The sequence below is a fragment of the Solibacillus isronensis genome, from assembly GCF_023715405.1.
In the GTDB taxonomy this organism is placed as follows: Bacteria; Bacillota; Bacilli; order Bacillales_A; family Planococcaceae; genus Solibacillus; species Solibacillus isronensis_B.
In genome coordinates this window covers 1,555,909-1,612,689 of the sequence record NZ_JAMBOC010000001.1, presented here as the reverse complement: position 1 = coordinate 1,612,689, position 56,781 = coordinate 1,555,909, and the positions used below count along the sequence as shown (strand labels likewise).

66 protein-coding genes and 1 riboswitch (2 of these 67 cut by a window edge) are annotated in these 56,781 nt (G+C 39.7%); of the genes, 46 read left to right on the top strand and 20 right to left on the bottom strand.

Annotation, left to right across the window (positions count from 1 at the left end):
* The 9 genes from M3166_RS08295 to M3166_RS08255 form a co-directional block, all read left to right on the top strand.
* A protein-coding gene (locus M3166_RS08295) for a helix-turn-helix transcriptional regulator (protein WP_008403112.1) crosses the window boundary here: on the top strand, positions 1-600 show its 3' portion. 39 nt of this gene lie to the left of the window's left edge; 600 of the gene's 639 nt are visible here — the last part of the coding sequence; the start codon falls outside the window, past its left edge; the stop codon is at positions 598-600.
* An 8-nt stretch (positions 601-608) separates the two neighbouring features.
* On the top strand, positions 609-1,424 hold the full coding sequence (locus tag M3166_RS08290; protein ID WP_251689088.1) for a pyruvate, water dikinase regulatory protein: 816 nt from the start codon (positions 609-611) through the stop codon (positions 1,422-1,424).
* A gap of 311 nt (positions 1,425-1,735) precedes the next feature.
* Positions 1,736-3,565: a DNA primase gene (gene dnaG, locus M3166_RS08285; protein ID WP_251689086.1), complete on the top strand. Its 1,830-nt coding sequence runs from the start codon at positions 1,736-1,738 to the stop codon at positions 3,563-3,565.
* Positions 3,566-3,595: 30 nt separating this feature from the next.
* Complete coding sequence (gene rpoD / locus M3166_RS08280) at positions 3,596-4,723, top strand: RNA polymerase sigma factor RpoD (protein WP_079525625.1); 1,128 nt, start codon at positions 3,596-3,598, stop codon at positions 4,721-4,723.
* A gap of 171 nt (positions 4,724-4,894) precedes the next feature.
* The gene (locus M3166_RS08275) at positions 4,895-5,449 is read left to right on the top strand and encodes a hypothetical protein (RefSeq protein ID WP_251689084.1); all 555 of its coding nucleotides are present in this window, start codon (positions 4,895-4,897) and stop codon (positions 5,447-5,449) included.
* Positions 5,450-5,637: 188 nt separating this feature from the next.
* A complete protein-coding gene (locus tag M3166_RS08270) occupies positions 5,638-6,774 on the top strand; it encodes an acyl-CoA dehydrogenase family protein (RefSeq protein ID WP_251689082.1) in 1,137 nt (378 codons plus the stop codon).
* 150 nt (positions 6,775-6,924) lie between these two features.
* Positions 6,925-7,263 (top strand): c-type cytochrome, encoded by a 339-nt coding sequence (locus tag M3166_RS08265; RefSeq protein ID WP_251689080.1) that lies wholly within the window; start codon positions 6,925-6,927, stop codon positions 7,261-7,263.
* Between the two features lie 126 nt (positions 7,264-7,389).
* The gene (locus M3166_RS08260) at positions 7,390-8,085 is read left to right on the top strand and encodes a tRNA (adenine(22)-N(1))-methyltransferase (protein ID WP_079525636.1); all 696 of its coding nucleotides are present in this window, start codon (positions 7,390-7,392) and stop codon (positions 8,083-8,085) included.
* A complete protein-coding gene (locus M3166_RS08255; RefSeq protein WP_251689078.1) occupies positions 8,082-9,203 on the top strand; it encodes a Nif3-like dinuclear metal center hexameric protein in 1,122 nt (373 codons plus the stop codon). The genes M3166_RS08260 and M3166_RS08255 overlap by 4 nt, the downstream gene beginning before the upstream one ends.
* 83 nt (positions 9,204-9,286) lie before the next feature.
* Here M3166_RS08255 and dctA read toward each other — a convergent pair whose 3' ends face one another.
* Entirely contained in the window at positions 9,287-10,540 is a 1,254-nt protein-coding gene (dctA, locus tag M3166_RS08250) for a C4-dicarboxylate transporter DctA (protein WP_251689076.1), read from the bottom strand.
* A gap of 253 nt (positions 10,541-10,793) precedes the next feature.
* Positions 10,794-11,849: a DctP family TRAP transporter solute-binding subunit gene (locus tag M3166_RS08245; RefSeq protein WP_251689074.1), complete on the bottom strand. Its 1,056-nt coding sequence runs from the start codon at positions 11,847-11,849 to the stop codon at positions 10,794-10,796.
* A gap of 105 nt (positions 11,850-11,954) precedes the next feature.
* Here M3166_RS08245 and M3166_RS08240 point away from each other — a divergent pair, with 105 nt between their 5' ends.
* Positions 11,955-13,547 carry an ATP-binding protein gene (locus M3166_RS08240; RefSeq protein ID WP_251690036.1) on the top strand — a complete coding sequence of 531 codons (1,593 nt, stop codon included), beginning with the start codon at positions 11,955-11,957 and terminating at the stop codon, positions 13,545-13,547.
* A gap of 15 nt (positions 13,548-13,562) precedes the next feature.
* Positions 13,563-14,267, top strand: a complete 705-nt coding sequence (locus M3166_RS08235) for a response regulator (RefSeq protein WP_353056558.1) — start codon at positions 13,563-13,565, stop codon at positions 14,265-14,267.
* A 62-nt stretch (positions 14,268-14,329) separates the two neighbouring features.
* On the opposite strand, the gene M3166_RS08230 is transcribed toward M3166_RS08235, so the two are convergent.
* Entirely contained in the window at positions 14,330-15,298 is a 969-nt protein-coding gene (locus tag M3166_RS08230) for a 4-hydroxy-3-methylbut-2-enyl diphosphate reductase (RefSeq protein WP_251689072.1), read from the bottom strand.
* A 196-nt stretch (positions 15,299-15,494) separates the two neighbouring features.
* Here M3166_RS08230 and M3166_RS08225 point away from each other — a divergent pair, with 196 nt between their 5' ends.
* Complete coding sequence (locus tag M3166_RS08225) at positions 15,495-15,773, top strand: DUF1450 domain-containing protein (protein ID WP_285848805.1); 279 nt, start codon at positions 15,495-15,497, stop codon at positions 15,771-15,773.
* 118 nt (positions 15,774-15,891) lie between these two features.
* Positions 15,892-16,764 carry an SDR family oxidoreductase gene (locus tag M3166_RS08220; protein ID WP_251689068.1) on the top strand — a complete coding sequence of 291 codons (873 nt, stop codon included), beginning with the start codon at positions 15,892-15,894 and terminating at the stop codon, positions 16,762-16,764.
* Positions 16,765-16,901: 137 nt separating this feature from the next.
* On the opposite strand, the gene M3166_RS08215 is transcribed toward M3166_RS08220, so the two are convergent.
* Positions 16,902-17,426 (bottom strand): YqfQ family protein, encoded by a 525-nt coding sequence (locus tag M3166_RS08215; protein WP_251689066.1) that lies wholly within the window; start codon positions 17,424-17,426, stop codon positions 16,902-16,904.
* Positions 17,427-17,584: 158 nt separating this feature from the next.
* Between M3166_RS08215 and M3166_RS08210 the strand changes: the two genes are divergently transcribed.
* From M3166_RS08210 to M3166_RS08195, 4 genes are all read left to right on the top strand, one after another.
* Entirely contained in the window at positions 17,585-18,895 is a 1,311-nt protein-coding gene (locus tag M3166_RS08210; protein WP_251689064.1) for a DEAD/DEAH box helicase, read from the top strand.
* 69 nt (positions 18,896-18,964) lie between these two features.
* Entirely contained in the window at positions 18,965-19,852 is an 888-nt protein-coding gene (locus tag M3166_RS08205; RefSeq protein WP_251689062.1) for a deoxyribonuclease IV, read from the top strand.
* A 126-nt stretch (positions 19,853-19,978) separates the two neighbouring features.
* Positions 19,979-21,397 carry a D-alanyl-D-alanine carboxypeptidase/D-alanyl-D-alanine endopeptidase gene (gene dacB / locus M3166_RS08200; RefSeq protein ID WP_251689060.1) on the top strand — a complete coding sequence of 473 codons (1,419 nt, stop codon included), beginning with the start codon at positions 19,979-19,981 and terminating at the stop codon, positions 21,395-21,397.
* 13 nt (positions 21,398-21,410) lie between these two features.
* Complete coding sequence (locus tag M3166_RS08195) at positions 21,411-22,043, top strand: pyroglutamyl-peptidase I (protein ID WP_251689058.1); 633 nt, start codon at positions 21,411-21,413, stop codon at positions 22,041-22,043.
* 74 nt (positions 22,044-22,117) lie between these two features.
* Here M3166_RS08195 and M3166_RS08190 read toward each other — a convergent pair whose 3' ends face one another.
* Positions 22,118-22,351 carry an isopropylmalate synthase gene (locus tag M3166_RS08190; protein ID WP_251689056.1) on the bottom strand — a complete coding sequence of 78 codons (234 nt, stop codon included), beginning with the start codon at positions 22,349-22,351 and terminating at the stop codon, positions 22,118-22,120.
* Positions 22,352-22,461: 110 nt separating this feature from the next.
* On the opposite strand from M3166_RS08190, the gene M3166_RS08185 reads away from it, so the two are divergent.
* The 12 genes from M3166_RS08185 to M3166_RS08130 all read left to right on the top strand — a co-directional run bounded on the left by M3166_RS08185 (position 22,462) and on the right by M3166_RS08130 (position 31,115).
* Positions 22,462-23,208: a metal ABC transporter ATP-binding protein gene (locus tag M3166_RS08185; RefSeq protein WP_251689055.1), complete on the top strand. Its 747-nt coding sequence runs from the start codon at positions 22,462-22,464 to the stop codon at positions 23,206-23,208.
* Between the two features lie 15 nt (positions 23,209-23,223).
* Positions 23,224-24,090 carry a metal ABC transporter permease gene (locus M3166_RS08180; RefSeq protein ID WP_251689052.1) on the top strand — a complete coding sequence of 289 codons (867 nt, stop codon included), beginning with the start codon at positions 23,224-23,226 and terminating at the stop codon, positions 24,088-24,090.
* Positions 24,087-24,497 carry a Fur family transcriptional regulator gene (locus tag M3166_RS08175; protein WP_251689050.1) on the top strand — a complete coding sequence of 137 codons (411 nt, stop codon included), beginning with the start codon at positions 24,087-24,089 and terminating at the stop codon, positions 24,495-24,497. Before M3166_RS08180 ends, M3166_RS08175 begins: the two co-directional genes overlap by 4 nt.
* 65 nt (positions 24,498-24,562) lie before the next feature.
* Positions 24,563-24,744: riboswitch (cobalamin riboswitch) on the top strand.
* A 162-nt stretch (positions 24,745-24,906) separates the two neighbouring features.
* Positions 24,907-25,464, top strand: a complete 558-nt coding sequence (locus tag M3166_RS08170; RefSeq protein ID WP_251689048.1) for a hypothetical protein — start codon at positions 24,907-24,909, stop codon at positions 25,462-25,464.
* Positions 25,454-26,407 (top strand): ABC transporter substrate-binding protein, encoded by a 954-nt coding sequence (locus tag M3166_RS08165; protein ID WP_251689046.1) that lies wholly within the window; start codon positions 25,454-25,456, stop codon positions 26,405-26,407. Before M3166_RS08170 ends, M3166_RS08165 begins: the two co-directional genes overlap by 11 nt.
* A gap of 67 nt (positions 26,408-26,474) precedes the next feature.
* Positions 26,475-27,017, top strand: a complete 543-nt coding sequence (locus M3166_RS08160; protein ID WP_251689044.1) for a bifunctional adenosylcobinamide kinase/adenosylcobinamide-phosphate guanylyltransferase — start codon at positions 26,475-26,477, stop codon at positions 27,015-27,017.
* 12 nt (positions 27,018-27,029) lie between these two features.
* On the top strand, positions 27,030-27,803 hold the full coding sequence (gene cobS / locus M3166_RS08155) for an adenosylcobinamide-GDP ribazoletransferase (protein ID WP_251689043.1): 774 nt from the start codon (positions 27,030-27,032) through the stop codon (positions 27,801-27,803).
* Positions 27,776-28,381, top strand: coding sequence for a histidine phosphatase family protein (locus tag M3166_RS08150; protein WP_251689041.1), 606 nt, complete (start codon positions 27,776-27,778; stop codon positions 28,379-28,381). Before cobS ends, M3166_RS08150 begins: the two co-directional genes overlap by 28 nt.
* The gene (locus M3166_RS08145) at positions 28,324-28,752 is read left to right on the top strand and encodes a bifunctional adenosylcobinamide kinase/adenosylcobinamide-phosphate guanylyltransferase (RefSeq protein WP_251689039.1); all 429 of its coding nucleotides are present in this window, start codon (positions 28,324-28,326) and stop codon (positions 28,750-28,752) included. The genes M3166_RS08150 and M3166_RS08145 overlap by 58 nt, the downstream gene beginning before the upstream one ends.
* A complete protein-coding gene (locus tag M3166_RS08140) occupies positions 28,739-29,233 on the top strand; it encodes an ECF transporter S component (protein ID WP_251689037.1) in 495 nt (164 codons plus the stop codon). Before M3166_RS08145 ends, M3166_RS08140 begins: the two co-directional genes overlap by 14 nt.
* Positions 29,230-29,904, top strand: coding sequence for a hypothetical protein (locus M3166_RS08135; protein WP_251689035.1), 675 nt, complete (start codon positions 29,230-29,232; stop codon positions 29,902-29,904). The genes M3166_RS08140 and M3166_RS08135 overlap by 4 nt, the downstream gene beginning before the upstream one ends.
* 140 nt (positions 29,905-30,044) lie before the next feature.
* The gene (locus M3166_RS08130; protein WP_251689033.1) at positions 30,045-31,115 is read left to right on the top strand and encodes a branched-chain amino acid aminotransferase; all 1,071 of its coding nucleotides are present in this window, start codon (positions 30,045-30,047) and stop codon (positions 31,113-31,115) included.
* 59 nt (positions 31,116-31,174) lie between these two features.
* Here the strand turns inward: M3166_RS08130 and M3166_RS08125 are convergent, their stop codons facing one another.
* The 3 genes from M3166_RS08125 to M3166_RS08115 form a co-directional block, all read right to left on the bottom strand.
* The gene (locus M3166_RS08125; protein ID WP_251689031.1) at positions 31,175-32,713 is read right to left on the bottom strand and encodes a flotillin family protein; all 1,539 of its coding nucleotides are present in this window, start codon (positions 32,711-32,713) and stop codon (positions 31,175-31,177) included.
* 18 nt (positions 32,714-32,731) lie between these two features.
* Positions 32,732-33,262: a hypothetical protein gene (locus M3166_RS08120; protein WP_251689029.1), complete on the bottom strand. Its 531-nt coding sequence runs from the start codon at positions 33,260-33,262 to the stop codon at positions 32,732-32,734.
* A gap of 129 nt (positions 33,263-33,391) precedes the next feature.
* The gene (locus tag M3166_RS08115; RefSeq protein ID WP_251689027.1) at positions 33,392-34,834 is read right to left on the bottom strand and encodes a bifunctional metallophosphatase/5'-nucleotidase; all 1,443 of its coding nucleotides are present in this window, start codon (positions 34,832-34,834) and stop codon (positions 33,392-33,394) included.
* Positions 34,835-34,955: 121 nt separating this feature from the next.
* On the opposite strand from M3166_RS08115, the gene M3166_RS08110 reads away from it, so the two are divergent.
* From M3166_RS08110 to M3166_RS08100, 3 genes are all read left to right on the top strand, one after another.
* Positions 34,956-35,285, top strand: a complete 330-nt coding sequence (locus tag M3166_RS08110; RefSeq protein ID WP_251689025.1) for a heme oxygenase — start codon at positions 34,956-34,958, stop codon at positions 35,283-35,285.
* 119 nt (positions 35,286-35,404) lie between these two features.
* Entirely contained in the window at positions 35,405-36,109 is a 705-nt protein-coding gene (locus tag M3166_RS08105) for an O-linked GlcNAc transferase (protein ID WP_251689024.1), read from the top strand.
* A 28-nt stretch (positions 36,110-36,137) separates the two neighbouring features.
* Positions 36,138-36,569: an iron ABC transporter substrate-binding protein gene (locus tag M3166_RS08100; RefSeq protein WP_251689022.1), complete on the top strand. Its 432-nt coding sequence runs from the start codon at positions 36,138-36,140 to the stop codon at positions 36,567-36,569.
* Between the two features lie 247 nt (positions 36,570-36,816).
* On the opposite strand, the gene M3166_RS08095 is transcribed toward M3166_RS08100, so the two are convergent.
* The 6 genes from M3166_RS08095 to M3166_RS08070 form a co-directional block, all read right to left on the bottom strand.
* A complete protein-coding gene (locus M3166_RS08095) occupies positions 36,817-37,134 on the bottom strand; it encodes an acyl-CoA dehydrogenase (protein ID WP_251689020.1) in 318 nt (105 codons plus the stop codon).
* Between the two features lie 12 nt (positions 37,135-37,146).
* Positions 37,147-37,776 (bottom strand): response regulator transcription factor, encoded by a 630-nt coding sequence (locus M3166_RS08090; protein ID WP_251689019.1) that lies wholly within the window; start codon positions 37,774-37,776, stop codon positions 37,147-37,149.
* The gene (locus M3166_RS08085; RefSeq protein WP_251689018.1) at positions 37,769-38,794 is read right to left on the bottom strand and encodes a sensor histidine kinase; all 1,026 of its coding nucleotides are present in this window, start codon (positions 38,792-38,794) and stop codon (positions 37,769-37,771) included. The genes M3166_RS08090 and M3166_RS08085 overlap by 8 nt, the downstream gene beginning before the upstream one ends.
* Positions 38,791-39,465 (bottom strand): cell wall-active antibiotics response protein LiaF, encoded by a 675-nt coding sequence (gene liaF, locus M3166_RS08080; RefSeq protein ID WP_251689016.1) that lies wholly within the window; start codon positions 39,463-39,465, stop codon positions 38,791-38,793. The genes M3166_RS08085 and liaF overlap by 4 nt, the downstream gene beginning before the upstream one ends.
* A 66-nt stretch (positions 39,466-39,531) precedes the next feature.
* Entirely contained in the window at positions 39,532-40,158 is a 627-nt protein-coding gene (locus M3166_RS08075; RefSeq protein ID WP_251689014.1) for a PspA/IM30 family protein, read from the bottom strand.
* A 12-nt stretch (positions 40,159-40,170) separates the two neighbouring features.
* Positions 40,171-40,524: an ABC transporter permease gene (locus tag M3166_RS08070; RefSeq protein WP_251689012.1), complete on the bottom strand. Its 354-nt coding sequence runs from the start codon at positions 40,522-40,524 to the stop codon at positions 40,171-40,173.
* 237 nt (positions 40,525-40,761) lie between these two features.
* Here M3166_RS08070 and M3166_RS08065 point away from each other — a divergent pair, with 237 nt between their 5' ends.
* Complete coding sequence (locus tag M3166_RS08065; RefSeq protein WP_008408061.1) at positions 40,762-40,983, top strand: YneF family protein; 222 nt, start codon at positions 40,762-40,764, stop codon at positions 40,981-40,983.
* Positions 40,984-41,128: 145 nt separating this feature from the next.
* Complete coding sequence (locus M3166_RS08060) at positions 41,129-41,599, top strand: S-ribosylhomocysteine lyase (RefSeq protein WP_251689010.1); 471 nt, start codon at positions 41,129-41,131, stop codon at positions 41,597-41,599.
* Between the two features lie 105 nt (positions 41,600-41,704).
* Here M3166_RS08060 and M3166_RS08055 read toward each other — a convergent pair whose 3' ends face one another.
* Positions 41,705-42,658, bottom strand: a complete 954-nt coding sequence (locus M3166_RS08055; RefSeq protein ID WP_251689008.1) for an alpha/beta hydrolase — start codon at positions 42,656-42,658, stop codon at positions 41,705-41,707.
* A 324-nt stretch (positions 42,659-42,982) separates the two neighbouring features.
* Here M3166_RS08055 and M3166_RS08050 point away from each other — a divergent pair, with 324 nt between their 5' ends.
* Together M3166_RS08050 and M3166_RS08045 are read left to right on the top strand one after the other, a co-directional pair.
* On the top strand, positions 42,983-44,161 hold the full coding sequence (locus M3166_RS08050; protein ID WP_251689006.1) for an acetyl-CoA C-acetyltransferase: 1,179 nt from the start codon (positions 42,983-42,985) through the stop codon (positions 44,159-44,161).
* Between the two features lie 21 nt (positions 44,162-44,182).
* Positions 44,183-44,437, top strand: coding sequence for a YqkE family protein (locus tag M3166_RS08045; protein ID WP_008408065.1), 255 nt, complete (start codon positions 44,183-44,185; stop codon positions 44,435-44,437).
* A 54-nt stretch (positions 44,438-44,491) separates the two neighbouring features.
* Here the strand turns inward: M3166_RS08045 and M3166_RS08040 are convergent, their stop codons facing one another.
* Positions 44,492-44,974 (bottom strand): VanZ family protein, encoded by a 483-nt coding sequence (locus tag M3166_RS08040; RefSeq protein ID WP_251689004.1) that lies wholly within the window; start codon positions 44,972-44,974, stop codon positions 44,492-44,494.
* A complete protein-coding gene (locus M3166_RS08035) occupies positions 44,971-45,861 on the bottom strand; it encodes an aldo/keto reductase (protein ID WP_251689002.1) in 891 nt (296 codons plus the stop codon). Before M3166_RS08035 ends, M3166_RS08040 begins: the two co-directional genes overlap by 4 nt.
* A gap of 87 nt (positions 45,862-45,948) precedes the next feature.
* On the opposite strand from M3166_RS08035, the gene M3166_RS08030 reads away from it, so the two are divergent.
* From M3166_RS08030 to M3166_RS08020, 3 genes are all read left to right on the top strand, one after another.
* Positions 45,949-46,500, top strand: coding sequence for an NUDIX domain-containing protein (locus M3166_RS08030; RefSeq protein WP_251689001.1), 552 nt, complete (start codon positions 45,949-45,951; stop codon positions 46,498-46,500).
* Between the two features lie 58 nt (positions 46,501-46,558).
* The gene (locus M3166_RS08025) at positions 46,559-47,068 is read left to right on the top strand and encodes a hypothetical protein (protein WP_251688999.1); all 510 of its coding nucleotides are present in this window, start codon (positions 46,559-46,561) and stop codon (positions 47,066-47,068) included.
* Positions 47,069-47,132: 64 nt separating this feature from the next.
* A complete protein-coding gene (locus M3166_RS08020) occupies positions 47,133-47,600 on the top strand; it encodes a Fur family transcriptional regulator (protein WP_079525722.1) in 468 nt (155 codons plus the stop codon).
* A gap of 143 nt (positions 47,601-47,743) precedes the next feature.
* Here M3166_RS08020 and M3166_RS08015 read toward each other — a convergent pair whose 3' ends face one another.
* From M3166_RS08015 to M3166_RS08005, 3 genes are all read right to left on the bottom strand, one after another.
* Positions 47,744-48,088, bottom strand: coding sequence for a general stress protein (locus M3166_RS08015; protein WP_251688997.1), 345 nt, complete (start codon positions 48,086-48,088; stop codon positions 47,744-47,746).
* Positions 48,089-48,224: 136 nt separating this feature from the next.
* The gene (locus M3166_RS08010; RefSeq protein ID WP_251688995.1) at positions 48,225-49,541 is read right to left on the bottom strand and encodes a hemolysin family protein; all 1,317 of its coding nucleotides are present in this window, start codon (positions 49,539-49,541) and stop codon (positions 48,225-48,227) included.
* 36 nt (positions 49,542-49,577) lie between these two features.
* On the bottom strand, positions 49,578-49,931 hold the full coding sequence (locus tag M3166_RS08005; RefSeq protein WP_251688993.1) for a MerR family transcriptional regulator: 354 nt from the start codon (positions 49,929-49,931) through the stop codon (positions 49,578-49,580).
* A 233-nt stretch (positions 49,932-50,164) separates the two neighbouring features.
* Between M3166_RS08005 and xerD the strand changes: the two genes are divergently transcribed.
* The 7 genes from xerD to M3166_RS07970 all read left to right on the top strand — a co-directional run.
* Positions 50,165-51,067: a site-specific tyrosine recombinase XerD gene (gene xerD, locus M3166_RS08000; RefSeq protein ID WP_251688991.1), complete on the top strand. Its 903-nt coding sequence runs from the start codon at positions 50,165-50,167 to the stop codon at positions 51,065-51,067.
* 141 nt (positions 51,068-51,208) lie between these two features.
* Positions 51,209-52,387: a phosphopentomutase gene (deoB, locus tag M3166_RS07995; RefSeq protein ID WP_251688989.1), complete on the top strand. Its 1,179-nt coding sequence runs from the start codon at positions 51,209-51,211 to the stop codon at positions 52,385-52,387.
* Between the two features lie 14 nt (positions 52,388-52,401).
* Positions 52,402-53,706 (top strand): pyrimidine-nucleoside phosphorylase, encoded by a 1,305-nt coding sequence (locus M3166_RS07990; protein WP_251688987.1) that lies wholly within the window; start codon positions 52,402-52,404, stop codon positions 53,704-53,706.
* 153 nt (positions 53,707-53,859) lie between these two features.
* Complete coding sequence (locus M3166_RS07985) at positions 53,860-55,632, top strand: SulP family inorganic anion transporter (protein WP_251688985.1); 1,773 nt, start codon at positions 53,860-53,862, stop codon at positions 55,630-55,632.
* Positions 55,633-55,863: 231 nt separating this feature from the next.
* Positions 55,864-56,226, top strand: a complete 363-nt coding sequence (gene spoIIAA / locus M3166_RS07980; RefSeq protein ID WP_008408083.1) for an anti-sigma F factor antagonist — start codon at positions 55,864-55,866, stop codon at positions 56,224-56,226.
* Positions 56,211-56,651, top strand: coding sequence for an anti-sigma F factor (gene spoIIAB, locus M3166_RS07975; RefSeq protein ID WP_079525739.1), 441 nt, complete (start codon positions 56,211-56,213; stop codon positions 56,649-56,651). The genes spoIIAA and spoIIAB overlap by 16 nt, the downstream gene beginning before the upstream one ends.
* 12 nt (positions 56,652-56,663) lie before the next feature.
* On the top strand, positions 56,664-56,781 hold the 5' end (the start) of the coding sequence (locus M3166_RS07970; RefSeq protein ID WP_079525741.1) for a SigF/SigG family RNA polymerase sporulation sigma factor. It continues 650 nt past the right edge of the window; only the first 118 of its 768 coding nucleotides appear in the window; it begins with the start codon at positions 56,664-56,666; its stop codon lies off the right edge, out of view.

The window sequence follows — 56,781 nt, the reverse complement described above, 5'->3', positions numbered from 1 at the left end:
TTGCAAATTGTAAAAGAAAATGGCCCTATTACGGGCGAACATATCGCTGAGCGCCTTGGATTAACGCGCGCTACATTGAGACCTGATCTAGCTATACTAACGATGGCTGGATTTTTAGATGCGCGCCCACGTGTCGGCTACTTCTATGCAGGTAAAAAAACAACGGCTGCCTTTACGGAATCAATGCTGAATTTAAAAGTAAAGGATTTTCAGTCGATTCCGGTAGTCGTTCCGGATGATATGACAGTCTATGATGCGATTATCCATATGTTTTCCGAGGATGTCGGAACACTTTTCGTTATTGATAAAGATGAAATATTACAAGGTGTGCTGTCTCGAAAAGATTTACTGCGTTCGAGTATAGGAACACAGGATTTAAATAAAATGCCTGTGCATATAATTATGACGAGAATGCCGAATATTGCCTATTGTGTTAATTCGGATTCATTAATCGTGGCGGCCAAAAAGTTAATAGAACGAGAAATTGATTCCATGCCGGTAGTTGAAGAAACTGAGCGGGGATTGGTCATTACCGGACGGTTAACGAAGACGAATATTACACGTGCGTTTATTTCGTTAGCTGAAACGCATGATTTATAGGTGATCTTATGAAAAAATTGACTATATTTGTAGTATCAGATTCGGTCGGTGAAACTGGAGAAGCGGCTGTGAAAGCGGTAGTCAGCCAGTTTCGGCCAAATTTCGAAAAAGTAAGGATTCGAAAGTTTCCTCATATTGCCAATGTGGATGTGTTGGAGAAAATTGTCCAAATTGCTATCGCAAATGAGGCAACGATTGTCTTTACACTTGTTGAAAAGCAGATGAGACAAGCACTTCAAAAAATCGCAAGTGAATATAAGGTTCATGCAATCGACTTATTGGGATCGATGCTTGACTTGATCGAAACTTCATTTGATGAAATGCCGTTGCAAAAGCCGGGGCTTGTCCATCAATTGGATGATGATTATTTCAAAAAAATTGAAGCGATCGAGTTTGCTGTTAAATATGATGACGGGCAGGATCCGCGCGGTATTTTGCTGGCGGACATTGTTTTAGTCGGTGTATCAAGAACATCTAAAACCCCATTATCGCAATATTTAGCTCATAAACGGTATAAAGTGGCGAATGTGCCGCTCGTTCCGGAAGTGGAACCCCCAGCGGAATTAATGCAAATCGATCCGAAAAAATGTTTTGGATTGGTCATTACACCGGAAAAGCTCAACAATATTCGAAAAGAGCGTTTAATAACATTGGGTTTAACGGAAAATGCATTTTATGCACAACATACTAGAATTGAGCAGGAAATTAGCTATTTTTATAGTATTGTTGATAAAATAGGTTGTCGAACGATAGATGTTACAAATCGTGCTGTCGAAGAAACAGCGCATAAAATTATTGATATGCTAGAGCTTGATTGTAGATAGCAACTATAGCCGCCTCTTCAAAAAGGAAGAGGAGGTTTTTTTGGTGGAATAATATTTAAGATTTTTAAGAAACTAAGTGAACAATACTTTTGTTACAGAATAAGCTTGCATATATCGCTGAATTTCGACATTTTTAGTTATATTCTGATTATTTTTTTGAAATTATATAGCAACAATAGTCTTTTTGTTTTATAATAATAAAATTGTGGTAAAAATAATTATTATAGGGTAATTACAAATTTGTATAAGAAATTTTGTCGTATTTTAGAGGATATTTGTAATTTATCTCGAATACTGTAGATGGTGATAATGTGGCTGGAAAAATACCCGAACATGTGATTGAACAAATTCGCTCGCAGTCCGATATAGTCGATGTCATTAGCGATTATATGCAGTTAACGAAAAGAGGGCGCAACTATTTTGGATTATGTCCATTCCATGGTGAGCAAACACCCTCTTTTTCAGTATCCAGCGATAAACAGATATTTCACTGTTTTGGCTGTGGGGCAGGAGGAAACGCCATTACTTTTGTAATGGATATGGAACATCTGTCGTTTCCGGATGCACTCATTAAACTAAGTCAACGTGCGGGAATCCCGCTTGAAATGGAATTGTCGACTGAGCAATCGATGTCGAATTCGCCCATTTCAAAAAAAGAGCAGCAAATGCGAGAGGCTCATACGTTTGCAGTGGAGTTTTATCATCATATTTTAATGAATACAGAAGATGGCGAACCTGCATTAAATTATTTGCTTGAAAGAGGATTTACACGTGAGCAAATCGAAACACATCAGATAGGATGGGCGTTGCCGAATTGGGACACGCTGTCAATCCTACTGGAGCGCAAAGGATATGATCTTGAAGAAATGGCCGAAAGCGGTCTGATCATTCGTAAAGAAAGTGAAGACAGCTACTTTGACCGTTTCCGAGGACGGATTATGTTTCCGATCCGAGATGAAAATGGAAAAACGATTGCATTTTCAGGCAGGATTTTAAATTCCGATGGCGAAGATGCTAAGTACTTAAATAGTCCTGAAACGCCGATCTTCCATAAAAGTCAAGTACTTTATAATTTGGATAAGGCGCGGGCATCTATCCGTAAATCAAGACAAGTAATTTTAATGGAAGGCTTTATTGATGTTTTAGCAGCAAACCAAGCAGGTATATACAATGCTGTAGCAACGATGGGTACGTCTCTTACGCCCCAGCATATTACAAAGCTCAAACGCTTAGTTCAGCAAATTACGATTTGCTATGATGGTGATAATGCTGGTTTTGAGGCCGCCAAGCGTGCTGCACAAATGCTTCATCAAGAACAGATTAAAGTTGAGGTCGCTGTTTTACCAGATAAACTTGATCCGGACGAATACATTCGTACACACGGACAAGAGGCATTTAAAAATCAAATAATAGAAAAGCCGCACGCTTATATTGCATTTATGATGATGCATGCGAAACGCGGCAAAAATTTTCAATTTGAAAATGACACACTTCAATACATTCAAGAAGTTCTGGAAACATTAAAAAATAATACTTCTCCAACTGAACGTGATTTATACATTCGTCAATTGGCAAATGAAACAAATATTTCCCAAGAGGCGATCAGTACCCAATTAAGAAAAATGGTCGCGGATAATGTAAAAGAGCAGAAACGCGATCAAAAAATGGTGGAAGAACCAACGCCTCTTCTCCAAAGGGAGCGTAAAAAAGATGCAACAGACCGTGCGGAAAGTATACTTTTAGCACATATGTTGCATGATGTAAATATTGTGAATAAAGTTCTCAGAGAGGGAAATAACGAACCTTTCATTCATGAGGAATATTTATCCGTATTTGTTCGTTTAATTGGTTTTTATGAAGAATATGAAATGGCTGATTTCCATCGATTCGTCGAAGTGTTGGATGATCATGATTTAAGAAAAATTGTGATGGATGCTGCGTTACTTGAACGTGACCCTGATAATGGTGAAGCGGAAATAATAGATTGTTTAAAGCAAATCGAAAAACGCCGATTAGAACTAAAGATTGAACAATTAAAGCACGATCAAAAAGAAGCAGAAAAAATGCATGAGCATAGACGAGCACTTGAGATTGCCCAACAAATAATTAACTTAAATAGAAAGATAAAAATGGGCGTTTAACGCGATTTGTTTTTAGAAGGAGGAAGGTTTATGGCGGACAAGTCAAAACATTCAAAAGATACGGTAGTAAACGGGGTTTCATTAGAGCAGGTAAAAAAGCAACTTTTAGCTAAAGCAAAACAGGTTGGCGAAATGTCAATGAAGGAAATCTCTGAAACATTAGCATTTTTTGAACTGGAGAATGAAGAGATTTTCAACTTTGCCGATGAAATCGAAAAAAATGATATAACAGTTGAAGGAAAAGAAGAATTTGAAGAAGAAGCGCTATCTAAGCAAGAATCAAGCGAAGAAGCTTTCGACTTAAATGATTTAAGTGTTCCTCCTGGCGTTAAAATTAATGACCCGGTACGTATGTATTTAAAAGAAATCGGACGTGTGGATTTACTTTCTGCAGACCAGGAAATCCGTTTAGCGGAACGTATCGAACAAGGTGACGAAGAAGCACGTAAACGTCTGGCCGAAGCTAACTTACGTCTTGTAGTTTCGATTGCAAAACGCTATGTAGGCCGTGGAATGCTGTTCCTGGATCTTATTCAGGAAGGAAACATGGGTCTGATCAAAGCGGTTGAAAAATTCGACCACCGTAAAGGGTTCAAGTTCTCGACTTATGCAACTTGGTGGATTCGTCAAGCAATTACACGTGCGATTGCCGACCAGGCACGTACTATCCGTATTCCGGTACACATGGTTGAAACAATCAACAAATTAATCCGTGTACAACGTCAGCTTCTTCAGGATTTAGGTCGTGAACCTTCTCCGGAGGAAATTGGGGAGGAAATGGATTTAACACCTGAAAAAGTTCGTGAAATTCTAAAGATTGCCCAAGAGCCTGTATCATTGGAAACACCAATTGGGGAAGAAGATGATTCGCATTTAGGTGATTTCATTGAAGACTCGGAAGCACAATCTCCTTCTGATCACGCAGCATATGAGTTATTGAAGGAGCAGTTGGAAGACGTGCTGGATACATTAACAGACCGTGAAGAAAACGTATTGCGTTTACGTTTCGGTTTAGATGATGGCCGTACGCGCACTTTGGAAGAAGTAGGTAAAGTGTTTGGCGTTACACGTGAACGTATTCGTCAAATCGAGGCGAAAGCATTACGTAAACTGCGTCATCCATCTCGCTCAAAACGCTTAAAAGATTTCTTAGAATAAGCTAAACAGGGAAAAGATGAAGGAGTATATTACTCTTCATCTTTTTTTGTGTAACTATTGCAGGTAATTACTATTTTCCGAGAATAAGGGTATTGCTTTTTACCGATGTTGTTCATGCAGGAATTATTTACAATATGATAGAGCATATAAAAACAGATTTGGAGCGAAATGATGTCAAATCCTAAAAAACAAATTATTATGAATGAAATTACGTTCTGGAAACAAAATAAAATGTTACCGGAACATTATTGCGACTTTTTGATGACCCTTTATTCGGAAGGAAACCATCAAGAAGAGATTGCAGGGAAATCCAAAAATGCCGTCATAAATGTCGAAAAACGCAGAAACCGCAATGTATCGATGTTTTTCCCGATCATTGCAATGGTTATTTTATTGCTGCTGTTTACGATGCAGTTCGAATGGGTTGTCATTGCAGTTGCCGCGGTATTTGCCGCAGGCTCTCTGATCGGGGCTATCTATTTTGCAAAAAGAAATCATCTAATGGCAGTGATGTTGCAGCTGGCGACCGCTTTATCCATTTTAGGTGTGACATTGAAAGTGAGTACAACGTATTTCGCCGGCAACAATGAAATGCTTTATATCATCCTTATTGTAAACTGTGTCTTTTGGCTGTTAAGCGGCATCATGCTGAAGATCATTTATTTTACGATTTCAGGCATTCTTGGTTTGATTGCCATCATTAGTGCATGGATTTATTTTCTATAGGAAGTTCAAAATCATACATATACCTTATACTATTCTTTGAAGCTATGCGGAAGTTTTGGAACTTCTATGCATAGCTTTTTTGTGTCTGTTTTACAAAATACTCTGCAAAATACATATATTTTCTGTAAAAATACATATTTTTAGATTACAATAGAGTTGAAGTGAAATAGGCTGAGAGGATGAATGGTATGCATTTTGATTTAACAACAGAGCAAGCGATGTTACAAAAGATGATACGTGAGTTTTCGGATGAAGTAGTGGCACCAGGAGCGGTCGAGCGTGATAAAACGAAAGCCTTCCCAGTAGAAATTTTTAAAGAACTTTCCAATATGGGAATTATGGGTCTGCCGTTTCCTGAACAATATGGCGGGGCGGGTGCAGATACAATCAGCTTTGCAATTGTTACAGAAGAGTTGAGCCGTACATGTGCTTCGACAGGAATTACATATTCGGCTCATATTTCATTAGGCGGTGCGCCATTGCATTTATTCGGTTCGGAGGCGCAGAAGGAAAAATACTTAACGCCGATCTGTACGGGTGAATCATTCGGTGCATTCGGTTTAACAGAGCCTAATGCCGGTTCTGATGCAGGTGGTACAGAAACGACCGCTGTGTTGGATAATGGAGAATTTGTCATTAACGGGTCGAAAGTTTTTATTACAAATGCAAGTTATGCCAAACATTTAGCGTTAACAGCAATCACAAATCGGGATGGAAACAAAAAAGAAATTAGCGCGATTATTGTCCCAACTGATGCAAAAGGATTTACGATCAAGTCGGAATACGAAAAGATGGGCTTAAATGCTTCGAATACAACAGAATTGATTTTAGAAAATGTCCAGGTGCCGGAAGAAAACTTGCTTGGGGTCCGGGGAAATGGCTTTAAACAGTTTTTAACGACGCTGGATGGCGGCCGGATCGGTATTGCGGCAATGGCTGTCGGAATCGCACAGGGCGCATTAAATAAAGCGGTTCAATATGCAAAAGAACGCAAGCAATTCGGAAAGGCACTGGCGGAGTTTCAGGCAACACAGTTTAAATTGGCTGATATGGAGGTAAAAATACAATTAGCGCGGACATTTGTATATAAAGCGGCATGGCTGAAAGATCAGGGGCGTCCTTTCGGAAAAGAAGCTGCTATCGCAAAATACTATGCTTCCGAGATGGCGATGGAAGTTTGCGATGAAGCAATTCAAATTCATGGCGGCTACGGTTATATGAAAGAATATGAAGTAGAGCGCTTTTTACGTGATGCGAAATTGTTGGAAATCGGTGAAGGAACGTCTGAAGTACAGAAAATGGTAATTGCAAGACATATATTATGATAGAAATTGTAAATTGGTAAAATTGTTACAAAGCTAGTAAAACTTGTTCATTAAGTCTTTCAGTTTTCAATAGAATCAAGTACAATTAATATTGTTTACTAGGCAAAAGTCTAGCATGAAATAGAATATTTAATGAGGGAGGGGAACGCAATGAGAAACAATCCACTTATTCCTTACGTACTTATCATGGCATTCGGTATCGGACTAATTTTCTTCATGTCATTTGAGGGTGCAGCTGATAAAAACAGTGCGGACGGCGAACATTCAGGGGAAACTGCTGAATTAAATGGTGAAGATATTGCTCAAAAGAACTGTATTTCGTGCCACGGTGGTGATTTAACTGGTGGTGGAGGTCCTTCAATCGTTGGATTAGATGCTGAGCATATTAAAGATTACGCATTAAATGGTTCGGAAAACGGCAATATGCCTCCAATTCTTAAAAATGAAGCGGAAGCAGATGCTGTAGCTGAATATATTTCAGGTTTATAATGAATAGCCAAGTGCAGAAATGGAGTGATCCGGTTCTGCACTTTTTTATATTCTGGAAAGAGACGTTTATGTAAAAGTTCTATATAATAGGGGTAGTTTGTGATATAGAAAAGAGGATATATAAATATGAACGCACAAAAACTTTCAAAACGACTTGAAACGGTCGCTTCATTTGTTCCGACAGGAGCCATTGTAGCGGATATCGGAAGTGACCATGCCTATTTACCATGTTATTTAGTGCATAAAGGAATTGCTGCGCGTGCAGTAGCAGGAGAGGTTGTAAAAGGACCTTATGAATCAGCCGTAAAACAAGTTCGCACTGAAGGCTTAACAGATAAAATTACAGTACGCATGGCAGATGGGCTGGCTGCTGTTGAAGAAGCGGATGAAATTACAGCTGTTACAATTGCAGGGATGGGCGGACCACTAATTGTGTCCATATTAGAAAAACATCCACAAGCTTTAAAAACGGTAACACGTTTAATTTTACAGCCGAATATTCATGCAAAAGCGATCCGTGAATGGGCAATGGCAAATGGCTGGGCAATCCAGGATGAGGTCATTTTAGAAGAGGACGGAAAAATTTACGAAGTCCTTGTATTACAGCGCGGGGAAATGAAATTAAACGAAGCGCAAACATTGCTTGGGCCAAAGCTCATGGAAACGAAAGTACCTGTTTTCATTGAAAAATGGTCACGTGAAATCGCAAATTGGCAGCGTGTTCAACAAGCGATTTCAGAAGCGGAAAAAACACCTGAAAATCAGGAAAAGTATGAACAACTTACACATTACATTAAAATGGTACAGGAGGCGATTGCGTGAAATCCGTAAATGGCAACGAGATTATCCAACTATTTGAATCATGGTCACCTAAAAAATATGCCTGCATGCCGAATGACCCGATCGGATTGGCCATTGGTACATTAAATAAACCGATTTCAAAAGTACTTGTAACACTGGACGTGACAAATGAAGTCGTTGATGAGGCGATCGACAACGGCTGTGAGCTTATTATTGCACATCATCCGCCGATTTTCATGAAGCTCTCGAACTTGCGTACAGATAATCCGAAAGGGGCACTGTATGAAAAGTGCCTGAAAAATGATATTGCAGTCTATGCAGCGCATACGAATCTTGACGTAGCACCGGGCGGAGTCAATGATTTACTGGCAGATGCACTAAAACTGGAAGATCGTAAAATTCTGGAGGTTACCTTCGAAGAAAAAATGATGAAGCTAGCCGTATTCGTTCCTGTCGATGATGCAGATGCTTTGCGTGAAGTACTGGCTAAAGCCGGAGCAGGTCGTTTAGGCCACTATGAGGCGTGCAGCTATACATTGCAAGGTAAAGGCCGTTTCCGTGCTACAGAAGGAGCAGACCCGGCTGTAGGGGAAATCGGTGAGCTTCACATCGAGGAAGAGGAAAAGGTGGAAGTCGTGTTCCCGAGATCGATGAAAAATAAAATATTAAAAGCTATGCTAAACAACCACCCGTACGAAGAGCCTGCATATGATCTGTTTACGATGGATGTTGACACGAATGAACAAGGACTTGGCCGAATCGGTAAGTTAAAACAACCGATGACATTACGGGAATTTGCTGAATTTGTGAAAGTGCAGCTGGACGTGCCTTGTCTGCGCGCAGTTGGACCTTTGGATCGTATTGTCCAGAAGGTTGCAGTTGTCGGAGGAGACGGCAATAAATATATTCGCACTGCAAAATATGCAGGGGCGGATGTATTTGTAACAGGAGATATCGGCTTCCATATGGCACAGGATGCAGAAGTGGATGGATTGAGCATTATTGATCCGGGTCACCATGTCGAAAAGGTCATGATTAAAGGTGTGGCAGAAAAAATGGCTTCTTTATGTGAGGATCAAAAATTACCTGTTGAATTTATTCAGTCAAAAATCAATACAGAGCCGTTCCAGTTTATTTAATGTGAAAATCAAAAAGCCCATTTTTCTCGAGTGTTAGAAAAATGGGCTTTTACTTAAGAGTTTTCGCCTTATTATTGAAATTTCTAGTTACGTACAGGAATCGCCTTTGCAGCCATTTCCTCGTCAAAGTCATTTTCGGATTTTGCCACTACGACACATGCTACACCATTACCAATAATGTTTGTTACTGCACGAGCTTCAGACATGAAGCGGTCAACGCCGATTAATAATGCAATTCCTTCAAGTGGTACCATCGGGAATGCAGCTAATGTTGCAGCTAATGTAATGAATCCCGAACCCGTTACACCGGCAGCCCCTTTTGAAGTAATCATTAATACCCCAAGAAGTGTGATAATTTCTAACCAAGATAAATCAACACCATATGCTTGTGCGATGAATAATGCTGCCATCGATAAGTAAATAGATGTTCCGTCCAAGTTAAAGGAATACCCGGTAGGTACTACTAAACCTACTACTTGCTTCCCGCAACCGTAGTTTTCTAACTTTCGCATCATAGCTGGTAAAGCCGATTCAGAAGAAGATGTACCGATTACGATAAAAATTTCTTCTTTAATATAGGCAATGAAGCGGAAAATGTTGAAGTTAAAGTATTTCGCAATTAAGCCTAGCACGACTATAACAAACAGGAACATTGTAATATATACTGCGGCCATTAAAAGACCAAGGGATTTTAAAGAACCTAAACCGAAATTACCAATTGTGTAAGCCATTGCACCGAACGCACCGATAGGAGAGAATTTCATTACAATCCCAACGATTTTGAAGAAAATTTCAGATACTTGTTCAAAAAATGTTATTACAGGACGTGTTTTTTCGCCTAAAGATGCTACAGCAATACCGAATAGTACAGCAGCAAATAAAGTTGGAAGTAAAGCACCCTCAGCTAATGCACCGACAAAATTTTCAGGAATAATATCGTAAATGAATCCGCTCAAACCAGCTTCACTATTTTCTTCAGCAGCAGTTGTATATTTCGAAATATCCGTTTCGCCCGCTTTAGATGTATCGATTCCAGCCCCTGCATTTATGACAACAGCTACCATAATACCAAGTGCAAGAGCGATTGTTGATACAATTTCGAAGTAAAGTAATGCTTTACCACCGATTTTACCAACCTTTTTCATATCACCCATGCCACCAATACCAATAACAACCGTTAAGAAGATAATTGGAGCGATTAACATTTTAATTAATTTAATAAATAAGTCAGCTAAAATTTTAAGGCTTGCGCCGAATTCTGGCCAAAATGCACCGACGATAACGCCAAGAATGATGGCGATAATTACTTGGACTGTTAGATTTTTTAGTAATTTCAATTTCGCTTCCCCCTCTGATTTATCTATGATAACGTTTACATTTGCAATAATAACGTAGGATTATTCGGAATATTTATTTTGTTGATAAAAAACATATCGTTCATTTTGGTCAATTTTTACTGCAATGATCTGAAATATTGATATAGCAAGGGTTTGCTTTGTTATAATACTGTTATAAGACTTGAAGTTTTTGTACTATAACAAAAAGAAAAACTACTTATTTTCATAAGTAGTCGAATATTGTTTATTTTGTTCAATTGTTTATATCCTGAATTTCTTCACGAAGCTGTGTCAGGAAATCTTTATTACTTATTTTTTCATAGGAGCTATAAATAGGCTGTAATGCTTCCATCCATTGTTTACGTTGCTGTTCTGAAATAGTATAAAACTGAATATTCTCGTCTGCTTTTAGCTGCTGGTAGTTTTCTGCATTTAATGCGACTGCCTGATCATGTTGCCAGCGCTGCATTTCATCAAGTGAATCTTGAATTATTTTTTGCTGGTCGTCAGTAAGCAATTTCCAAAAATCGGCGTTCATCATTACACTGTAAGCAAGTATGCCGTGATTCGATAAGGTAATATTCGGTTGCATTGAATAATAGCCCTTTGAATATAAATTTGAAAGTGTATTTTCTTGGGCAATGATTTCGTTATTTTGAATCGCGATGTATAAATCATTGAAAGTTTTTAAAATCGGCTTTGCTTTTAATAATAAAAACTGTTCTTTTAGTATATCACTTGGCATGATACGGATTTTGAGATCTTTAAACTGATCAACCTCAAGGAGTGGTTTTGTATTGGAAGCCATCTGTTTAAAGCCGTTATGCCAGAATGTCAAACCATGTACATTAATGCTGTCTAGCTCTTGCAGTAAGGAATCACTAAGATCGCCATGCAGTATTTCATATACTTGTTCGTCATTTTCAAAAATAAATGGCAGGTCAAGAACTTGCCATGTTGGAAGTGCTTCCGTGATTTTTGAAATCGTAGGTGCAATCATTTGAATATCACCTTTTTGTAAGGCGGCTAATTCGTTTTCATCATTGTATAAAATACCGTTAGGATAAGTTTGCACAATGATTTCGCCATCCGATTTTTCTTTAACTAGTTCAGCAAACTTATTAACCGCAAGCCCTTTTGGTGTATTTTCAGCTACAACGTGACTAAAGTTAATTACAATTTGGTCATTAAGCCCAACTTGCTCATCGTCGTAAGGTAAATCGTTTGAATTCCACACGTCGAAACGGTAGGAGATCGTAATGATTAACAATAAAGCTGCAACGATAGCGGTTATGATATAAAGGCGCAATAGGATTCCCTCATTTACATTGGAATTTTTTGAATGTTGTAGAAAATCTCCACATACTTCGAAGTTTGTTATATTATATAGCAAAAAAGGAGGCACAAAATGAAAATGAAACAATTATCAATGAACGGAAAAATTGTGCTGCTTACCTTTTTCATTATTGCATTCTCCTTTTTCGTAGCAGGAATATTATTGTTAAGCAATCTAACACGGGAACATGAAGAAACGGTAGGTAGCCGTGCTATGCTGATTGCCCGGACCATTTCCGATTTGCCGGAAATTCAAAAGCAGCTTGAAGAGCAGGATTTACAATTGGCACAAACGATGATTACCCAAATTGTTCACGATATCAAAATTATTAATAAAGCGGAATATATTGTTGTCATGAATATGGATCGTATTAAATTATCGCATCCATCTCCGAACCAACTAGGTAAAAAAAGTAACTCATCGGATATGCATGCTGCATTTAATGAAAATTATTATATTTCAAAAGCAATTGGAGAACAAGGCAAGACAATTCGGGCATTTGTACCAATTTTAAACGAGCAAAAAAAACAAGTAGGGGTTGTCGTTGTAGGATTTGCATTGCCAACATTTTGGAATATTCTTGCTGAAAATACAAATGAAATTATTTTGGCAGTTCTATTGTCTTTCCTTTTTAGTATTTGGGGTGCACATTTATTAGGGCGGCATATAAAACGTCAAATGTTCGGGCTGGAACCAATTGAAATTGCAAAAGTGTATGTCGAGCGGACTGAAACGTTTAATGCAATGCATGAAGGAATTATTGCAGTAGATAACAATATGGTGATTACGATTTTCAATCAAAAGGCAGGCCGTATTTTAGGTGTGGGTGGTAATCCTGAAAAATATATTGGAAAAAATATTTTTGATGTACTGCCTGACACAAGGTTACCTGAAATTGTCGAGAGTGGGCTTGCTGTATATAACCAAGAAATTTACGTAAACAATCATAGTATTTTAAGTAATCGTATCCCGATTTTTGTAAAAGGGAAAACAGTCGGGGCGGTAGCAGTTTTTAAGGATTTAACAGAATTTAAACAACTTGCCGAAGAATTAACAGGCGTCAAAGCATTTGTACAAGCTTTACGTATTCAAACGCATGAGTATAAAAATAAGCTACATACAATCGCAGGACTTTTGCAGCTTGGTCATAATAAGCAGGCGCTTGATTACTTATCTCAAGTGAAAATGCAACATGATCAAGTGACGAAGTTTCTGAATGAGCGTATTTATAATGAAAATATTTCAGGTCTATTGCTTAGTAAAATAAGTCGAGGAAATGAACTAGGAATTGAAGTGACGATTGATGAGGAGAGCCAGCTGACAAGGTTTCCGGAATTATTGGACCATCATGATTTTGTATTGTTATTCGGTAATTTAATCGAGAATGCTTTTGATGCGCTTACGGTGGTAGAACGAAATCATAAAGAAGTAGTAATTTCCATTGATGATAACGATGGTATACTGGCAATTATGGTTACAGATAATGGTATCGGAATTTCAGAAGAAAATTTAGAACAGATTTTCGAAAGTGGATTTTCAACAAAGAATAATGAAAACAGGGGCATTGGTTTATATTTGGTTAATGAAATTGTGAAAAAAGGGAATGGCGCAATTGAAATATCGAGTGAAGTAAATACAGGCACTACATTCATCCTGACATTCGAGTATTAAGAAAGGGGCTTACTAGTGAAGACCATTCAAGTATTATTAGTAGAAGATGATCCAATGGTGCGTGAAGTAAATCGGCAATTTATCGAACGGGTGGAAGGATTTAAAGTCATCGATATGGCATCAAACGGTATTAAAGGAATCGAAAAAATATTAGAGCTATTGCCGGATTTAGTTGTAATGGATATATTTATGCCGGAGCAAGATGGAATTGAAACATTGCGCCAAATTCGTCAGAAAAATATAAATGTGGATTGTATTTCGGTAACAGCGGCAAATGATGTTCAAACAATTCAGCAAATATTGCACTTAGGTGTTTTTGATTACATTATGAAGCCATTTACATTTGAAAGGATCGAGCAAACGTTAATTCATTATCGTCAATTTAAAGAGAAAATGCATGCAGCAGGCGATGTGACTCAAGCAGAGTTAGATGAAATAATCGGTCAAATGAAGGTCCAAAAGGAAGGGCAAAATCCACCCCACATGATAGCTCAAGAGCTTCCTAAAGGCTTTAACCGTGCCACAATGGATAAAGTATTGGTTTTTCTAAAACAGTCTTCAGGTGGTGCCTCAGCAGATGATGTTGCAACAGGCATCGGTGTAGCTCGTGTAACTGCGCGGCGCTATTTAGATTTTATGGAGAAAAATCATCTAATTCAGGTAGATATCCAATATGGCAGTGTTGGGAGACCGATCAATCAATATTTTATTAAGGAATAGGTAAGCCCGGAATTTATTAAAAAATCATCATTCCCCTAGTGGAAATGATGATTTTTTTACGATTAGTAAGGCATAATTTTTTCAACAGGTTTTGGTGCTTTAATTTTCGGTAAAATTTTATCCAATGTTACGGAACGTACGATTTCATGTGTTGCTGGATCGTTTTTATCAAACTTTTCTAGGAATGCAATGACTTCCTTAACGATAGGTGTCGGTGTTGAAGCACCTGCAGTTACTGCTACAGTTTCAACGTTTTCAAGCCATTCAATTTGCAGCTCTGAAATATCCGAGATGCGGTAAGATGGTGTTCCGGCAATTTCTACCGATACTTGTGTTAAACGGTTCGAGTTGTTCGATTTTGGATCGCCAACAACGATTAATAAGTCGGAAGCACCGGCCTGTTCAGCAACTGCTTCTTGACGAACCTGTGTCGCAAGGCAAATTTCTTTATGCACTTCGACATGCGGGAATTTTTCTTTTAAACTATCCATCAGGAAGGCAACATCCCATTGGCTCATCGTCGTTTGGTTTGTTACGAGAATTTTTTCGTTTTCAAAAGACAGATTATCAATATCTTTCATCGATTGAACTAAGTGAACGTGATCTGGTGCAACACCGATAGCGCCTTCTGGTTCAGGATGTCCCTTTTTGCCGATATAAATAATATCGTAGCCTTCTGCTGTTTTTTCGCGGATTAAGTCATGTGTCACCGTAACGTCCGGGCATGTCGCGTCAATTGATACGAGTCCTTTACGTTTTGCGATTTCACGAATTTCAGGTGATACACCGTGTGCTGTGAAAATCACTGTGCCTTGCTCTACCTGTTCGATTATTTCTTTGCGGTTTTCGCCATCAAGCGTAATGATGCCATCTTGTTCAAAAGCATCTGTAACATGTTTATTGTGTACAATCATACCTAAAATGTAGATTGGTCTTGGTAATGTCGGATCAAGTGCGGCATTGCGTGCAATGACCATAGCGTCTACTACCCCATAGCAGTATCCACGCGGATTAATTTTTACAACTTTCATTTATACGTAACTCCTTTCAAAGCCCTGTAATTTCATTATATAGGACGTGTATGCTTTATTCAAAGTTCGCTTACTGAAATCTCTAGTAAATTCGACGGAAATGGCGCAATATATCGAAATGATAGCCCAAGTACAGAATTTTGCGAACGTTTGCTATAATAGCAGAAATAAATAAAACGTAAAGTGGGGAAATGGGATGGCGTTTTCTTTTTTTAAGAGGAATAAAACGGTAGCGTTAAAAAATCAGGTGGAGTTTTGCATGACAAATTTATCGCTCGGTGCAGCGGATGTGTATGATGTGCTGTTAGAGCGCGAAGATATAGAAATAACGGAATCCGGCTGTACTTCAAACTGTGAAATTTGCGAATGTCATTTGTTTGCGATTGTAAATGGTGAACTTATTAAAGCGGAAAATACCGATAAACTATTAAAATATGTTGAAAATGAACTTGAAGAAAATTCTGTCTTGTTTTAAAAAGTCTTTCCGGGGAAAAACATTACATGTGTTGAAAAATAGTTTTACGTGAACGGGATAATTGAAAACTTTTCACTTAAACTTTATAACAAAATTTCAATAGAGGAGTGTTTTTTCCATGACAAACGTTGAAAATAAACAAGTTGGTGGTACACCCGCACAAACTCAGCCATCACAACCGGGAATCGAAAGTAAGATGAATCCATTACCAACACAGCCTTATGAATATACGGGAAGCGATAAGTTAAAAGGAAAAGTAGCAATTATTACAGGCGGTGATTCAGGAATTGGCCGAGCCGTTGCCATTGCCTACGCAAAAGAAGGGGCAAATCTTGTCATAAACTATTTGGAAAAAGAGCAATCCGATGCAGAAGAAACGAAACAATTGGTTGAAAAAGAGGGCGTTCAGGCAGTTCTAGTTGAAGGAGATATCGGTGACTATGAAACAAGTAAAAAACTTGTAAAGACAGCACTTGACCATTTCCAGCAAATTAATATTGTCGTTAATAATGCTGCGGTACAATATCCTGTCGATTCATTTTTAGATATTACGGTCGAACAATGGGACAAAACATTCCGTACAAATATGGATGGTATTTTTTATTTATGTAAGGAAGCCGTTCCGCATTTGGGACAAGGAGATTCCATTATATGTACAACATCTGTCAATGCCTACCGCGGCCATTCGATTTTAATTGATTATACATCAACGAAAGGTGCGATTGTAGGCTTTGTCAGAAGTTTAGCGCAAAACATAGCCGATCAAGGGATTCGCGTAAATATGGTCGCACCAGGACCGATTTGGACACCGTTGATTCCTTCTACATTTGATGCAGAGCAAGTAGCAGAATTCGGTACAGAAACGCCATTAAAACGCCCAGGTCAGCCAAGTGAGCTTGCTGGGGCATATGTGCTGTTGGCATCCCAAGACGGAACATATATTACCGGCCAATGCATCCATGTGAATGGCGGCAGCATTATGTCTTCATAAAAGAGAGTTAAAGATTGGATTGATCGGTAAAGCATACATGGTCAACAAATAGAAAGCTACTCCATTATGCATAAGAGAGGACTCGTATTAGAAATGACGAATCTGCACTCATTTGCTTGGGGTAGCTTTTTCTGGTGTTATTCAAAAGGAGGCTGAAATATTTTTGGTAATGAAGGTTTTGTTGTAATTTTCTCCTGAACTGGCTCTTCTTCTCGACGATTGCCTCGCGGATTTCCTCTTTCTCTCATTCTATCTCTCTCTCTTGGTCGTTCCTGCGGCATTGAAACAGTAGAAGACTCCAGTGGGTCCGATGTATCCTTAAATCCTTTATATAAACGCCATAAAGCGGGCAGATTTTTAAACATTGGAGCTGCCTGCTGAAAATAAGGTGTGAACTTTTGGGCATTATTAAATAAAGAGTTTGCTCCTGATAAAAATCCCTCGAGCTTCGGTACACCTGCTGCACCTTGCACGGGTGCTTGAGGCGGAATCGGCATTTGGTCCATAAACTGACCAGCTCCAGGAATAGAACCTATTCCGGGAATCGGACCTCCCCCTGGACTTGGGCCTCGCATCATGTATGGTGCATACATTGGAAAACGTGGTGCAACCGGCATTTGATTCATCATTCCTTGAGGTGGAAAGTAATAAGGTGGGCGCATATTAAACTCCTTTCTAAAAATCGACATGATATTTCAATTTTCTTTCATAAATTCGTCCCAACTGTTTGACGTTGAAACTATTTACCGTTATGATATGCAGATGGTCACTTAAATGTACGAATTATGGTACAATAGGAAAGATGTAAGGAGGTACGTGAATGTCAAAATATACTGATTATCAATTCAAGCCATTTTTGCAGGACGCCATTGCAAAGCTTGGATTTACAGAGCCGACACCCATTCAAAAAGAAATGATTCCACTCGTATTAAAAGGTAAGAGTGCAATCGGACAAGCTCATACAGGTACAGGAAAAACACATAGTTTTTTATTGCCAATCGTAGAGCGTATCGTAGAAGAAAAACAAGAAGTACAGGCGGTTATTACATCGCCGACACGTGAACTGGCACAACAAATTTTTGATGCGTTAAACCAGCTTGTTGAAGGAACGGAAATTTCAACAAAATTATTTATCGGTGGTACGGACAAACAACGTACAATCGACCGTTTAAAAACACAGCCGCAAATCGTTGTAGGTACACCTGGTCGTATTAAAGATTTGGTTAAAGAAAATGCATTGCTCGTTCACACTGCGCCGATTTTAGTTGTCGATGAAGCAGATCTGGCATTTGACATGGGCTTCATTGAGGATATTGACGGCTTTGCGTCGCATATGCCTGAAAAGCTTGAAATGTTCGTTTTCTCAGCGACAATTCCGGAAAAATTAAAACCATTCTTAAAGAAATACATGGATTCACCAGTCCATATTCATATGAATGACAAACGCCCGGTAGCGGAAGGTATTGATTTTGTATTAGTACCTGTTCGTTCGAAAGCACGCAATACGCGTTTACTTGAAGTGATTAAGGGAATCAATCCATTCCTTGCTGTTATTTTCTGTAACACACGTAAAAATGCAGAAGCTGTAGCAGGATTTTTAGCAGAACAAGGTATCCGTGCAGGACAAATCCACGGTGATTTAAGTCCTCGTGACCGTAAAAAAATGATGAAGCAAGTACGTGATCTTGAGTTCCAATATATCGTAGCAACAGATTTAGCTGCGCGTGGTATTGATATTCAAGGAATTTCGCATGTCATCAACTACGAAATCCCGGAAGATCTTGAGTTCTTCATTCACCGTGTTGGACGTACAGCACGTGCCGGCTCAAAAGGAACAGCGATTACGTTATACCAGCCGGAAGATGAGGATGCAGTTGTACGCATCGAAAAAATGGGAATCCCATTTGTACAAAAAGATATTAAAAATGGCGAATGGTCTGAGTTAAAAGACCGTCACCAACGTGCAAACCGTAAAGGTGAGCGTAAAGAAGATGAGATCGATGCTAAAGCCAAAGCCCTAGTACGTAAGCCGAAGAAAGTTAAACCAGGCTATAAACGTAATATGAAGTGGGAAATGGAAAAAGTGAAAAAACGCGAACGCCGTATTAAAGCGCGCCGCAACAATAGATAATTTTGCAAGGGGCTGCTTAGAAAGATATTTCTACGCAGCCTGTTTGTTTGTTAAATGGAGGAAAGTAGAATGTTATTAGGTTCACATGTTTCAATGAGCGGAAAAAAAATGCTGCTAGGTGCCAGTGAAGAAGCTTTAAGCTATGGTGCCAATACTTTTATGATCTATACAGGCGCACCTCAAAATACGCGCAGAAAGCCGATTGAAGAGCTGAATATTATGAAGGGCCTGCTCCATATGAAAGAAAACGGCCTGTCGAACATTGTTGTTCATGCACCTTATATTATTAATTTAGGGAATACGACAAAGCCGGAAACCTTTGAGCTTGGCGTAAACTTTTTGCAGGAAGAAATTAAACGTACCGCTGCATTGGAAGCAACTCAAATCGTGCTGCATCCGGGTGCCCATGTCGGTGCAGGCGTTGATGCGGGTATTGAACGTATTGTAGAAGGTTTAAATGAAGTGCTGACACAGGACTACCCTGTACAGATTGCACTCGAAACAATGGCAGGCAAAGGCACTGAAATCGGTCGTACATTTGAAGAGTTGGCACGTATTATCGATGGTGTAACAAACAATGAGCGCCTGTCGATTTGTATGGACACTTGTCATATCCATGATGCCGGCTACGATATTGTCAATGACTTTGACGGTGTGTTAAATGATTTCGACAAAATTATCGGGTTGGACCGTTTAAAAGTACTGCACGTCAATGATTCGAAAAATGTGTGCGGCGCTGCGAAAGACCGTCATGAAAATATCGGTTTTGGTGAAATCGGTTTTGATGCGATGCACTATATTGTCCATCATCCACAGTTAATGCATTTACCGAAAATATTGGAAACACCATTTGTCGGTCCGGATGCTAAAAACAAAAAAGCGCCATATTCACACGAAATTGCGATGCTTCGTAATAGTGAATTCCAACCAGCATTAATTGATGCAATGCGCGAATAATAAGAATAAGAAAAACATACTTGGCACAAATTTGATGCAAAGTATGTTTTTTTGCGTTTTTTATGACATAATTTGTTATAATGAGTTAACTGTAAATTAGCAATATTCAAAAGGAGGAACCAGTTAATGAAAAAAATATTTCAGCTCGTCATTTTATTAGCATTATTCTTTTCATTGCCTATCCAAAGTTTCGCATCGGTCAATGGTGCGGTTACAACGCATTTAGGGAAAAGTAATGCAGCGGTGACGATACGTGACGCGGAGAGCGGGAAAATCGTTTACTCGCAAAACGGGGACAAGCTGATGCGACCAGCTTCGAATATGAAGTTAGTGTCAGGTGCTGCCGCATTGTCGATTTTAGGAGAGGACTATCGTTTTAAAACGAATTTTTATATCGACGGCATTATTGTCAACGATACGTTAAATGGAAATGTATACATAAAGGGCAGTGGCGATCCGACATTGAAAAAAGATGATTTTTTGGAGTTTGCCAAAGTATTGAAGCGCAATGGTATACGTACAATCAATGGTCACTTAATCGGTGATGATACCGCATTTTCCGGAAGTACATTACCACCGGGTGTTCTAAAGTCGGATGAGACGTATTACTTCGGTGCACGTACTTCTGCAATCACAATGTCACAAAACAATGACTTTGATGCGAGTACAGTTATCATTACTGCAAATCCTGGTAAAGTTGGGGCTAAACCGAGCTATTCGATTGAACCGAATTTAAGCGGTATGGTCATTTCCAATCAAGCAAAAACAGTAAGTAAAGGAAATCGCAATACGATATCAATCAAACGTGCCTACAACACGAACCGCATTATTATTTCCGGAAACCTTCCACAAGGGAGCAGCAAAAAGGAATGGGTAACATTGCAGGACCCGTCGAAAAATACAATGCAGGCAATTAAACAGACGCTGCAAGGAACAGGTTTAAAGTTTGTGAAGAGTTCGAAAGTAGAATTAGGGAAAGTTCCCCAAAAGGCAACATTGCTCCATACAAATGAATCACGTACGTTAGCAGCCATTTTCCCGGCATTTATGAAGCTGAGCAATAACAGTATTGCCGATATTCTTGTAAAAACAATGGGCAAGCAGCAACTAGGGGAAGGCAGTACAAATAAAGGTGTCACTTTACTGAAGAAATACAGTGCATCAATGAATATTCCAGTGAATAACTGGCGTTTTGCAGATGGTTCGGGACTATCCAATTCTAACCGTGTAACATCAAACGGTCTTTCACAGCTTCTTTACAAAGTTCAAAAAGAACCGTATTTCGGTACATTTTTTGATTCGTTGCCAGTCGCCGGCAATAAAGATCGCATGATTGGCGGAACACTAAAAAGCCGTTTAACAAGCAGTGCGTTGCAAAATAGAATTTATGCGAAAACGGGCTATATCCCGAATGTATATACTTTATCGGGATATATGAAAGGCCAAAGCGGAAAACAATATATTTTCTCGATTTTACTGGAAAACAAATCGAATGGCACAGTATATATTGACCGTACTATGGCAGCGCTTGTAAAGAACTTATAGAGGGGCAAAACAGATGGAGAAATTACTATTAACAGGATTTGAACCGTTTTTATCAAATCCGATTAACCCTACAATGGAAGTCGTGCAGGCACTGAACGGAAAATCTATCGGCCAGTTTGAAATTGTTGGCCATGTATTATCTGTGGACTTTGCAAAAGCACCGGAACAGTTTATGGCACTGGTCGAAGAAGTAAAACCGACGATAATCGTTTCATTAGGATTAGCTGCAGGCATTACGAAAATTTCTCCGGAACGGGTTGCATTGAATGTAAAAGACGGGGAAAAAGACAATGCGGGAAATAGATTTGAAGATGCACCGATTAAAGAAGATGGGGACGTTGCGTATTTGTCGACATTGCCGATTCGCAAAATTGTCAACCGCTTAAATTCTGCAGGTTATCCGACAGCCATATCGAATTCAGCCGGAACGTATTTATGCAATAATATTATGTATGAAGGCTTGTACTATGCTGCTAAGAATGAAGCGATACGAGCAACAGGATTTATCCACATCCCTGCATCGTTTGAGCTGGCGATTAAGCATGGCCGAATTCCAGGCTGGTCAATGCGTGATTTGACGGCTGCCATTGAACTGGCACTCGAAGTATGTGTTGAAAACGTGGAGCTGGCAGATAAAGTGCTTTAAGTTAAATTCATTATCAAATAGTAAGAAAAGCAACAGTACAACTGTTGCTTTTCTTTTTCATATTATATAAATTTTTACAATCCGACTAGCTTCATCAATTTTTTATAGCGTTTATCCCCAAGCAGCTTATGAATTTTTTGTAAAACCTCTTTTGGAACGCCGGTAAGAGCCCAGCTTATATTGGCATGCTTCAAAATTTTTTGCAGCTTCTGAACTTCTTCAATGCTCAATTCAAGCCCCTGTTGTTTTGCAAAATCCTGCAGCTGGCTGTCATTCATTCCTTTTAAGTTATCAAACCATTGTAGCATTTGAATTGTCTTCATCCTTTCAAGTTTATTCCCTTTACATGAACAAAAATCTGCATTATACTAACATGATGTAAATCGTAATGATTTTGAATTAGAAAGAAGCGAACGAAATGAAAAAACCATTGATTGAATTGAAGGATGTTTCCTTTCAATATGAATACACACAAGCATTGAAAAATATTTCGCTACGTGTCAATGAAGGCGACTTTTTGGCGTTAATCGGTCAAAACGGTTCCGGAAAATCGACACTATTGAAATTAATTTTAGGACTGTTAAAGCCCATGTCAGGGGAAATTAAATTATTTGGCGAACAAGCAAACCATTTTAAACACCGCGAATGGATTGGCTATGTTTCGCAGAAATCCAATGCCTTTAACTCGGGGTTTCCTGCAACCGTCGAAGAAGTCGTGAAAAGCGGTTTATCGCAAAAGGTCGGGCTCTTTAAACGCTATCCAAAAGATGCGGACTTTCTAGTGAAAGGTGCTCTAAAAGATGTCGGCATGGAGAAATTTCTAAAACGGAATATTGGTCAGCTTTCCGGAGGGCAGCAGCAGCGTGTGTTCATCGCACGTGCATTAGTGTCCGATCCGAAGCTCCTTATTTTGGATGAACCGACAGTCGGAATTGACCGCGAAAATGTGCAGGCATTCTATGATATGCTCGCACATTTAAATAAGCATCACAATATGACAATGATTTTAGTTACACACGATGTGGACACGGTTTCGGATCGTGTCAGTCATGTCGCATGCTTAAATCAGTCGATCCATTTTCACGGATACAAAAATGATTTTGATACGATTTCGGAAGAACAGATTGCTAGCTGGAACGGCCACTCTGTTCGAAAGATTCATTAAGAGGAGCAGGCCGTTATGATTGAAGCTATATTAAACTATGAATTTTTACAAAACGCCTTTTTCTCAGGGCTAGTTATTGGAGTAATCGCACCACTATTAGGTGTATTTATCGTAGTAAGACGTTTATCGCTTATTGCAGATGCACTGTCGCATGTCACTTTGGCGGGGCTTGCAGGGAGCCTGTATTTGAGCCAATCGTTTGCAGCGCTGGCATTACTGAACCCGATTTATCTAGGGATTGTCGCATCTGTAAGTGGTTCGATTTTAATTGAACGATTACGTAGACTATATAAACATTATGAAGAACTTGCGATTCCGATTATTATGTCGGGTGGAATCGGTGTGAGTGCCATTTTTATTTCACTTGCAAGCGGATTTAATGCGGATTTAATGAGTTATTTATTCGGCTCTGTATCTGCTGTATCACGCCAGGATTTATATGTTGTACTGGCAATTGCAGTCGTAGTTGTATTATTTTTAATACTATTTTTTAAAGAACTTTTCGTATTGTCGTTTGATGAAGAATATGCGAAAGCGAGCGGTTTACCCGCGAAATGGATTCATCTAATCTTTATGGTTGTTGTCGCACTCGTAATCGCAGCAAGTATGCGTATTGTCGGAATTTTGCTTGTTTCAAGCTTAATGACATTACCGGTAGCAGCAGCGATGCGATTAGCTCGCGGCTTTAAAGAAGCAATCATTTTAGCGATTGTATTTGGAGAGCTGGCCGTAGTAATTGGACTCGTTTCTGCCTTTTACTTAAACTTGGCACCAGGTGGAACAATTGTTGTCACATCCATTTTAATCTTGCTGTCAGTAATTTTAATAAAAAAACTTGTGTTGAAATTAACTATTAAATCGGAAGGGGAAAAAGTACTGTGAATGCAGCGCGCGCGTGGGAAATATTAAAGGAAAATGGCTATAAAAAGACGGATAAACGAGAGTTGATTTTGGGTATGTTTGCAGCTACAGAAAAATATTTGACTGCCCGTGATTTGTTATCGGTATTGAAAAAAGATTTCCCTGGGATGAGTTTCGATACAATTTACCGTAACTTGGCTACTTTTGTGGAGCTTGATATTTTAGAAGAAACAGAATTAAACGGTGAGCGTAATTTCCGTATGCATTGTGAGTCGGATCACCATCACCACCATTTTATTTGCCGTGATTGCGGGAAAGTAAAAGAACTGTCTGTTTGCCCGATGGAAATGCTCGGTGAAAAACTGCCGGGTTATGCTGTGGAGGCCCATAAATTTGAGATTTACGGGAAATGTCCGGAATGTTTGTAGGTAGCTGTAGTAAATATTTATTTGCATAATTTTTTTTATATGCTAAAGTGATTAAGACAAATTGAATAAATTTGCAGGAAAAAGATGCATTATGCATAAATGGGAATTCGGTGCAAATCCGAAGCTATATCCGTAACTGTAAGCGTTGATGAAAATAAGTGTGAGACCACTGCTAATATAGCGGGAAGGTACTTATGAGTAAAGTGAAACGCAGAGCCAGGAGACCAATCTTTTTCTTATCGTAACATCCCTCTTCGGAATTAAAGAGAATGTACGGCAGTCACTGATTGAATAAGCAACATTTTGCATTCTTGTTTGATTTTTGAAGCCATCCATTTTCTCATGGGTGGCTTTTTTTTCGTACACTCAATATTTTCGGTGAGGCATTACATGAAGTGAGGAGAATTTTATGAAAAAGGATATCCGTTTTTCCTGCTATCCGTTTATGCGGGAAAAATCAAGCTGTGTCGATTATGAAATTCGCACCGATTCTTTAACAACGCGCATCGGTACAGTTTTTCCAACGTTAGTCGATGATGCATCCGGTCAAGTCGTTTTGGAGGACTTGAGGGTGATTCAACCGTTAGCCTATCATGCCAATGGTTCGGTACGTGGTAAATTAGCCATTACACCTGAGGATTTGCAATGGTTAAGCGACCGCTACGATTTTTATGTAAGTGAAGTCGGGGAAACGATTCAGCAGTTTGTACTTCCACAAGGTATTGAAAGTGCAGCGAGATTGCATATTTGCCGGAGTGAGGCGAAAAAGTCTTACAGAGCATTACATAAAGTGAGTGAAGAAAGAGAAGTGGATGAAATTCTGTTTGATTTTCTAGGGCTGCTTGCCAATGTATTTTTTGTAATGGCGGTCTATATCAATCAGCAGCATCAACAAGTGGAAATTCCATTTATCTCAAAATCCTATCCAACGAAAAAGAAAAAAGGAGTTACAACAAATGAAAATTAATAACAAATGGGTCGTTGCTTTAGCAGCAACATTATTACTGGCAGCATGTGGATCAGATGAGGAAAAAACAGCTGGCAAAGCGGAAAAAGAAGAGCAGACTGCATCGGAAAATGATGGAGCACCGTATACAGTTGTAGATGACCGTGGTGTTGAAGTGACATTCGATGAAGTACCGGAAAAGATTATTTCTCTACAGCCAAGCAATACAGAAATTTTGTTTGAACTGGGCGTTGGAGAACAAATTATCGGTGCAACAGAATTTGATACATATCCGGAAGCCGCACAAGAAATTGAACGTGTGTCGACTTCTACTGTCATTAATGCAGAACGAATCGTTGAATTAGATCCGGATGTCGTTATAGCTTACACAATCGGTGAGGAAACACAAATTACCCAATTGGAAGATGCAGGTTTAAAAGTGTTTGTAATTGCTTCGGCGGCGACATTTGATGATGTTTATTCGGATATTATCCAACTGTCTGAAGTAATGGGTGTCGAACATAAAGGAGAAGAAGTTGTAGCCGACATTAAGGCACAAATCGATACAGTACAGGAAAAAACAGCGACACTTGATACGAAGAAAAAAGCATATTATGAAGTGTCACCAGCTCCGGATCTTTGGACTACCGGCAGCAGTACGTTCCAGCAGGAAATAATGGACCACGCAAATGTTGAGAATATTTTTGCTGATCAGACGAGCTGGATTAGTGTAACGGAAGAAGATGTCATTACTCGTAATCCTGAAATTATTATTACGCCAGCAACTTATTTGGAAAATGCAGTTGATGAGATTCTTGGACGTACAGGCTGGGATAAAATACAGGCAGTCACAGATCAGGCGGTTTATTTAGTCGATGGAGATATTATGTCGCGTCCTGGACCGCGTATTGGTGAAGCAGTTGAAATTATGGCACAATCAGTATATCCGGAACTGTTTAAATAAGTATAGAATAGAAGGGCATGCCTTAGTTTAGGCATGTTCTTTTTACAATGTTTAAGGAGGGATACCATTGATTTTTATAACCGGTGGTGTACGCAGCGGTAAAAGTGCTTTTGCAGAGAAATATGCAAGGCAATTAGGTGATAAAAAGACGCTCTACTATGTCGCGACAGGCGTATCCTTTGATGATGAAATGAAAAAACGGATAATCCGCCATCAGCAGGACCGTGAAACTCAGAACATCAACTGGAACACAGTGGAAATGCAAGTCGAAGTTCCTTTAGCGATCGGGCAGCTATCTAATGATGCAGTTGTGCTTTTTGAATGTGTGACAACATGGCTTTCGAATGTACTTTATACATATGAAAAAGAAAATGAAAATAGCGAATATATCGATAAATGTATCGAATCGCTGCAAAAGCAATTGCTAACTTGGCGGAAGCAAGGTGCTACAATAATAGTTGTATCAAATGAAGTGCTGGATGAATTGCCTTCACAATATGATGAGGTAAATTTATATCGTAAATTGTTGGGTGAGTTACATCAATGGATTGTCCAAAATAGTGATGAAGCATATGAAGTACAATTTCAGCTTGTACAGCGGTGGAAGTAAGGAGGAAACAAGTTGAAAAATAGTTGGAGCGGTTTTTTATTAGCGTGGCAGTTTTTTTCGGCAGTGCCGATTAAGAAACAGCTGGATATGAATTCGAAATCTGTTACATGGATGTATGGATTTTTGCCGATTGTCGGATTGCTGATTGGAGCCATAATTAGTAGTGGTGTATTGATACTATCTCGCTATAGTGAAATTTCGGAGCTGCTGTTGGCGATTTTGATTGTTATCGGGTTGATCGTCCTGACCGGGGGGCTGCATTTAGACGGGTGGATCGATATGAGCGATGCGTTCTTTTCCTATGGAGAAAAAGAGAAACGGCTGGAAATATTAGATGATCCACGTACAGGCGCTTTTGGGGTTATTAGTGTTTTTTGCTTACTCGTATTAAAAATCGGCGTTATTTATGAAATGCTGTTGCATGGTCAATTGGCGATTGTGCCGTTTTTAATCTTCATTCCCTTTATAGCGAGAATGGGGATGCTGCTATATTTTGTGACGATGCAGCCAGCAAAGGAAAAGGGACTCGCTGCTTATTTTAAAGGGATCGTCATTCAAAATAAGCTTGCTGTTTTAATCGGCGTTCAAAGTATCCTTGCATTTGTGTGCTGGTTTTACATTGGCGTTTTCAGCTTGTTTATTTTAGTGGTCGTGATGCTGTTCGCCGTATTTATTTATCGCAATTGGTCAAAGAAACATTTTGGCGGTGTAACAGGTGATTTACTCGGTGCACTCGGTGAAGGGTTGGAGGTTGTACTATGGCTAACGATATTACTGTGCATTTAATCAGGCACGAAAAAACGAAAGCAAATGTGGAGCGCAAATATATTGGCTGGACAGATGAGCCGATACTGAAAAAAGTGGAAGCCGAAATCGATCTACAGCCTGCTATTGTATATGGGAGCGATTTACAGAGATGTCATGAGACTGCACAATGTTATTTTCCGAATGCTGAATTTATCGCATCTCAATATTTGCGTGAGCTGCATTTTGGGGACTTTGAAATGTGTACATATGAACAATTACAGCATAATGAAACATACCGGGCTTGGATTGATGATCCGCTTGAAAACCCGATCCCGAACGGAGAAACATTTTTCCAATTCAAGCAGCGAGTATTGGATGGCTTTCATAAGATTGTAAATGAAAAGAAGGAATATACGTTCATCGTACACGGAGGAGTAATTCGATTATTACTTGCCATATACGGAATGAAGGAGCAAACTTTTCAGCAAACAGTGGCCAATCATCGTACGATTTTTACACTTGGCTGGGATTCGGTAGATGAACTCATAGGAGGTGCGAGATGTACGTTATACTCGGAGGCGCACATAACGGTAAACGAAAATATGCAGAAAAATTGATTGAACAGTTACCTGCAAAAGAACTGATTGTTTGTGAAGGCCACTTGGCAAAACTTGAAAATATAAATGAAAACGAGCGCTACATAATAAGTAATTTTGAACAAATGATTTTACCACTTCTTCATGAACCGGAAGAAAAGGCTGCCCAGCAAATTTTCGAACAGATTATACAAATTGCAGAGCGGGCAGAACTGTTCTGTATTTGTACAGATACGAGCCGCGGCGTTGTACCGCTTGAAAAAGACACACGGCAATTAAGAGATACATGCGGCCGGCTTTATCAGAAGCTTTGTAATGAAGCACATACAGTTATTCGTGTATGGTACGGCATACCACAAATTTTAAAAGGAGATTCTCATGGACAAAACTAAATTACGTTTAATTATTTTAACAGCATTGATTGCGGCAATTTGTGTGATTGGGAGTTTTATTAAAGTGCCGGTAGGGATAGTCGGAACAGCTGCACTCGATTCTGCCCCCGCTCTTATTAGCGCAATCTTTCTACCGCCAGTTTTTGCCGGCGCGGCAGGAGCACTCGGACATATCGCGACAGGTCTCACATCCGGCTTTCCGCTAGGCGTTTTACATCTTTTAATTGCAGCGGAAATGTTTATTATCGTTGCGATTTTTGCGATTATGCATCAAAAAGGCCAACATATTTTAAAATGGATCTTTGTAATAATCGCAAATGGGGTCATTGCACCAATTCCGTTTTATTTTATTATTTCTCCGGCATTTTACATCGGCTCGATTGCCTCATTAACAATTGCTACAGCTGTGAACTGTCTTATCGCGATACTTGTCATGCCTGTATTGAAAACGGTGGTGCAGCGGGTAGGGGTTAATGTATGAGAAATGCGATTGAAGTTAACGGGTTAGTCGTATCGATTGATAATTCGGGTTGTATCGGCACAAAAGAGCACGATATTGTAAATGTCCCAAATGAAATTACCGCTTATTTTACCGCTCGTACGGCTATTTTAGAGCAACTTTGCGCGGGTGCAATACCGGTACAGTTATTAATGGCCAACTTTTCAGGCGATGATATCTGGACAGAATATGAGCAAGGTTTTAAAAAGGCATTTTCCGAAATGGGGCTGGAGATGCCTTCTTTAATGGGCTCGAGTGAAACGAATTTTCAGTCGCTTCAGTCAGCTGTCTCACTCACGATGCTTGGGAAAAAGCAATTCGCACGAAATACGAACCATTGCGAGTTCTATGTTGTCGGCGAACCGCTTGTCGGAAATGAGGTGATAGAAAATCCCCACAAAATAGCCCAGTTAGATGAGTTATATGAAGGACTGGTCAACGGTATGATTCAAGCAATATGGCCAACAGGTTCTAAAGGAATCGGGGCAGAAATAATACGTTTTGCCGGAGAAAATTTTACAGCTCATGTCGATTTAACCAGCTCTGCAGGTCCATCATGTGCGGTGTTAGTTGCTGTGAAAAAAGAGCATGAAGAAATTTTCAAAACTAACATGACAGCACCTGTTAGTAAACTTGTAAAAGCTAAAAAATGATTGTAAGAAATTTGCTCGAAAACTAATGGAACTGCTAGAAAAAAATATTTTTTGACGGAAATTAAAAAATACTAAATTTTCTAAAAATAACGTGGTATGATAGAGTGTATCAACTTAAATTAGTTAAGGAGCCTGAAATTATGACAACATACCAAATTACAACTGAGTTATCAACAAATAGAAAACAAAAAACACCTGCAGAACAGCTTGGTTTTGGTAAAATTTTTACTGACCATATGTTTGTTATGGATTATGAAGATGGAAAAGGATGGCATAATGCGACAATTACACCATATGCTCCGATTACATTAAGTCCTGCTGCGATGGTATTCCATTATGGACAAGCGGTATTTGAAGGTTTGAAAGCATATATGACAGAAGATGGTGAAGTCCAGTTATTCCGCCCGGACCGTAACTTCCAACGATTAAATTCTTCCAATGCACGCCTTTGCATTCCTCCGATTGACGAGGATTTTGCATTAGAAGCATTAAAAGAATTACTTCGTGTAGATCGCGAATGGGTTCCGACATCTCCAGGTACATCTCTTTATATTCGACCATTTATTATTGCGACAGAAAGCTATTTAGGAGTAAATCCTGCGAAAAGCTATAAATTTATGATTATTATGTCACCGGTTGGGTCTTATTATAAAGAAGGCATTAACCCGGTTAAAATATTAGTAGAACAGCAATACGTACGTGCCGTAGTTGGCGGTACGGGTGAAGCGAAAACAGCCGGCAACTATGCGTCGAGCTTAAAAGGTTCAGAAATTGCTGCACAACAAGGCTATTCTCAAACATTATGGCTGGACGGTAAGGAAAATAAATACGTAGAAGAAGTCGGCAGTATGAACATCTTCTTTAAAATTTCAGGAAAAGTTATTACACCTGCATTAAACGGCAGTATTCTACCAGGGATTACTCGCGATTCGATGATTGAAGTTTTAAAATCAAAAAATATTCCGATTGAAGAGCGTGCAATTGCCTTTGAAGAGGTTGTAGAAGCGGCTAAAAACGGCACATTGGAAGAGGCATTCGGTACAGGAACAGCAGCTGTAATTTCGCCGGTAGGGGAGCTGAAATGGCTGGATGAAATCATTTCTGTCAACAACGGCCAGATCGGTGAAGTAACGCAAATGCTTTACGATACATTAACAGGCATCCAATACGGTAAAGTTGCAGATACATTTGGCTGGACGGTTAAAATTTAATAAAAAGAAAATACAGCATTTTCCGTTTTGGAAGAATGCTGTATTTTTTATTGAACTAATTATTTTTCAAGGATTTCTTCAACGCGTGAAAAGTCTTCCCGAGGAATTATTGCCGATTTTTCAAATGCATTTTTTCCGACATATGTTTCAATTAGTTCTTTAACATCAATACCGGAAGAGGCTTTTAATGTTTCCTGTAAGCCGGCCATTAAATCAGTCGCATAACCCGTCACTTTACCAGCACCGCCGTTTGCACCGCCACCTGTATCAACAACTGTAATCTTATCGATATTTGAAAGCGGGCTAGCAACTTGTTTTGCGTATTCCGGTAACATTTTAACAATCATATCAAGGACAGCCGCCTGACCGTATTGTTCAAACGCTTCTGCAATTTTCTCTTTTGCTTCTGCTTCCGCAAGACCGCGTAGACGGATAATCTCAGCCTCAGCTGTACCTTGTGCACGCTCTGCATCTGCTTTCGCCAGACCATCTAAACGAATGCGTTCTGCTTCAGCTTGAGCCTGTGCTTCAATACGGTATTTCTCCGCATCTGCCTGCGCAAGCTCTTTACGTTTTTGTGCTTCTGCGTTTTGTTCAATTGCATAACGATCCGCATCTGCTTTTTTCTTTACTTCTGAATCATATTGCTTTTCACGACGCAGAATTTCTTTTTCTTCTAATTCGATCTGCTTTTGACGTTCAATAATTCGTACTTGCATTTCCTGTTCTGTTACTTCCTGTTTAGCACGTGCAGATTCCAATTCGTACGCCTGGTCGGCACGGGCTTTTGCGATATCCTGCTCACGGCGGTATTCAGCCACTTTTAACTGATTATTTTTCTCCGCTTCCGCAATTTCAGTAGCACGCTCTAATTCAGCCTGTTGCGCTTCCTGAGCTGCCTGAGCACGTTTAATACGTGTTTCTTTGTCTGCTTCAGCAGTTGCGATATCGGCATCACGTTTCACTTGAGCGATTCGAGGCTTACCTAGAGAATCCAAATAGCCGTTTTTATCACGAACATCTTTAATTGTAAATGATACAATGATCAATCCCATTTTCGCTAAATCCTGAGATGCGACACGTTGTACTTCCTGCGAGAACTTATCACGGTTTTTATAAATTTCTTCAACTGTCATCGATCCTAAAATCGAACGTAAGTGACCTTCCAGTACTTCGCGAGCTTCACTTTCGCGTTCCTGTTTATCTTTTCCTAAGAATTGCTCGGCAGCAGTTGCGATTTCTGAAATTGAACCACCGATTTTGATGATTGCTGTTCCGTCAGCCATAACAGGAACACCTTGCTCAGTATAGACTTCCGGAGTTGTTACTTCCAGTTTGCTTGAAAGTAGACTAAGTGGTTTCGCCTGCTGGAAAACCGGGAATACAAATGTACCACCACCGCGAATAATTTTAATGCGGTTTCCTGAATCATCGGTATGTACATTTTTACTTCCTAAATAACTACCTGTTACGATTAATGCTTCATCCGGACCGGCTGTACGATATTTCATAATATAGACGGCTACAAGAGCGACAATTAGAAATACAACTACCCCGACTGCTATTAAAATACCTGATATACCTGCCAAACTTGACATAAAAATTCCTCCCTGTTTCTAAAATTGAAGTTCTTCTTTCTCATAAATCGCGACCATTGCTGTACCATCACGTATCTCAATAATTAAAACTTGCGTGTCGTATGGAATCTCCACTTGATGAAAACTTGCTGCACGCTTTGATATAATGCCGTTTGCCGTTTCAATCACCATCTCCCCAAAGCCTTCAAGAGGAACAGGTACAATCACTTTTCCGACCTGACCTTCTAGCGATTCTTCTGTATAGGCAAGAGATACTTCCGCAGAACGTAAAGGAACGAGTAGGAAAAAATAAAGAAGTGCTGTCAATAAACTCGCAATTATAAGAGCGATGATGAATGTGATGAAACTTGTAAAGCCGGTAAACTGTTCCAGCAAATAGCCCGCAGCCGAAGTAAACGTAATAAACGAAAGGATTACAGCTGGGTCAAAAAATGGTGATCCATCGATGGAGACATCCGCAACATCTGCAAAAAATAAGTAAAGAACAGTGCAACACCCAATAACGATTAAGATGATTAAATAAATGGTTTCAATGGAATAACCAAACAAGTTGCCACCTCCTTAATGCTATTTAATAAATTTACGGATGAAATGGAAAAAAGTTTCATAAAAATTTAATATTTTCCGAAAAATAAAATGTATGCCAATTCAAGTGGTTGACATACATCCTGCTAGAGACTATTTCATTTGAAAATCATTTTTGACTTGGACGGTAAGAGGCCTGTTTTGTTCTATGTATTCCATCATTAAATCGGGGATGAATTTAGCTGCTTCACGAACAGGCGGTTTTTTAAACATCTGCATTTGGTGCGCACCTGTTGCACGGTAACTATTGACGGCAACTTCAAAGATCTCATTATCCTGAATGGGTTTACCTTCAAACGTTAGCTTCGTGACACGTTGACCTGTTTGTTGACGCAAATCAATTACGTAATCAATGCCACCCCACAAATCATAAATATACGGCTGCGGCTCCGGATAGTGCACGGTCATACTAAAATCGATTTCCCCTTTATCATTCAGCGCAAAGACAGCTGCACTTTGTTCAATCGCCCGGCGGATTTCAGCTCCGTTCATTTTGATGACGAGCAGCCGGTTCGATCGGGGAAGATTATGTAAAACATGTTCACGGGTTACTTTTTCAGGAAAGCCACCTTGTGTATGGTAGGGCAGTTCGATAACCGAAATTTGGGCACCCGTGTAATGGAGCTGCATATCATGAAGCAATTGTGTATATGCGGTCATTTTTGTACGGGGCGTAAAAAAGTCCTCATAAGTCAACGCTTGATTTGCTGTTCCGATTTGTTGTTTTTTCCACGCATCAAATTCGGGAAAAGACTGCATTTTTGATGTGGGGTCCACGTGGACGATAGACGGTTCAAAAGAAAATGTACCGTGTTCTACAGTGACATCAATTTGCGCAAAGCAATGCGCATTTGCCCCGGGTTGCACGACAGCGACACCGTTGTGCACTGTGGCAATTTCCAAATGCTGATGCCCGGTAATGAAAAGATCAATGCCTCCTATTTCATGAAGCATGCGATAGCCTTCATTTTCACCTTGTTCCTGATCTATTAGGTGACCGCTATGAAGATCCCGTTCAAACCCGCCGTGATAGCTTAAAATGACAAGCTGTACCTGTTCCACATCGCGAACATATTTTACAGTGTTTTTCGCACTTTCAAATGCGTTTTCGAAATCCAGATACTTTGTTGATCCACATTCATCCCAGTTTTTTGTGAAATGTGTCACAACTCCTATGACAGCAATGCGCAACCCGTTTATTTCTTTAATGAAATACGGTTCGGCAAACCCTGGAATATTGGCGGCAATCCATGGGAAATTCGAGGCGTTGCGGATCGCTTGGATTTTTTCGGGAGAATAGTTGAATTCATGATTGCCGAAAACTGCAACATCATAGCCGAGTGTGTTTGCAAGTTCGATTTGCGGGTGCTGTTTTTGGACAATATAATCGTAATAATAGCTTAAATGACTCCCGTGCAAAAAATCCCCGTTATCGATTAACAGTGCGGGCTGCCTTGCGGAAATCATTTGCGCAAGCTGTGAAAAGCGTTCGGTATGTCCATGGATATCGCTTGTCGCAATAATAGTAAATTTCATTGAGAAAACTTCCTTTAATATTTCATTTTCCTTATTATAGCGTGAATTATTGCGCAACAGTTCTGAAAGTGATTAAATAAATATATAGGCAGTTTATGCTAAATTATAGGAGTTGGTAATTATGATAACAGTAACAAACCGTATCAAAGTAAAAAAAGGTTTTGCCGAAAAAATGGCCCCACAATTTGTACAACCAGGACCATTACAAGAATTCGAAGGTTTCCAAAAAGTGGAAGTACTAGTTTCTACACAATTTGAGGAATATGACGAAATGAGCGTTGTGATGTACTGGGATTCAAAAGAAAGCTTTGCAGTATGGCGTGAAAGTGATGCATTCAAACAATCACACAAACGTCCATCTCAAGGTGAAGGCGGAGGCCACCAAGGCGAATCTCCAATGCTAGGTTCAGAAATCGTAATCGCCGAAGTAGCAGGCACAATCTCAAAATAGTGTTAAGGGGTGTCCTAATGTATTCGTTAGGGCACCTTTATGCTATACATACTATTGGTTGAAATACATATAGGTTATGCTTTAATAAATTGTGAATGAAAAACAGAAAGGTGTTTTTAATGTCGAACATGGTGCAGTATTTTTATGATGGACAGTTTTTAAAATGCTATGAAGAAGCGAAACGCCAATTACAGGGCGGAGAAAATGAAGAACAGGCAACGCAATTTCTAAAGATCTTTGAAAAATACGAGTATGAAAAATTCCCAAAGCCGACAGAACAAATTTCGCAGAGTGTCGAACGTGCTAATGAAAGCTATCCGGAAAATGATGAAGTTGAACAACTACGGGCGATCAAAGATGAACAACAGTTTTCGGAAAAAGTGAAACAGCTTGAACATGATGCACGGACAGCGGATGCTGAACGGAAAGCACAGTCGTTTTATGTACAGGGACACCTTTTTTTAATGTCGCATCATTATGATGAAAGTGTGCACTGCTTTATGGAAGCGGTGAAGCATCATCCAAATAAGGCATTGTATTACGGGATTGCAGGGCAGACGATGAACCGCTTTAACTGGTCTCCATTTGATGTGATGGTCTATATTGAGCGGGCGATCGACATGGATTCGGATAACTCAAGATGGTACTGGAATAAGGCGCTCGTTTTAACACAGTTGTACAAAGATTTAAATGCCGAGCCGTTTTTGGAAAATGCTTTAATTGCAATTGAGAAAGCAATCGAGACGAGCCGCGAAGATCAAGTATCACTGCGTTCAGGCATCGATTCAACATTGGAAAATTTGAAAGAATATCTTTTCAATTAATGAAGCACCGTTAAATGGGGGAAAAAGCATGAAGTTTTTATCTTGGAAAGGTATTTCGATATACTTAACGATTATTCTATTTTTACTCATTTTTATTCAGATTCTGGACTGGAATAAAGGGAATGACAAAGAGGGTCAATATGCGGTAGAGCTGGAAAAAGCGTATACGGATTTAGTTGAGTTCCAAACATATATTTTGAACGATGAAGTGCAGATCGATGACAATAAGCATGTGCTGACGATGTACGATAAAAACTTTCAATATCAGCTAAGCATGTTCATTGATATTTTCGGCAATAAAAAAGTGGATGATGCGAACCTATTTGATTCTTATAAACAAATTGAAGAAGCATTGGCAGCTTTTTATGAAGCGGAAAGCGCGGAACAGCAAGGGCAGGCACATGAGCAGTTACTCGACGCGAAAAAATCGCTGTTTACGATATTGAATGACCTGAAATAATATGGGCTCACGAACGCTTTGAGGGAAGCGGGGCGTGAGCTTTTTTTGTGGGAGGGAGTGGGCTGCAGGGCGGAAAAGTTCTAATATTCTTGCCGGAAGTTCTAAAAAGTCCCTTAGATTTTCTAATAAACCGAAAAAAATTCTAATAAATCAAAGCCGGACATACTCCATAACAACCCCAACCCCAAAAAAAGCCATCCCAAAGTTATCTACCAACTTTCAGGACAGCCTCAGCTATTCACATTTCTTACTTTTTCTTCTTTTTCTCCTTCACAAACGCAAAGACAATTAACGCAACCCAAATCACAACGATCGCTATAAAAATGTAAAAGTTTTTCGAGGAGCCGGATAAATTCAATTCATCTGCCAAAATTCCTGTAATCGACTGCAATTGTGCACTTAATAAAATAATCAGCGCGCCAATAAATAGCATGATCTTAGGATTGATCGCAAAGCGCAGCAGTACGATGATGAACAAAGCTGAGAAAATCAGCAATAGGGTGAACAGGGGATCCAGTAATGTGAGTGTCCCGTCGTTTGCAAAGTTTTCGTACGTAAATGTCATGAATAATTCTCCTTACTTTACTAAGCCATTTTGAAATGCATAGACGACAGCCTGTGTGCGGTCCTGAACTTCAAGTTTACTTAAAATGTTGCTGACATGGGTTTTCACTGTTTTTAATGCGATAAACAGCTCTTCCGCGATTTCCTGATTGGCAAGGCCGCGCGCCATACATAACAGTACTTCCATTTCCCGGTCTGTTAAATGGTTATGCAGGGCAGGGGCGGTACCGCGCATACGGGCCATTACCCGTGTCGTGGCTTCCGGCTCCAGAACGGTTTCCCCGGCCATCGTTTTCCGGATCGCGTCAGCAATTTGTTTGGCATTGCTCGTTTTCAGTATATAGCTGACAGCCCCTGCTTCAAGTGCCGGGTATAATTTATCGTCATCGATAAAGCTCGTGACAATCATAACTTTTGCTTGCGGCCATTGTGCCAGAATTTCGGCAGTCGCTTCAGCACCCGTTTTTATCGGCATCACATTATCCATCAGCACAATATCTGGCTTTAGCGAAAGCACTGTTTCAATCGCTTCCTCGCCGTTTGTTGCTTCGCCGATGACTTCGATATCGGGTTGTGCCGATAAATAGGCAGCAACACCGATTCGAACCATTTCGTGATCATCTACTATGACAACTTTAATCATTCATTTGTTCCTCCTTTTTAAGCGGAACTTTCACTTCGACAATTGTTCCTTCATCCGGTACAGAGACAATCTTATACGTACAGCCAATTTCGACAGCGCGTTCGGCAATATTGCGCAGCCCGTACGAAGTCGTTTTATCTCCCTCCAAATTAAAGCCAAGGCCATTATCCTGAATGCGCAAAATCGCAAGCTGATCACGTGCGATTAATAACAGCTCGACTTCTGTTGCTTTTGCATGCCGTAAAGTATTTGATAAAGCTTCTTGGGCAATACGGAATAAATGATCTTCCTCCGCTTTCGATAATCCGATTTCCTCGATCTGGTAATCAATATTGAAATACACTTTTTCCTGTAATTCTACAATCAGATCTTCTAAACCTTCTGCCAAGCTTTTATTATGCAAAGCAACAGGTCGTAAGTGAAGGAGAAGGGCGCGCATTTCGAGCTGGGCCTGCTGGACGATTTTTTCCACCTGCCCCAGCTGCTTTTGTGCAAGATCATCTTGACGCTGTTCTGTAAGCGCGGAGAGTAGCATGGATGCCGCAAACAGCTGCTGGGAAACAGAATCATGCAGTTCCCGTGCAAGACGCTGACGTTCTGCGAGAAGCCGCTCCTGGACGATGGCGTCATTTGTTTCCACCTTTTCATTGGAAAGTCGCTGTAAAGAGGTCCGCTGTGTTTCAATTAATTCGTTCGTTTCGCGTAAGGCCTTTTTTAAGGAACCATTTGCTTTCTTGAATTTTTGTGCAAAATCTGGCTCTGCTACTTTTTTCACGATGCGGGTCATCTGATTTTCTTTTATTTTTAATGATATCGATATCCATAAAGAAATAAAGAAGCTGGTCGTTGTTGCAGTAATGGCGATAACAGCGACAATTGGTATTGAATACTCATCGCTTTCCCATAAAAAACGCCAAGTCTCTTCCTGGGGCTGACCGAGCAGGAAAACAAAAATATTCAGAGCAAATGTCGCAAAAACCATCATCAATATAAAAAATCGTATTATAAATGCAATCATCCGCGCTGCACCTCCACATCGCCAATCCAAGATGTCACATAAAGTACTAGGACACGTTTTGCATCCATTTCTCCATCCTCAAAATGGAGCTGTTCATTAATACACTGCTTTGGCGCATAGTGCAGGTATGCTGCTTCTCCGTATATAGTGGAGTAATGGAGCTGAATCGTCACTTCATAAGGTACAATAACCCGTACTTTACCTAAAGATTGATGGATAACAATAATCGATTTCCCGTTTGGTAAAATAGTTTCGGTCGTATCGATTGTAATATCGCCGATAAAGCGTTGAATATGAACATCTTTCCAATGATAGCTTTCTGTCGGAGCACTAGTTGTTCCGATCAACTGATTTTGATTTGATGTATTGGCAAAGTGGCTTTTGATTTCCATCACTTGCTCTTTTTTCGTTAAGTATTGGTATAAAAGAAAGACAAGCACACCAATGATTAATAGGCGCAGTGTCCAAATATTAATAATAGCAAAGAATAATAGAACGAGTCCCGTCCATAATAAGTAACGTTTCTTCTTTTTAAAGCTGAAAAAGAGAAACAGTGCACCTAAAATCAGTAAAAACACGGTGCCGTTATTGAAAAGTGTCAATTCGATCAATACGACAAGTGCCATACTAATCGTGATAATTGCAAGCTGATCAGATGTAATTTTCGGCATAGTGCCTCCCCCTATAACGTGCAAAATGGAGAAAGCACGATGCCTTCTCCTTTACGCATTATATCATTATTTTGGTTGTTCTATGAGCTTTTGTTCTTTTTCAAGCTGTGCCAATCGAGCTTCAAAAGAGGTTACTTCATATTTACGCTCAATATTTTGAGATAATTCATCAATATAAGTTGATAGTTCATCGAAATTACCGGCATTGTCCGAAGTGAGAACTTTATCCATCTGGTGGTTGGCACGTACGACATTTTCTTTGCCCATCAGCTGTAGTTGGCGCACTTTCATGTCTTTGATTTTATGTTTCATCGTTTCGAATTTGCGTTCCAGTGCAAAATATTCTGTATTCGCAGCATCAATGCTTGAAAGAAGGGCATGCTTTCTGGCAGTGTAAGCCGTTACTTCTTCCTGTGCAAACGCAATCAGTTCAGACTCTTCAGTTGACTGAGCCAATAAAAGCTGTTTTTCACGCTTCTCAAGCATTTCGATTGTTTGTGAAAGCTGCAGTTCCAGCTCTTTTTTCAGCTGTGCTTGACGTGCAAGTAATTTTCCTGTTTCTTCCGTTTGTTTTTCTGCTTCACGAATATAGTGGTTCAGCATTTTAATCGGGTTTTTATCGACCTTTTTGTCAAACATATCATGTAAATCCGCCTGTATTGAATATTTAAATTTTGTCAATAAATTTCTCATTGTCCATCGCTCCTATTTGTTTAAATTTGCCCATTCACGTTCAAAGTTTGTAAATGGATCTTCTTCCTCTTTTTTGCCTGGTAAAAATTCAAGCTTTTCATTTTTACGTGCTTTGTATAGATAAAACAATCCACCGATTGCAGCTAAACCGATAAAGCCTGGGATGTTTGATAAGGCACTTACTAAACCGGCTAAAGCGACAACCAGGCTCATGACTTTTCCGAAAGTAGATTTACTTTCTGTGTAATAGTGAAGACCTGCTGCCAGAAGTGCTCCTGAGATTAATAAGCCGGCTACTGGTGCGAGCAGGCAAAGTGCGATGATCGCTGTGATAAAAGCCGCTGAATATAAGAAAAACTTTTTCATTATGTGTTCCTCCTTGTCGTTGATATGTTCATGTTACCGTGGATTTAAAAATCCGATAACGACCTGTTACTGTATTTTCATCTAGGTCTCGAGGCTGAGATGGACTCAGACAGCTATTTGTATGGCTTAACTTCTGTCAGGAGAAGTTAAAATATATAGAAACGTAATAACTTTTATTGTATAATGCTTGATGGAGAGTTTTTCTCGGTACATAAGTAGTGGAGGAGGTTGGACAAAATGGCTTTATGGTTAGGAATTACACTTATCGTCGTAGCTCTTATCGGGGGCGTGGCAATTGGGTTCTACGCAGCTCGTCAATATATGATGAAGTATTTAAAAGAAAACCCGCCAATTAATGAACAAATGATTCGCGTGATGATGGCACAAATGGGACGTAAACCGTCTGAAAAACAAGTGCGTCAAATGATGGCACAAATGAACAAATTCCAAGATAAATAATAAAAAGTTGGACTACCTTTTGCATTCTATTGAGTGAAGAAGGTAGTTTTTATTTTCTGTAAAACAAAATTCAGAATATTTCGTTGAAAAGAACAATAATCTAGTCTATCCTTATATAGATTGTAAGTATTGGAGGGACGAAAAAATGGCAACAGAGAAAACGAATGTAGAGAGCTTTGATTTAGACCATACAATAGTGGTCGCACCGTATGTACGTTTAGCGGGTACAAAAGAAGGGGCGAAGGGCGATGTCGTGACGAAATACGATATCCGCTTTAAGCAGCCGAATAAAGAGCATATGGAAATGCCGGCACTTCATTCACTGGAACATTTAATGGCAGACCGTATTCGCAATCATAGTGACGCGGTTGTCGATATCTCGCCAATGGGCTGTCAAACAGGCTTTTATGTCTCCTTTATGAACTATGATGACTACGAAGGTGTGCTGGGGATTTTAGAAAAGACCGTTCAGGATGTGTTGGCGGCGACTTCTGTTCCTGCCTGCAATGAAGTTCAATGCGGTTGGGCGGCAAGTCACAGTTTAGAAGGCGCGCAACAGTTGGCAAAAGAATTCTTAGCCAAACGCGGTGAATGGCATATCGTTTTTAATGATTAATAAGAATGTGCAGTGCCCCCATTAAATTGGGGGCATTTTTATTCCCGACATCAAACCAAAAAGCACTTCCTGTTCAATGAAATGAACAGAAAGTGCGTATTTCTTTTATATTAAAGAATCCGTTATATTGCGGTATGCCGGTACATAATCATGCAGGAACTTGGCTACCGTTTGCTCATAGTCACCCTGGTTATCGTTGAATGATTTCGCATGCTCTCCTTTTTCAAACAGTTTCAGCATTTTAGGTTCCGGTTTTTGTTCGTACAGTTCTTCGGTCATTGAGGAAGGAATGAAATCATCCGGTGTACTGTGAATAAAGAGGACGGGCTTTTGAATTTGTTTTACAGCATCAATCGGCATCACTTCTTTTACGGAATAGCCATCGCGGATTCGCATGAAAAAGTCGGCGAAAGGAAGTGTATATTTCGAATCAATCGGTACAACACTTTCAAAAATTTGTTTCAATAGCTCGGGGAAATTCGAGAAAGCACAGTCGGAAACATAGAAATCCGCATTATCTGCTAACGTTCCTGCATAGAGCAGTGTCGTTGCCGCACCCATTGATTCCCCATGAATACCGAGCAAGGCATCTTCCCCGGTCATATTTCGGATTGTCTCAACTACTGCCTGTAAATCGTATTTTTCATAATGGCCGTAGCTTGTTGTTTTCCCTTGGGATTCTCCGTGACGGCGGTGATCGTATACAAATGCATTAAAACCAAGCCGTTCAAACATTCGGGCATAGCGCATCGAGTTAATTTTATTTTCAGTGACACCATGACAGATGATGACTGTATTTTTCGTTTCCAAAGGTTTTAAATAGATGCCGCTTATTTTATAGCCATTTGGAGAATCGATCAATAAAATTTCTTTCGGACAGCCTTCATACCATGCTTCATCAAAGCGTTTTGCCGCAATTTCGCGCTCGCGGATGAAAGCATCGTCCTTTTTCTTTATATACATAATGTGATTTGTCATCACGACACCAGTGATCGTTGTAGCAGCTGCCAGCAGGGTTGTTACAATACTGCCAGATAAAAACAGGGTACGTTTTTTCATGAAAATCACTCCTTAATTAATTTAATATTCGATGAATTTTTGGGATAAATCAACTAATATGTATCTATTTATTATTGGAAACTTTTGTGTGAAAAATGCGAAATATTTGATAAAATCTTTGTAAGCAAGTAATTAATTTCAGCGGATGACAAAGATTCGGCAATGAGTTCTAAAAATGAAGTCAGCCAAATAACGTAGCATCGTGCGACAATGACTGACCCACATCGTGTGGACCTAAAGCCGAATCCTGACGCAATTACGCCAAGGCGTAATTGATTATATTTGCTCACAAAGGGACCATTCACAATAAAGGGGGATATATTCATGACAGAAGTTGTAATAGTAAGTGCAGTACGTACGCCAATTGGAGCTTTTCAGGGAGCATTAAAAGATATTTCGGCTCCGACTTTAGGGAGTATCGTAATAAAAGAAGCATTGAATCGTGTTCAATTAGATCCATCAACAGTTGATGAAGTTATTATGGGGAATGTTCTTGCAGCAGGTTTAGGTCAAAACCCGGCAAGACAGGCAAGTATACAAGCTGGTTTACCATACACAGTTCCAGCGATGACAATTAATAAAGTATGTGGTTCAGGCTTAAAGACCGTTCATTTAGCAGCACAGGCAATCATTGCCGGGGATGCGGAAGTTGTTGTCGCTGGAGGCTTTGAAAATATGAGTCAAGCACCTTATATTATGCGAAATGCAAGAGAAGGTTTCCGCATGGGAGATCAAAAGATTATCGATACATTAATTCAGGATGGCTTATGGTGCGCATTTAATGATTACCATATGGGGGTAACTGCTGAAAACCTATGTGATCAATATGACATTTCTCGTCAGGAACAGGATGAATTTGCAGCACGTTCTCAAGCCCGTGCATCGGAAGCAATTTCCGCAAATAAATTCGCTGAAGAAATTGTCCCTGTAGAAATTCCTCAACGTAAAGGGGAGCCGGTTATTTTTTCACAAGATGAATATGTAAAACATGGAACAACAGCAGAGAAATTAAATGGATTACGTCCTGCTTTCAAGAAAGATGGCTCGGTTACTGCTGGAAATGCTTCGGGTATTAATGACGGAGCTGCAGCAGTTGTCGTTATGTCAAAGCAGCGTGCTTTTGAATTAGGCCTTACACCACTTGCTACAATCGTCGCAAATGCCAGCGCAGGGGTTGATCCATCTGTAATGGGTATCGGACCGGTAACTGCAGTGAAAAAAGCCTTGGCGAAAGCGAATGTAACATTGGATGACATGGATTTAATTGAAGCGAATGAAGCATTTGCTGCTCAGGCGATTGCAGTTGATCGCGAATTGGCGTTCAATCATGATAAACTAAATGTAAATGGCGGGGCAATTGCACTTGGTCACCCAATCGGGGCAAGCGGTACACGCATTTTGGTAACATTGTTACATGAAATGCAAAAACAGGATGCAAAATTAGGTCTTGCAACATTATGTATTGGTGGCGGGCAAGGTGTTGCAACAATTGTACAACGCTAAAATTAATTGTAGGTGAGAATGATGGCAAAAAAGAAACAGCAAAGAACGACGAATGAATTTGAGCTTCCAAAAGATAAGGCAGCAACATTGGCCGATCAGTTAGGCGGCGATGTATTGGCCAAGCTAAAGGCAGCGAAGCAGGAAATGGTGGCAGACGAAAAGGCGAAAGAAGAAGAGCGTCTGGCGAAAGCAGCATTCGAACGCAAACAACGAGAAAAAAATATGAGCTTTGAAGAACTGTTAAATCAATACGGCGATAAAGGTTCGAAATTTTAACAGTAATCCAAAACGGATTATAAAGAAGCTTAATAAATATGAAAAGATAGCACACTATTTTTGTGTGCTATCTTTTTTAAATACAACAATAATAAGTTTTGTGACCACTAACAATGTGAACGCACCACATGCATCAAGCACGACATCTTCTACGAGGCCGCTGCGACCTGGTATCATACTTTGGCGGTATTCATCAAGGCTTGCGATTATTATGGCTGTAACAAAGGCAAGAACTATTGGGAAGTGCCATTTCAGTTTTCGGTATAAAGTATAGAATATAACCGCTAATAAACCGTATCCGAAGAAATGGGTTGCTTTCCGGATAAGAAACTCAAGAAATTGAAAATAGCCCCGTGTTTCGACCGATATAATTTTTCCCCAATAAGGAATTTCAAACTGACTTAACCATGCTTCAAAAGGTTTGTCTTTTAATAGATCTTTTAACGCCGGTACAATCGTTTGCTGTTCATAGCTCATATTGGACATTACCATCACAACGATTATCCCGATGATGACGAGAACAATCCATTTTTTCATCTATGCTCAGTGTAACGGTCGGTTTTTGTCCAGTTGTCGATCTCTGAAATATTTTGTATTGATTGCGCTTTTTCGTAAGCATCCAGATTTTGCTGCAGTTGCGCAACTGTACGCGCCCCAATAACAGTTGAAGCAACCGCTGGGTATTGTAAATTGAAAGCGAGGGCAGTTGCATGGACATCACCGAATTGCTGTTCAATTTTTTGCAGCACATCTTTTGCTGCCGGTTCATCATAGCTCATAAAGGACTTTAAGCGTGTGCGCCATTCATTCGTCAGCAAACCTTTTGCAATCGATCCGCGTGTTACGACAGAAGCTCCTGTCTGTTGAATCGGTTCAAAAAATTCGCTTGCCCGTTCATCAAAAATATTAAACTGCATCATATTGCTGATTGCATTACTGTTTTGTAAATATGGCATGAAAACATTCGGTCGGATGGAGGAAATGCCATATTCGCGGATAAGTCCTTCTTTTTTCAAACTTTCAAATGTGTCGGTAATTTCCTCCCAATTATCTTCGGTCGTACCGCCATGTAACTGGTAAAGATCCAAGTAATCTGTCTGTAGTCGTTGCAGGCTGTCACGTACCGCCTTATTAATATAATTTGCGGATGTATCCCAGCTCCAACCTTCTTTTCCTTCTTCCCAACGATTCCCGACTTTAGATGCCAGGTAAATATTGTTGCGGTGTTGCTTCAGTGCCGCGCCAACAACCTTTTCGTTGTCTCCCTGATTATACAGATCGGCGGTATCATAATAATTAATGCCCGCGTCAATTGCCGCATGAATGACCTCTTCTGCTTCTGCTGGATTTGGAGGTAATGACATACAGCCTAAACTAATTTCAGAAATATGAAGATTGCTTGTACCTAATTGTCGTTTTTTCATGTGAATTCCTCCCTGGTTCAATATTTTAGAAAAGCTCTTACTAATGGTACAATGAATATAAGCAAGAGAACAAGTGGAGGCATGGTCATGAAAAAATTTGAAGAGAAAACAATTCAATCCCAACCCATCTATTCAGGGAAGGTTATTTCATTAAAAGTAGACGATGTATCGCTTCCGAATGGTGAAACAGGGAAGCGTGAAATTATTAATCATCCAGGAGCAGTTGCAGTAATTGCCATCACAGACAACAATAAAATTTTACTTGTTGAGCAGTACCGTAAAGCTCTTGAACGTTCCATTATAGAAATCCCTGCCGGTAAGCTGGAAAAAGGGGAGGAGCCAATTGTAACGGCCCGCCGCGAATTGGAGGAAGAGACAGGGTATACGTCTGATCATTTCGAATTTATTCAGGCTTTCGCTACTTCACCGGGTTTTGCGGATGAAATTATTCATATTTACGTAGCAGAAAAGTTAAAAAAATTAGACATTCCTGCTGATTTAGACGAAGATGAATTTGTGGAGTTAATGGAAGTATCACTGGAAGAAGCAGAAGCGATGGTTGCGGACGGCCGTATTTACGATGCCAAAACGGCTTTTGCGATTTTATGGCTGAAATTTAAAATGAAATTAAATCAATAATTGTTTACGCATAAGGACAATTTATGTGCATAAGTTGTATGGACAAGGAGGCGTCCAAATGCGTAAATATCTATATATTCAATATACTTCGATGATCGTCGTATGTTTCATTTGTGGTGTAGTTTGTTATCAGTTATTCGATATTGGACAAGTGCAGCAAATTATTAAATATAGTGATCGTAGACTGCTCCAAATGGAAAAACCAGAATTGCTTTGGAGTGTAGTTCCTTTCATAGTTGCCTTAAGTATTGTATTATTCTTTTCGACACATAAATATTTGCCGCGTATAGGCCTTATTTTTATTGCAATAAAAGTAACGTTTTTAGGCTTTAGCTCGGTTTATTTACTAGTACAGCATGAATCTATTAAACTCTATGCATTTTGGTGGTTTCCATTTCAGTTAATATATTGTGTATTATTAATTATGCTCTATCAAATAACTACTAAAACTACGAGTAGACGAGCCTTGAAAACGGTGATGCCATGGAAAAAGATTATGTTCCTGATAGTCGTGATGATAATTGTTTTTGCAGTCGAAAATTTAGCAATTACTTATTTATTTAAATAATCATTGTCTTGTAATGAGATTTACTCATTTGGTATAATGAAAAGAGTTTAGGAGGGCGTCACATATGGAGAGCCGTATTGATCGAATTAAAAAGCAACTGCATAGTGCGAGCTATAAGCTGACGCCACAGCGAGAAGCAACAGTAGCGGTTTTACTGGAGCATGAGGAAGATCATTTAAGTGCTGAGGATGTTTACTTATTAGTAAAAGAAAAGGCACCAGAGATTGGACTAGCTACTGTATACCGTACATTGGAGCTTTTAACAGAGCTGAAAATTGTCGATAAAATAAATTTTGGTGATGGGGTGTCCCGTTATGATTTACGTCAAGAGGGCGCGAAGCATTTCCATCATCATCTAGTTTGTATCGAATGTGGCGCAGTAGATGAAATTCAAGAAGATTTACTAGAAGATGTAGAAGAAATTGTGGAGAAACGTTGGAACTTTATAATCAAAGATCACCGTCTTACATTCCATGGCATCTGCTGGCGTTGTCATGATAATAATGACAACTCTGGAGACAGCAATGCATAATCTATAATCAAAAAAAGGGACAGCATATTTTGCTGTTCTTTTTTTGTGCGCTATTTTGTTATTACCGGGCAATTATTAGCGAGCATTGCACAAAAAAACTCTATTTCCCTCAGTTGAGAGAAATAGAGTTTTACTATTTTTAATTATTTTCCCGGATGATGAGCAACAATTAGGATCTTACCTGCATCCAGATCATTCTTTGCAGTTGCATGTTCATTTTCGCCTACACCGATGTCAGCAAGCTGATGGTGAAGATCTTCCGGAGTACTTTGGAAGAAATTTTTAATTGATGCCAAGAAGCCTTTATCATTTTCTGTTGTTCCAGGAGTTTTGCTCGCATCAACATCGAAAAAGTCAGCAATATCTTCCGCACGTTTATTGCTGTTTGCGAAAACATGAATATGATCGCGTTCATAGCCCTCTGTAATAAATGATTCGATTACTGATTTTGCTTGCACACCGTTTTCTACTGATTTGATAATTGCCATATATATACACTCTCCTTTGTTTGAATACTTATGTTATTCCCGAACTCATACAATTAAAACGTTAAGAGATTCATACAGTCGTAATTCAGCTTTCAGGAGAACGTGCATACAGATGAGAATTATCTTGTTTAGACGGCTACTGTTCTATAAGATCATGCATTTTTTTGATTTCTAAAAATTGCAGCTGATGGCCGTCAATTTCATGGATTTTAAACGCATAGTTTTCAAAAATAAATGTATCTTCAATATTCAGGTCCGGCATGTTTGTGAAGTACCAGCCCCCGATTGTATCAACATTCGGATCTTCAATATCAAGAAACAGCAATTTAGAAATATCTTCAAGCAATACTTTTGAATAGACTAAATAATGGTCTTCACCGATTTTACGAATATCTGAAACTTCATCATCGTCAAACTCATCGCGAATTTCACCGACAAGCTCTTCCAGAATATCTTCAACGGTAATCATACCGCTCGTTCCGCCGTATTCATCAAGCAGGATTGCAATATGAATACGCTTTTTCTGCATAATTTGAAGCAAACTTTGAATTGGTGTTGTTTCAATTGTGCGAACGACCGGATTAATATAGTCTTCCAATTTAAATGTTGCCGGATCGATCCGGTTATTCATGCCAAGTGTTAAAAAGTCTTTAATATTTAAAAAACCTAATATATTATCGCGGTCCCCATCGTAAACCGGGTAGCGTGTATAGCGTTCCTCTGAAACTTGTGTTAAAACTTCTTCGAACGTTGCAGTCACATCAAAGCCGATAATATCTGTACGGGGAACCATAATTTCGCGGGCGATTTTATCATCGAATTCAAACACATTGTTTACATATTTTAATTCGTTGACATTGATCTCACCGGATTTATAGCTCTCGGATAGAAGCAGGCGCAATTCCTCTTCCGTATGAGAGAGTTCATGTTCGCTCGCTGGTCGCATCCCGAACAATTTCAATAATAAACGTGCTGAACCATTTAATAGCCAAATTAACGGGAACATAAGTTTATAGAATAATTGAATAGGCTTCGCGAATGCCAGAGTAATCGCTTCTGCTCTTTGAATAGCAATCGTTTTAGGTGCAAGTTCACCTACTACAACGTGGAAGAAAGTCGCTAAAAAGAATGCGCCACCTAATGTAAACCAATGAATATATTCTGTGCCAATTCCCATAGATTCGAATAGCGGGTGAAGTATAAACTCAAATGTGGATTCACCGACCATCCCGATTCCCAGTGCTGTTACCGTAATACCTAATTGACAGGCAGATAAATATTCATCAAGGTGGGTTGTTACATTTTTAGCTGAAATGGAACCGGCTTTACCTTCAGCTACAAGTTGGTCAATACGGGATTGACGTACTTTTACGATCGCAAATTCCGTTGCAACGAAAAAGGCCGTAAAAGCGATTAAAACCGAGAAAATAATTAAGTTAATGATTGTGGTCAAACGAGCGTCCTACTCACGAAGTAGAACGTTCACCTCCTAGTTATTTAAAATTAATAATAGTGATTGCATGAGAGCAACACTTTCAGGCGAAACTTTTTTGCGGAGTTTCTGCCGCTCTTTGTCATCTAAATGTTCCATTAATACCGTTACATCATGTTCAAGCTTGCGCATTTGCAATCGAATATCCTGAACATCGATTTCTTCGGGTTCATCTTTTGAAGGGCCAAGCGAGCGGTGAATTTCTTCAAGGCACTTGCCAAGCTTCTTCTGCTCTTCAATCCAGTGTATACGTTCAATCATCTCTTTATCATAGTAGCGATAATTGGATGCCGAACGTTCAACTTTTAGAAGGCCCAAATTCGTATAATAATCAATAGTTCGTTTTGTCACGCCAGTTGCTGCAGCAAGCTCTCCGATTTTTAGTTTGTCGATCCCAAATTATCACCTCAATCTGTCACGTTTTACTTTCAAGAATACCGTATATAGTACGTTTTGTAAATGGGATGCTATCATGTGGGGATGCTGAGCGGCATTGAAAAAATGAATGAACGAAGGATAAAACGTCACTTCAATTGTACGAAAATGGTAATATAAATGTATAGAATGCAAGAGGGGCGATTAATATGCAAGCTTTAAATGATTCAATAGAAGATTATCTACATTTTATTAAAGTCGAACGTCAGCTATCTGATAATACATTACAATCCTATAAGCGTGATTTAGTCGCATATGCCCGTCACATCCATCATGAGCAGCAGATCATGGAATTTGATAAAGTTATGCGCGAACATATTTTGCTTTATTTGGACAGCTTAAGGTCTGTAGGAAAATCATCGAAGACGATATCGAGACAGATTTCATCGATCCGTTCATTTCATCAGTTTTTATTGAGGGAAAAAGTGACGAATCAAGATCCTACCGTTCATTTGGAAATGCCTAAAAAAGAACTGTCTTTGCCAAAAGTATTATCAATAGAAGAAATTGATGCACTTTTGACAGCACCATCTGTCGAAAAACCACAGGGAACTCGGGATATTGCCATTTTGGAAATGATGTACGGTTCCGGAATGCGTATAAGTGAACTGATTGAACTGAACTTGGAGGATGTCCATATGACAATGGGATTCGTCCGTGTATTTGGTAAAGGCGGAAAAGAACGTATTATACCGCTTGGGAGAAGTGCGATTTCTGCATGTGTAAATTATTTGGAGCAGGCGAGACCTCAACTTTTAGGCAATGCACCTAAAAATGATGCGTTTTTCATTACGCAGAGAGGGAAAAGATTCACGAGACAAGGCTGCTGGAAAATCATTAAGGAACATGCAGCAGAAGCTGGCATTTCCAAAGAAATTACACCGCATGTTCTGCGCCATTCCTTTGCGACACATCTGATTGAAAATGGTGCCGATTTGCGTGCAGTACAGGAGCTTTTAGGACATGCAGATATATCAACGACACAAATTTATACACATGTAAGTAAAACTCGTTTATCGGAAGTTTATAAACAATTCCATCCGCGTGCTTAAAATCAGCATAATCGCGTAAGACTAATGGGGTGCTTAACTTTTTTCTATTAAAAATAAATCTTTTGAAATCGGATGTCTGACCTTTACTTTGTTTAGACGTTTTATGTAAAATAGAATGGAAGAAGAGGAGTTGAAAGCATTATGCAACCGTTTAAGAAAGTACATGTAATTGTAATGGATTCTGTTGGTATCGGTGAAGCACCGGATGCCGATAAATTTGGCGATGCTGGCTCAAATACATTAGGACATATCGCAGAAAAAATGAATGGCTTAAATATGCCGAATATGGAGAAAATGGGTTTATCGAATATCCGTGAACTTCAAGGCATTAATAAAACTGAAAAACCTGCTGCATTTTACGGCATGATGCAAGAAGCATCTGTTGGTAAAGATACAATGACAGGTCACTGGGAGATCATGGGACTGAAGATCGATACTCCGTTTAAAGTATACCCGGAAGGCTTTCCCGCAGAACTGATTTCTAAGCTGGAAGAAGCAACTGGCCGCAAAGTACTTTGTAATTTACCTTACAGTGGAACCGCTGTCATTGACGATTATGGTCCGGAACATATGGAAACAGGTGCAATTATTGTGTATACATCGGCAGACCCGGTTATGCAAATTGCAGCACATGAAGAAGTTATTCCAGTAGAAGAACTTTATAAAATTTGTGAAATTGCACGTGAATTAACATTGGATGCTGAATTTTTAGTAGGTCGTGTTATTGCCCGTCCGTTCGTTGGCGAACCAGGTAACTTTACACGTACATCAAACCGTCATGATTATGCATTGACGCCATTTGGACGCACGACAATGGCTGAAATGAAGGACGCAAATCTTGATGTCATTGCGATCGGTAAAATTTCGGACATCTTTAATGGTGACGGGGTAACGGAAGCGATTCGTACGAAAGACAACACGGATGGCATGGACAAAATGTTGGAAGTTGTTCGTCGTGATTTCCATGGTATCAGCTTCCTGAACTTAGTGGACTTTGATGCGAACTTTGGACACCGACGTGATCCGATTGGCTATGGTCAAGCATTGGAAGAATTTGATCGTCGTTTACCGGAAGTTATGGAAGCGTTATCAGACGATGATTTGCTGATTATTACGGCAGACCACGGGAACGATCCGACATTCCCTGGTACAGACCATACACGTGAATACGTACCGTTAATTGTTTACTCACCGCGCTTTACAGCAGGATCAGAATTGCAGTTACGTGAAACATTTGCGGATATTGCTGCAACAATTGCAGATAATTTTAATATTGCAGCACCGCAATTCGGAAAAAGCTTTTTATCAGAGCTGAAATAAGGGGGATTTTCCACATGAGAATGGTAGATATTATTGAAAAAAAACGTAACGGCGAAGAATTGACAACAGCTGAAATTCGTTTCTTTGTAGAAGGATATACAGATGGCACGATCCCTGATTATCAGGCAAGTGCGTTATGTATGGCAATTTACTTTAAGGATATGACAGATCGCGAACGCGCGGATTTAACAATGGCGATGGTTGAATCAGGTGACCAGATTGACCTTTCTTCAATTGCAGGCGTAAAAGTGGACAAACACTCAACAGGCGGAGTTGGCGATACAACGACATTGCCGTTAGCTGCAATGGTAGCAGCTGTCGGTGTTCCGGTAGCAAAAATGAGTGGTCGTGGTTTAGGGCACACAGGCGGTACGATTGACAAGCTTGAAGCGATTGAAGGTTTCCACGTTGAATTAACAAGTGAAGAGTTTTCAAAACAAGTAAATGAAATCGGCATGGCTGTTATCGGTCAATCGGGCAACTTAACACCAGCGGATAAAAAGCTATATGCGCTACGTGATGTTACAGGAACAGTTTCAAGCATTCCGCTAATTGCCGGCTCTATTATGTCGAAGAAAATTGCTGCAGGTGCAGATGCCATTGTTCTTGATGTTAAGACAGGTGACGGCGCATTTATGAAAACGATTGAAGATTCAATTAAACTTGCTGAAGCGATGGTGAAAATCGGAAATAACGTTGGCCGTAAAACGATGGCAATTATTTCGGATATGAGTCAGCCTTTAGGATATGCAATCGGAAATGCTCTTGAAGTTCAAGAAGCAATCGATACATTAAAAGGTAAAGGTCCGGCTGATTTAAATGAACTTTGCTATACATTAGGATCTCAAATGGTTGTTGTTGGCGGCAAAGCAAAAACAATCGAAGAGGCTCGAAAAATGCTGGAGGAAGTTGTAGATAACGGGGCAGCATTGGAAGTACTGAAAAAATTCATCGCTGCACAAGGCGGAGATGCTTCAGTCGTTGATGACCCATCTCGTTTACCTCAGGCGAAATTCAAATTTGATGTACCGGCAAAACAGGCTGGCTATGTCTCAAAAATTGAAGCGGATGATATCGGAACAGCTGCAATGCTTCTTGGTGCAGGTCGTGCAACGAAGGAATCTGAAATTGACTTAGCGGTAGGGCTTGTCCTTCATAAAAAAGTAGGCGATCAAGTCGAAGTAGGCGAATCGCTAATGACAATCCATGCTAATACAGAAAATGTCGACGCAGTATTAGAAAAGATTTATGCACATGTATACATTTCTGCTGAAAAAGTCGAATCACCAAAATTAATCGAAGCAATTATTACACAATAATAATAATTAGGAGTCTTCCGCAATCAAGAATGGATTGCGGAAGACTTTTTTTGTTCTTTAAATATTTTAAGAATATGTTACACTAGGAAGTGTATTACTGCTTAATGTAATAAAAATTCTGTTTTATGAATATTTATAAGAAGAAGGGATACTATGAAAGTTAAGTGGTCTGGAAGATTTGAAGGCTATTCATTCGCCCATTTCAAAAAGGATTTATTATCTGGGACGATTGTCGGGATTATTGCTGTACCGTTGGCGATGAGTTTTGCCATTGCCTCGGGGGTCAAACCGGAATACGGAATTTACACAGCAATTATCGCAGGTATTTTAATTTCCTTACTAGGAGGTTCAAAATTCCAAATTGGCGGTCCGACAGGTGCATTCGTTCCGATTTTGCTTGGAGTTGTCCTCGTTTACGGGTATGAAAACTTGCTCATCGCAGGTTTAATGGCGGGGATTATGCTGCTGCTGATGGGGATTTTCAGGCTGGGGTCCCTGATTAAATTTATCCCGAGGCCCGTTACAGTCGGTTTTACAGCAGGGATTGCCGTCATTATTTTTACCGGACAAATCGGAAATTTTTTAGGGTTAACAAATATGGAGCAGCATGAGAAGTTTCATATGAATGTTCTTGAAATTGCTTCCCATATTGAAAGTGTTAATTTTTATAGTTTACTCGTTGCAATTATTAGTTTCGCATTAATACTTATGGCACCGAAAGTTTTACCGAAAGTACCGGGTGCCCTTATTGGAATTCTTGTGTCATCCGTTGTAACGGTGCTTTTTTTACAGGGGCATGTTGCGACAATTGGTTCCACATATGGTGCAATACCGAATACACTTCCTCAGTTCCACATACCGGAAATAACATTTGAACGTATATACATGCTCATCGGGCCAGCGTTTGTCATTGCAATGCTAGGCGGAATTGAATCGCTGCTATCGGCGGTTGTTGCAGACGGCATGACGAACAGCAAGCATAACAGTAACCGGGAACTGATCGGGCAAGGGGTTGCCAATATTGTGACACCGTTTTTTGGAGGAATACCTGCTACTGGTGCAATTGCACGAACGGCTACTAATATTAAATCCGGTGCTGTTTCGCCAATGTCAGGGGTAATCCATGGTATCTTCGTTTTAATCACGTTATTATTGCTCGCGCCATTAGCGGTACATATTCCACTTGCGAGTTTAGCACCTGTACTCATGATGGTCGCATGGAATATGAGCGAACGTCACCATTTCGTACACATTCTAAAATTGAAATCCGGAGATTCGCTTGTTCTATGTATTACATTTTTATTGACTGTATTTATGAGCTTAACGGTTGCTGTAATGGCTGGACTCATTTTAGCGGTGATTCTTTTTGCGAAAAGTATGAGCGATAGCCTGACTGTTTCCAAAGTGCTGCCGAATATGGAGAGAGCGAACGGAAAGTTGCAGCCTCAGATTGTATCGGATTTTCATGATTGTCCACAAATCAGTATTTATACAATAGAAGGTCCTCTATTTTTCGGTGCTGCTGAAAAGTTTGAACAGACGCTGCTGAATACAATACAGGAACGTCCGAAAGTGTTTATCCTTCGAATGCGAAAGGTACCGTATATCGATTCGACAGGGGAAGAGTATTTCCGCAATATCCTTCAACATATAAAGTCATATGGCGGTAAAGTTTTCGTAACAAATGTTCAGCCGGGATTAGAGCAGATGCTAAAGCGAAGCGGGTTATATGATTTAATGGAAGCGGAACATTTTTATCATACGACAAGTGACGCAATATCAGCGGCATGCCAGTATATCGAGTTAAATAAATGTATTGGATGCACGCACTATGCGTTTAAAGAATGCCAATTGCTAGCAAATGGCATCCCACTATCGGAGCATGAAGTGCAGGCACAGAAAAAATTGACCGAAGCAACAATATAACATGTATAAAAGTAAAAAAAAGAACAAAGAATAAGAGACTGAATGGAAAGGTAAAACTTTCTGTTCAGTCTCTTTTTTCATGTTAGGAATGATTAAAAATAGACCGCGCTACCTATACTGATTTTAGTTGTCGCACGAGCACTACTTTTAACGAATGAGCACTAGTTTTGTCAGCTAGATAGGATTATTTCTCAACTTGCCGAATTTGCATGCAAGAAGGAGGCGATGTAGGTGAACTTTAATTTAACGATGTATCCAAATGATGTATTGATTGTCCAACTATTTGGCGAACTGGATCATCATGAGACAGAAAAAGTGAGAACACATATATCGAAAGCTATTTTACAAGGAAATGTAAAATTACTCGTTTGGAATTTAGAGCATTTGCATTTTATGGACAGTTCCGGAATTGGGTTAGTGCTTGGCAGAATGCGAGAACTCCGAGCTGTCGATGGACAAACAATTTTGTTAAATCCGTCAAAAACGATGCAAAAAATATTCCAGTATTCCGGTTTAGGAAATCTCATACAATTTGCATCTGAACAGCAAGTTATTTCACACAGCGAGGGGGATTGTCAATGGATAACGAAATGACGCTAACTTTTTTGGCGCGCAGTGAAAATGAAGGGTTGGCACGTATTGCCGTTACAAGCTTTATGGCACAACTCGATCCGACAATTGAAGAACTATCGGAATGTAAAACAATCGTATCAGAAGCTGTATCGAATGCCATTATTCATGGTTATGCCGATAATCCGCATGGCATCATTACTGTTTATGCGGTTCGTTACGGTTCAGAAGTAAGTGTGACAATTAAAGATGAAGGTTGCGGAATTGAAGATATCGAACAAGCACGTGAGCCATTATTTACAACGAAGCCGGAGCTAGAACGTTCCGGAATGGGCTTTACAATCATGGAAAGTTTTTCGGATTTCCTGCAAGTAGAATCCGTACTAGGAAAAGGCACAGTCGTAACATTCACAAAACAAATTTTGCCAATAGGGACACTCGTGACATAACGAAATAAGGGGATGGGGAACATCGAGCAGTCATCTGAAACGTTATTAACGCAAGCTTATATGCGTGAACTAATCGCAAAGTCACAACAAGGCGATCAAGTTGCGAGAAAAACGATGATTGAAGGAAATA

Bases quoted from the DNA above. Each gene is read 5' to 3' on its own strand.
- M3166_RS08290 (WP_251689088.1), top strand. From the start codon at position 609: ATGAAAAAATTGACTATATTTGTAGTATCAGATTCGGTCGGTGAAACT.
- rpoD (WP_079525625.1), top strand. From the start codon at position 3,596: ATGGCGGACAAGTCAAAACATTCAAAAGATACGGTAGTAAACGGGGTT.
- M3166_RS08275 (WP_251689084.1), top strand. From the start codon at position 4,895: ATGTCAAATCCTAAAAAACAAATTATTATGAATGAAATTACGTTCTGG.
- M3166_RS08270 (WP_251689082.1), top strand. From the start codon at position 5,638: ATGCATTTTGATTTAACAACAGAGCAAGCGATGTTACAAAAGATGATA.
- M3166_RS08265 (WP_251689080.1), top strand. From the start codon at position 6,925: ATGAGAAACAATCCACTTATTCCTTACGTACTTATCATGGCATTCGGT.
- M3166_RS08260 (WP_079525636.1), top strand. From the start codon at position 7,390: ATGAACGCACAAAAACTTTCAAAACGACTTGAAACGGTCGCTTCATTT.
- M3166_RS08240 (WP_251690036.1), top strand. From the start codon at position 11,955: ATGAAACAATTATCAATGAACGGAAAAATTGTGCTGCTTACCTTTTTC.
- M3166_RS08230 (WP_251689072.1), bottom strand. From the start codon at position 15,298: ATGAAAGTTGTAAAAATTAATCCGCGTGGATACTGCTATGGGGTAGTA.
- M3166_RS08225 (WP_285848805.1), top strand. From the start codon at position 15,495: ATGGCGTTTTCTTTTTTTAAGAGGAATAAAACGGTAGCGTTAAAAAAT.
- M3166_RS08220 (WP_251689068.1), top strand. From the start codon at position 15,892: ATGACAAACGTTGAAAATAAACAAGTTGGTGGTACACCCGCACAAACT.
- M3166_RS08215 (WP_251689066.1), bottom strand. From the start codon at position 17,426: ATGCGCCCACCTTATTACTTTCCACCTCAAGGAATGATGAATCAAATG.
- M3166_RS08210 (WP_251689064.1), top strand. From the start codon at position 17,585: ATGTCAAAATATACTGATTATCAATTCAAGCCATTTTTGCAGGACGCC.
- M3166_RS08205 (WP_251689062.1), top strand. From the start codon at position 18,965: ATGTTATTAGGTTCACATGTTTCAATGAGCGGAAAAAAAATGCTGCTA.
- dacB (WP_251689060.1), top strand. From the start codon at position 19,979: ATGAAAAAAATATTTCAGCTCGTCATTTTATTAGCATTATTCTTTTCA.
- M3166_RS08195 (WP_251689058.1), top strand. From the start codon at position 21,411: ATGGAGAAATTACTATTAACAGGATTTGAACCGTTTTTATCAAATCCG.
- M3166_RS08190 (WP_251689056.1), bottom strand. From the start codon at position 22,351: ATGCTACAATGGTTTGATAACTTAAAAGGAATGAATGACAGCCAGCTG.
- M3166_RS08185 (WP_251689055.1), top strand. From the start codon at position 22,462: ATGAAAAAACCATTGATTGAATTGAAGGATGTTTCCTTTCAATATGAA.
- M3166_RS08180 (WP_251689052.1), top strand. From the start codon at position 23,224: ATGATTGAAGCTATATTAAACTATGAATTTTTACAAAACGCCTTTTTC.
- M3166_RS08170 (WP_251689048.1), top strand. From the start codon at position 24,907: ATGAAAAAGGATATCCGTTTTTCCTGCTATCCGTTTATGCGGGAAAAA.
- M3166_RS08165 (WP_251689046.1), top strand. From the start codon at position 25,454: ATGAAAATTAATAACAAATGGGTCGTTGCTTTAGCAGCAACATTATTA.
- M3166_RS08150 (WP_251689041.1), top strand. From the start codon at position 27,776: ATGGCTAACGATATTACTGTGCATTTAATCAGGCACGAAAAAACGAAA.
- M3166_RS08145 (WP_251689039.1), top strand. From the start codon at position 28,324: ATGTACGTTATACTCGGAGGCGCACATAACGGTAAACGAAAATATGCA.
- M3166_RS08140 (WP_251689037.1), top strand. From the start codon at position 28,739: ATGGACAAAACTAAATTACGTTTAATTATTTTAACAGCATTGATTGCG.
- M3166_RS08135 (WP_251689035.1), top strand. From the start codon at position 29,230: ATGAGAAATGCGATTGAAGTTAACGGGTTAGTCGTATCGATTGATAAT.
- M3166_RS08130 (WP_251689033.1), top strand. From the start codon at position 30,045: ATGACAACATACCAAATTACAACTGAGTTATCAACAAATAGAAAACAA.
- M3166_RS08125 (WP_251689031.1), bottom strand. From the start codon at position 32,713: ATGTCAAGTTTGGCAGGTATATCAGGTATTTTAATAGCAGTCGGGGTA.
- M3166_RS08115 (WP_251689027.1), bottom strand. From the start codon at position 34,834: ATGAAATTTACTATTATTGCGACAAGCGATATCCATGGACATACCGAA.
- M3166_RS08110 (WP_251689025.1), top strand. From the start codon at position 34,956: ATGATAACAGTAACAAACCGTATCAAAGTAAAAAAAGGTTTTGCCGAA.
- M3166_RS08105 (WP_251689024.1), top strand. From the start codon at position 35,405: ATGTCGAACATGGTGCAGTATTTTTATGATGGACAGTTTTTAAAATGC.
- M3166_RS08100 (WP_251689022.1), top strand. From the start codon at position 36,138: ATGAAGTTTTTATCTTGGAAAGGTATTTCGATATACTTAACGATTATT.
- M3166_RS08095 (WP_251689020.1), bottom strand. From the start codon at position 37,134: ATGACATTTACGTACGAAAACTTTGCAAACGACGGGACACTCACATTA.
- M3166_RS08090 (WP_251689019.1), bottom strand. From the start codon at position 37,776: ATGATTAAAGTTGTCATAGTAGATGATCACGAAATGGTTCGAATCGGT.
- M3166_RS08085 (WP_251689018.1), bottom strand. From the start codon at position 38,794: ATGATTGCATTTATAATACGATTTTTTATATTGATGATGGTTTTTGCG.
- liaF (WP_251689016.1), bottom strand. From the start codon at position 39,465: ATGCCGAAAATTACATCTGATCAGCTTGCAATTATCACGATTAGTATG.
- M3166_RS08075 (WP_251689014.1), bottom strand. From the start codon at position 40,158: ATGAGAAATTTATTGACAAAATTTAAATATTCAATACAGGCGGATTTA.
- M3166_RS08070 (WP_251689012.1), bottom strand. From the start codon at position 40,524: ATGAAAAAGTTTTTCTTATATTCAGCGGCTTTTATCACAGCGATCATC.
- M3166_RS08065 (WP_008408061.1), top strand. From the start codon at position 40,762: ATGGCTTTATGGTTAGGAATTACACTTATCGTCGTAGCTCTTATCGGG.
- M3166_RS08060 (WP_251689010.1), top strand. From the start codon at position 41,129: ATGGCAACAGAGAAAACGAATGTAGAGAGCTTTGATTTAGACCATACA.
- M3166_RS08055 (WP_251689008.1), bottom strand. From the start codon at position 42,658: ATGAAAAAACGTACCCTGTTTTTATCTGGCAGTATTGTAACAACCCTG.
- M3166_RS08050 (WP_251689006.1), top strand. From the start codon at position 42,983: ATGACAGAAGTTGTAATAGTAAGTGCAGTACGTACGCCAATTGGAGCT.
- M3166_RS08045 (WP_008408065.1), top strand. From the start codon at position 44,183: ATGGCAAAAAAGAAACAGCAAAGAACGACGAATGAATTTGAGCTTCCA.
- M3166_RS08040 (WP_251689004.1), bottom strand. From the start codon at position 44,974: ATGAAAAAATGGATTGTTCTCGTCATCATCGGGATAATCGTTGTGATG.
- M3166_RS08035 (WP_251689002.1), bottom strand. From the start codon at position 45,861: ATGAAAAAACGACAATTAGGTACAAGCAATCTTCATATTTCTGAAATT.
- M3166_RS08030 (WP_251689001.1), top strand. From the start codon at position 45,949: ATGAAAAAATTTGAAGAGAAAACAATTCAATCCCAACCCATCTATTCA.
- M3166_RS08025 (WP_251688999.1), top strand. From the start codon at position 46,559: ATGCGTAAATATCTATATATTCAATATACTTCGATGATCGTCGTATGT.
- M3166_RS08020 (WP_079525722.1), top strand. From the start codon at position 47,133: ATGGAGAGCCGTATTGATCGAATTAAAAAGCAACTGCATAGTGCGAGC.
- M3166_RS08015 (WP_251688997.1), bottom strand. From the start codon at position 48,088: ATGGCAATTATCAAATCAGTAGAAAACGGTGTGCAAGCAAAATCAGTA.
- xerD (WP_251688991.1), top strand. From the start codon at position 50,165: ATGCAAGCTTTAAATGATTCAATAGAAGATTATCTACATTTTATTAAA.
- deoB (WP_251688989.1), top strand. From the start codon at position 51,209: ATGCAACCGTTTAAGAAAGTACATGTAATTGTAATGGATTCTGTTGGT.
- M3166_RS07990 (WP_251688987.1), top strand. From the start codon at position 52,402: ATGAGAATGGTAGATATTATTGAAAAAAAACGTAACGGCGAAGAATTG.
- M3166_RS07985 (WP_251688985.1), top strand. From the start codon at position 53,860: ATGAAAGTTAAGTGGTCTGGAAGATTTGAAGGCTATTCATTCGCCCAT.
- spoIIAB (WP_079525739.1), top strand. From the start codon at position 56,211: ATGGATAACGAAATGACGCTAACTTTTTTGGCGCGCAGTGAAAATGAA.